At 71.3% G+C, this 54626-nt stretch carries 56 protein-coding genes and 1 pseudogene (1 of these 57 cut by a window edge); 33 read left to right on the forward strand and 24 right to left on the reverse strand.

Annotated features, from left to right (window positions below):
• Positions 1–242 precede the first annotated feature (242 nt).
• Both ACFY0U_RS26545 and ACFY0U_RS26550 read left to right on the forward strand, forming a co-directional pair.
• A complete protein-coding gene (locus ACFY0U_RS26545) occupies positions 243–854 on the forward strand; it encodes a TetR/AcrR family transcriptional regulator (protein WP_388639831.1) in 612 nt (203 codons plus the stop codon).
• Between the two features lie 267 nt (positions 855–1121).
• Entirely contained in the window at positions 1122–1979 is an 858-nt protein-coding gene (locus ACFY0U_RS26550) for a hypothetical protein (RefSeq protein WP_388639833.1), read from the forward strand.
• Between the two features lie 274 nt (positions 1980–2253).
• On the opposite strand, the gene ACFY0U_RS26555 is transcribed toward ACFY0U_RS26550, so the two are convergent.
• The gene (locus ACFY0U_RS26555; protein WP_388640313.1) at positions 2254–3243 is read right to left on the reverse strand and encodes a LacI family DNA-binding transcriptional regulator; all 990 of its coding nucleotides are present in this window, start codon (positions 3241–3243) and stop codon (positions 2254–2256) included.
• Between the two features lie 320 nt (positions 3244–3563).
• Here ACFY0U_RS26555 and ACFY0U_RS26560 point away from each other — a divergent pair, with 320 nt between their 5' ends.
• The 5 genes from ACFY0U_RS26560 (at position 3564) to ACFY0U_RS26580 (ending at position 11139) form a co-directional block, all read left to right on the forward strand.
• Positions 3564–4490, forward strand: a complete 927-nt coding sequence (locus tag ACFY0U_RS26560; protein WP_388639835.1) for a carbohydrate ABC transporter permease — start codon at positions 3564–3566, stop codon at positions 4488–4490.
• Between the two features lie 4 nt (positions 4491–4494).
• Positions 4495–5433, forward strand: a complete 939-nt coding sequence (locus ACFY0U_RS26565; protein WP_388639837.1) for a carbohydrate ABC transporter permease — start codon at positions 4495–4497, stop codon at positions 5431–5433.
• A 92-nt stretch (positions 5434–5525) separates the two neighbouring features.
• Positions 5526–6863: an ABC transporter substrate-binding protein gene (locus ACFY0U_RS26570; protein WP_388639839.1), complete on the forward strand. Its 1338-nt coding sequence runs from the start codon at positions 5526–5528 to the stop codon at positions 6861–6863.
• A gap of 77 nt (positions 6864–6940) precedes the next feature.
• Positions 6941–8980, forward strand: a complete 2040-nt coding sequence (locus ACFY0U_RS26575) for a beta-galactosidase (protein ID WP_388639841.1) — start codon at positions 6941–6943, stop codon at positions 8978–8980.
• Between the two features lie 119 nt (positions 8981–9099).
• On the forward strand, positions 9100–11139 hold the full coding sequence (locus ACFY0U_RS26580) for a glycoside hydrolase (protein ID WP_388639843.1): 2040 nt from the start codon (positions 9100–9102) through the stop codon (positions 11137–11139).
• An 88-nt stretch (positions 11140–11227) separates the two neighbouring features.
• Here the strand turns inward: ACFY0U_RS26580 and ACFY0U_RS26585 are convergent, their stop codons facing one another.
• The 3 genes from ACFY0U_RS26585 to ACFY0U_RS26595 form a co-directional block, all read right to left on the reverse strand.
• On the reverse strand, positions 11228–11599 hold the full coding sequence (locus tag ACFY0U_RS26585; protein ID WP_388639845.1) for an STAS domain-containing protein: 372 nt from the start codon (positions 11597–11599) through the stop codon (positions 11228–11230).
• Between the two features lie 204 nt (positions 11600–11803).
• Positions 11804–12031, reverse strand: coding sequence for a hypothetical protein (locus ACFY0U_RS26590; protein ID WP_388639847.1), 228 nt, complete (start codon positions 12029–12031; stop codon positions 11804–11806).
• A 5-nt stretch (positions 12032–12036) separates the two neighbouring features.
• Complete coding sequence (locus ACFY0U_RS26595) at positions 12037–12651, reverse strand: DUF5994 family protein (protein WP_388639849.1); 615 nt, start codon at positions 12649–12651, stop codon at positions 12037–12039.
• Positions 12652–12925: 274 nt separating this feature from the next.
• On the opposite strand from ACFY0U_RS26595, the gene ACFY0U_RS26600 reads away from it, so the two are divergent.
• Positions 12926–13075 carry a hypothetical protein gene (locus tag ACFY0U_RS26600; RefSeq protein WP_388639851.1) on the forward strand — a complete coding sequence of 50 codons (150 nt, stop codon included), beginning with the start codon at positions 12926–12928 and terminating at the stop codon, positions 13073–13075.
• Here the strand turns inward: ACFY0U_RS26600 and ACFY0U_RS26605 are convergent.
• Both ACFY0U_RS26605 and ACFY0U_RS26610 read right to left on the reverse strand, forming a co-directional pair.
• Complete coding sequence (locus ACFY0U_RS26605; protein WP_388639853.1) at positions 13066–13464, reverse strand: DUF5994 family protein; 399 nt, start codon at positions 13462–13464, stop codon at positions 13066–13068. The two genes, ACFY0U_RS26600 and ACFY0U_RS26605, sit on opposite strands and share 10 nt — an antisense overlap.
• A gap of 43 nt (positions 13465–13507) precedes the next feature.
• Positions 13508–14506, reverse strand: coding sequence for an acyl-CoA desaturase (locus ACFY0U_RS26610; protein WP_388639855.1), 999 nt, complete (start codon positions 14504–14506; stop codon positions 13508–13510).
• Between the two features lie 294 nt (positions 14507–14800).
• On the opposite strand from ACFY0U_RS26610, the gene ACFY0U_RS26615 reads away from it, so the two are divergent.
• From ACFY0U_RS26615 to ACFY0U_RS26625, 3 genes are all read left to right on the forward strand, one after another.
• The gene (locus ACFY0U_RS26615; protein WP_388639857.1) at positions 14801–15145 is read left to right on the forward strand and encodes a hypothetical protein; all 345 of its coding nucleotides are present in this window, start codon (positions 14801–14803) and stop codon (positions 15143–15145) included.
• 132 nt (positions 15146–15277) lie between these two features.
• Positions 15278–15757: a DUF5994 family protein gene (locus ACFY0U_RS26620; RefSeq protein ID WP_388639858.1), complete on the forward strand. Its 480-nt coding sequence runs from the start codon at positions 15278–15280 to the stop codon at positions 15755–15757.
• Between the two features lie 149 nt (positions 15758–15906).
• On the forward strand, positions 15907–16323 hold the full coding sequence (locus tag ACFY0U_RS26625) for an ATP-binding protein (RefSeq protein WP_388639860.1): 417 nt from the start codon (positions 15907–15909) through the stop codon (positions 16321–16323).
• A 123-nt stretch (positions 16324–16446) separates the two neighbouring features.
• Here ACFY0U_RS26625 and ACFY0U_RS26630 read toward each other — a convergent pair whose 3' ends face one another.
• Together ACFY0U_RS26630 and ACFY0U_RS26635 are read right to left on the reverse strand one after the other, a co-directional pair.
• On the reverse strand, positions 16447–17382 hold the full coding sequence (locus ACFY0U_RS26630; protein WP_388639862.1) for an alpha/beta hydrolase family protein: 936 nt from the start codon (positions 17380–17382) through the stop codon (positions 16447–16449).
• A 118-nt stretch (positions 17383–17500) separates the two neighbouring features.
• Positions 17501–19030, reverse strand: coding sequence for a LuxR C-terminal-related transcriptional regulator (locus ACFY0U_RS26635; protein WP_388639863.1), 1530 nt, complete (start codon positions 19028–19030; stop codon positions 17501–17503).
• A 167-nt stretch (positions 19031–19197) separates the two neighbouring features.
• Here ACFY0U_RS26635 and ACFY0U_RS26640 point away from each other — a divergent pair, with 167 nt between their 5' ends.
• Positions 19198–19770 (forward strand): PadR family transcriptional regulator, encoded by a 573-nt coding sequence (locus ACFY0U_RS26640; RefSeq protein WP_388639865.1) that lies wholly within the window; start codon positions 19198–19200, stop codon positions 19768–19770.
• A gap of 82 nt (positions 19771–19852) precedes the next feature.
• Positions 19853–21574 carry an acyl-CoA dehydrogenase family protein gene (locus ACFY0U_RS26645; protein ID WP_388639867.1) on the forward strand — a complete coding sequence of 574 codons (1722 nt, stop codon included), beginning with the start codon at positions 19853–19855 and terminating at the stop codon, positions 21572–21574.
• 71 nt (positions 21575–21645) lie between these two features.
• Here the strand turns inward: ACFY0U_RS26645 and ACFY0U_RS26650 are convergent, their stop codons facing one another.
• The gene (locus tag ACFY0U_RS26650) at positions 21646–23124 is read right to left on the reverse strand and encodes an alpha/beta hydrolase (protein WP_388639868.1); all 1479 of its coding nucleotides are present in this window, start codon (positions 23122–23124) and stop codon (positions 21646–21648) included.
• A gap of 453 nt (positions 23125–23577) precedes the next feature.
• On the opposite strand from ACFY0U_RS26650, the gene ACFY0U_RS26655 reads away from it, so the two are divergent.
• Both ACFY0U_RS26655 and ACFY0U_RS26660 read left to right on the forward strand, forming a co-directional pair.
• A complete protein-coding gene (locus ACFY0U_RS26655; RefSeq protein WP_388639869.1) occupies positions 23578–24948 on the forward strand; it encodes a diacylglycerol/lipid kinase family protein in 1371 nt (456 codons plus the stop codon).
• Positions 24941–25537: a phosphatase PAP2 family protein gene (locus ACFY0U_RS26660; RefSeq protein WP_388639870.1), complete on the forward strand. Its 597-nt coding sequence runs from the start codon at positions 24941–24943 to the stop codon at positions 25535–25537. The genes ACFY0U_RS26655 and ACFY0U_RS26660 overlap by 8 nt, the downstream gene beginning before the upstream one ends.
• Positions 25538–25560: 23 nt before the next feature.
• Here ACFY0U_RS26660 and ACFY0U_RS26665 read toward each other — a convergent pair whose 3' ends face one another.
• A complete protein-coding gene (locus tag ACFY0U_RS26665; RefSeq protein ID WP_388639871.1) occupies positions 25561–28347 on the reverse strand; it encodes an AAA family ATPase in 2787 nt (928 codons plus the stop codon).
• A 420-nt stretch (positions 28348–28767) separates the two neighbouring features.
• On the opposite strand from ACFY0U_RS26665, the gene ACFY0U_RS26670 reads away from it, so the two are divergent.
• Together ACFY0U_RS26670 and ACFY0U_RS26675 are read left to right on the forward strand one after the other, a co-directional pair.
• Positions 28768–29736: an alpha/beta hydrolase gene (locus tag ACFY0U_RS26670; RefSeq protein ID WP_388639873.1), complete on the forward strand. Its 969-nt coding sequence runs from the start codon at positions 28768–28770 to the stop codon at positions 29734–29736.
• A gap of 20 nt (positions 29737–29756) precedes the next feature.
• Positions 29757–30473, forward strand: a complete 717-nt coding sequence (locus ACFY0U_RS26675; RefSeq protein ID WP_388639875.1) for an alpha/beta fold hydrolase — start codon at positions 29757–29759, stop codon at positions 30471–30473.
• 116 nt (positions 30474–30589) lie between these two features.
• Here ACFY0U_RS26675 and ACFY0U_RS26680 read toward each other — a convergent pair whose 3' ends face one another.
• A complete protein-coding gene (locus ACFY0U_RS26680) occupies positions 30590–31537 on the reverse strand; it encodes an alpha/beta fold hydrolase (RefSeq protein WP_388639877.1) in 948 nt (315 codons plus the stop codon).
• Positions 31538–31634: 97 nt separating this feature from the next.
• On the opposite strand from ACFY0U_RS26680, the gene ACFY0U_RS26685 reads away from it, so the two are divergent.
• Positions 31635–32255 (forward strand): TetR/AcrR family transcriptional regulator, encoded by a 621-nt coding sequence (locus ACFY0U_RS26685; RefSeq protein WP_388639878.1) that lies wholly within the window; start codon positions 31635–31637, stop codon positions 32253–32255.
• 78 nt (positions 32256–32333) lie between these two features.
• Here the strand turns inward: ACFY0U_RS26685 and ACFY0U_RS26690 are convergent, their stop codons facing one another.
• Positions 32334–33581 (reverse strand): serine hydrolase domain-containing protein, encoded by a 1248-nt coding sequence (locus ACFY0U_RS26690; protein WP_388639879.1) that lies wholly within the window; start codon positions 33579–33581, stop codon positions 32334–32336.
• A gap of 513 nt (positions 33582–34094) precedes the next feature.
• On the opposite strand from ACFY0U_RS26690, the gene ACFY0U_RS26695 reads away from it, so the two are divergent.
• From ACFY0U_RS26695 to ACFY0U_RS26705, 3 genes are all read left to right on the forward strand, one after another.
• Positions 34095–35078, forward strand: a complete 984-nt coding sequence (locus ACFY0U_RS26695; RefSeq protein WP_388639881.1) for an ArsR/SmtB family transcription factor — start codon at positions 34095–34097, stop codon at positions 35076–35078.
• Between the two features lie 134 nt (positions 35079–35212).
• Entirely contained in the window at positions 35213–35341 is a 129-nt protein-coding gene (locus tag ACFY0U_RS26700) for a hypothetical protein (RefSeq protein ID WP_388639883.1), read from the forward strand.
• Between the two features lie 2 nt (positions 35342–35343).
• Entirely contained in the window at positions 35344–36501 is a 1158-nt protein-coding gene (locus tag ACFY0U_RS26705) for a hypothetical protein (protein WP_388639885.1), read from the forward strand.
• Positions 36502–36528: 27 nt separating this feature from the next.
• On the opposite strand, the gene ACFY0U_RS26710 is transcribed toward ACFY0U_RS26705, so the two are convergent.
• The 3 genes from ACFY0U_RS26710 to ACFY0U_RS26720 all read right to left on the reverse strand — a co-directional run bounded on the left by ACFY0U_RS26710 (position 36529) and on the right by ACFY0U_RS26720 (position 39091).
• Positions 36529–38076, reverse strand: a complete 1548-nt coding sequence (locus ACFY0U_RS26710) for a serine/threonine-protein kinase (RefSeq protein WP_388639887.1) — start codon at positions 38074–38076, stop codon at positions 36529–36531.
• On the reverse strand, positions 38073–38864 hold the full coding sequence (locus tag ACFY0U_RS26715) for a serine/threonine protein kinase (protein ID WP_388639889.1): 792 nt from the start codon (positions 38862–38864) through the stop codon (positions 38073–38075). Before ACFY0U_RS26715 ends, ACFY0U_RS26710 begins: the two co-directional genes overlap by 4 nt.
• A gap of 104 nt (positions 38865–38968) precedes the next feature.
• Positions 38969–39091 (reverse strand): hypothetical protein, encoded by a 123-nt coding sequence (locus ACFY0U_RS26720; protein WP_388639891.1) that lies wholly within the window; start codon positions 39089–39091, stop codon positions 38969–38971.
• A gap of 193 nt (positions 39092–39284) precedes the next feature.
• Between ACFY0U_RS26720 and ACFY0U_RS26725 the strand changes: the two genes are divergently transcribed.
• On the forward strand, positions 39285–39554 hold the full coding sequence (locus ACFY0U_RS26725; RefSeq protein ID WP_388639893.1) for a hypothetical protein: 270 nt from the start codon (positions 39285–39287) through the stop codon (positions 39552–39554).
• 54 nt (positions 39555–39608) lie between these two features.
• Here the strand turns inward: ACFY0U_RS26725 and ACFY0U_RS26730 are convergent, their stop codons facing one another.
• Positions 39609–40415 carry an MBL fold metallo-hydrolase gene (locus ACFY0U_RS26730; protein WP_388639895.1) on the reverse strand — a complete coding sequence of 269 codons (807 nt, stop codon included), beginning with the start codon at positions 40413–40415 and terminating at the stop codon, positions 39609–39611.
• A 48-nt stretch (positions 40416–40463) separates the two neighbouring features.
• On the opposite strand from ACFY0U_RS26730, the gene ACFY0U_RS26735 reads away from it, so the two are divergent.
• Complete coding sequence (locus ACFY0U_RS26735; protein WP_388639897.1) at positions 40464–40931, forward strand: MerR family DNA-binding protein; 468 nt, start codon at positions 40464–40466, stop codon at positions 40929–40931.
• Between the two features lie 61 nt (positions 40932–40992).
• Positions 40993–41550 (forward strand): hypothetical protein, encoded by a 558-nt coding sequence (locus tag ACFY0U_RS26740; RefSeq protein ID WP_388639899.1) that lies wholly within the window; start codon positions 40993–40995, stop codon positions 41548–41550.
• A gap of 32 nt (positions 41551–41582) precedes the next feature.
• On the opposite strand, the gene ACFY0U_RS26745 is transcribed toward ACFY0U_RS26740, so the two are convergent.
• The gene (locus tag ACFY0U_RS26745) at positions 41583–41990 is read right to left on the reverse strand and encodes a flavodoxin (protein ID WP_388639900.1); all 408 of its coding nucleotides are present in this window, start codon (positions 41988–41990) and stop codon (positions 41583–41585) included.
• Positions 41991–42072: 82 nt separating this feature from the next.
• Between ACFY0U_RS26745 and ACFY0U_RS26750 the strand changes: the two genes are divergently transcribed.
• The 3 genes from ACFY0U_RS26750 to ACFY0U_RS26760 all read left to right on the forward strand — a co-directional run bounded on the left by ACFY0U_RS26750 (position 42073) and on the right by ACFY0U_RS26760 (position 43697).
• The gene (locus ACFY0U_RS26750; RefSeq protein ID WP_388639902.1) at positions 42073–43182 is read left to right on the forward strand and encodes an NAD(P)/FAD-dependent oxidoreductase; all 1110 of its coding nucleotides are present in this window, start codon (positions 42073–42075) and stop codon (positions 43180–43182) included.
• A gap of 110 nt (positions 43183–43292) precedes the next feature.
• Entirely contained in the window at positions 43293–43415 is a 123-nt protein-coding gene (locus tag ACFY0U_RS26755) for a hypothetical protein (protein ID WP_388639904.1), read from the forward strand.
• Positions 43416–43439: 24 nt separating this feature from the next.
• Positions 43440–43697: a hypothetical protein gene (locus ACFY0U_RS26760; RefSeq protein ID WP_388639906.1), complete on the forward strand. Its 258-nt coding sequence runs from the start codon at positions 43440–43442 to the stop codon at positions 43695–43697.
• Here the strand turns inward: ACFY0U_RS26760 and ACFY0U_RS26765 are convergent.
• A complete protein-coding gene (locus ACFY0U_RS26765; RefSeq protein ID WP_388639908.1) occupies positions 43643–44491 on the reverse strand; it encodes a class I SAM-dependent methyltransferase in 849 nt (282 codons plus the stop codon). The genes ACFY0U_RS26760 and ACFY0U_RS26765 overlap by 55 nt on opposite strands.
• 294 nt (positions 44492–44785) lie before the next feature.
• Between ACFY0U_RS26765 and ACFY0U_RS26770 the strand changes: the two genes are divergently transcribed.
• Together ACFY0U_RS26770 and ACFY0U_RS26775 are read left to right on the forward strand one after the other, a co-directional pair.
• Positions 44786–46237, forward strand: coding sequence for a sensor histidine kinase (locus ACFY0U_RS26770; RefSeq protein WP_388639910.1), 1452 nt, complete (start codon positions 44786–44788; stop codon positions 46235–46237).
• 7 nt (positions 46238–46244) lie between these two features.
• A complete protein-coding gene (locus ACFY0U_RS26775; protein ID WP_388639912.1) occupies positions 46245–46922 on the forward strand; it encodes a response regulator in 678 nt (225 codons plus the stop codon).
• Between the two features lie 42 nt (positions 46923–46964).
• Here the strand turns inward: ACFY0U_RS26775 and ACFY0U_RS26780 are convergent.
• A pseudogene (locus ACFY0U_RS26780) lies at positions 46965–47603 on the reverse strand (phosphatase PAP2 family protein); the annotation flags it as partial.
• 144 nt (positions 47604–47747) lie between these two features.
• Between ACFY0U_RS26780 and ACFY0U_RS26785 the strand changes: the two are divergent.
• The 4 genes from ACFY0U_RS26785 to ACFY0U_RS26800 all read left to right on the forward strand — a co-directional run bounded on the left by ACFY0U_RS26785 (position 47748) and on the right by ACFY0U_RS26800 (position 51896).
• Positions 47748–49289, forward strand: coding sequence for a serine hydrolase (locus ACFY0U_RS26785; RefSeq protein WP_388639914.1), 1542 nt, complete (start codon positions 47748–47750; stop codon positions 49287–49289).
• Positions 49290–49402: 113 nt separating this feature from the next.
• Positions 49403–49582 (forward strand): hypothetical protein, encoded by a 180-nt coding sequence (locus ACFY0U_RS26790; RefSeq protein ID WP_388639916.1) that lies wholly within the window; start codon positions 49403–49405, stop codon positions 49580–49582.
• Positions 49583–49693: 111 nt separating this feature from the next.
• Positions 49694–50779 (forward strand): nitrous oxide reductase family maturation protein NosD, encoded by a 1086-nt coding sequence (locus ACFY0U_RS26795; protein WP_388639918.1) that lies wholly within the window; start codon positions 49694–49696, stop codon positions 50777–50779.
• A 43-nt stretch (positions 50780–50822) separates the two neighbouring features.
• Entirely contained in the window at positions 50823–51896 is a 1074-nt protein-coding gene (locus tag ACFY0U_RS26800; protein WP_388639920.1) for a methyltransferase, read from the forward strand.
• 88 nt (positions 51897–51984) lie between these two features.
• On the opposite strand, the gene ACFY0U_RS26805 is transcribed toward ACFY0U_RS26800, so the two are convergent.
• The 5 genes in view from ACFY0U_RS26805 to ACFY0U_RS26825 are tightly spaced (at most 56 nt apart) and all read right to left on the reverse strand, a layout consistent with a single transcriptional unit that may run on beyond the window.
• On the reverse strand, positions 51985–52317 hold the full coding sequence (locus ACFY0U_RS26805; protein ID WP_388639922.1) for a TcmI family type II polyketide cyclase: 333 nt from the start codon (positions 52315–52317) through the stop codon (positions 51985–51987).
• 20 nt (positions 52318–52337) lie between these two features.
• Entirely contained in the window at positions 52338–52817 is a 480-nt protein-coding gene (locus ACFY0U_RS26810; RefSeq protein WP_388639924.1) for an SRPBCC family protein, read from the reverse strand.
• Between the two features lies 1 nt (position 52818).
• The gene (locus ACFY0U_RS26815) at positions 52819–53076 is read right to left on the reverse strand and encodes an acyl carrier protein (RefSeq protein ID WP_388639926.1); all 258 of its coding nucleotides are present in this window, start codon (positions 53074–53076) and stop codon (positions 52819–52821) included.
• Positions 53077–53132: 56 nt separating this feature from the next.
• Positions 53133–54383: a ketosynthase chain-length factor gene (locus ACFY0U_RS26820; RefSeq protein ID WP_388639928.1), complete on the reverse strand. Its 1251-nt coding sequence runs from the start codon at positions 54381–54383 to the stop codon at positions 53133–53135.
• Positions 54380–54626: the 3' end of a beta-ketoacyl-[acyl-carrier-protein] synthase family protein gene (locus ACFY0U_RS26825; RefSeq protein ID WP_388639930.1), read on the reverse strand. The gene runs 1022 nt beyond the window's last position; 247 of the gene's 1269 nt are visible here — the last part of the coding sequence; the start codon falls outside the window, past its right edge; its stop codon occupies positions 54380–54382. Before ACFY0U_RS26825 ends, ACFY0U_RS26820 begins: the two co-directional genes overlap by 4 nt.

Raw genomic sequence — 54626 nt, forward strand, 5'->3', positions numbered from 1 at the left:
CTCACGCTGTGCAGGCATGATGCGTCGTGGGCGGCGACCGCACTGTCGCCGCGCCTCGCTGCGCATGAAGGGTGCGGCGAGGAACCACGCCTGTTCGGCGTACCGGTTCCCCCACCGGCTCGGCGACACTATCATTCGTTTATCGATCGCTACATGAATAACGGATCACACCGGCGTGACGCCGCGCTTCGGCCCGCGCCCGCGAGAGAGCACGCTCACCGACGACGACGTGGGAGCACCTGATGGCAGGCGTACGCGGCCAGGGCCGCAAGTTCGATCTCGAGGACGCTCTGGAGAAGGCCATGCTCGCCTTCTGGCGGCACGGTTACGACGGTGCCTCCGTCGCCACGCTCACCCGGGAGATGGGGATCAATCCCCCCAGTCTCTATGCGGCCTTCGGCAGCAAGGAGGGCCTCTTCTTCGCCGCCGTCGAGTTCTACAACAACGGCAGAGGCAGCTTCATGCAGCGCGCCTTCGACGAGGAGCACCGCTCCCCCGCGCTGATCCGGCGTCTGCTGTTCGAGGCGGCCGACACCTACACCCTCACCGACGGCCCGGGCGGCTGTCTGATCATCGGCTCCGCCACGCGGGTCTCCGACGCCGCCCAGGAAGTCGCAGACCGCCTCCGCGACCTCCGCAACGCCAACATCGACCGCCTGGAGGACCACGTCCGCGCCGACATCGACGCGGGCACCCTCCCGGCCCGCACCGACGCCCGCGCGGTCGCCGAGTTCACCGGCGTGATCGTCCAGGGCATGTCCCACCGGGCCCGCGACGGCGCGACGACCGAGGCGCTACGGGAGGTCGCGGGGACCGCGTGGGAGTCGGTCCGGGTGCTGCTGGGCGAGACGTAAGGAATCAAGGGGCATCGCTCGCCGCAACGCTCCCGCGCACACCCGGATCTCCACGTTCCGTTTCCTTCTCCGAAAAGACCCCGGAATATGAGGTGCCCACCCTCGCACTCCATGCACGCGGAACAATGTCCGAAGGACGGGCCAGAAGCACCGCGAACCGGCCAACACCCCTTCCCCTTGGGCGTATTGGGCCAGCTCAGGGGCACTCACGCCGCAAGCCGACAGCACATCGGAGGAAGTCGGCCAACGTGAGGAGAGAGGGCATTCATGCGGAGCAGAGGAGTGAAGGCGTCCGCGCTGGGGACAGCCGTCATCATGGGGAGCGTCGCCCTGACGGCCTGTGGGGACAGCGATGCGAAGGACGACAGGCCCGCGGCGACGGCGAGCGCGAGCGGCGGCGCGCAGGAGCAGGGCACGGCTGCCGTGCGCAGCGCCTACGACAAGACCGCCGAGGCCGAGACGGCGAAGATGACAGTCAAGGTGAAGGCATCGGCGGACGGCCGGTCGATCACGTCCGCCGGCCGCGGGGCCATCGACCTCGAGGACGGCGACAGCACCATGACCGTCACCGCCGAGGGCCAGACCATCGAACAGCGCGTGGTCGACCAGGTGCTCTACCAGGAAGCCCCTGACCAGCAGAAGTCCGGCGGCAAGCCCTGGCTGAAGATCGACCTGAAGAAGGTCGCGGAACAGCAGGGCACGGACCCCGCGCAGATCGGCGATCCGGCCCAGTCCGCCGCCTACGCCAAGGCAATCACCGACGACGACGTCTCCAAGGTCGGCACCGAGAAGATCGACGGCACGGACACCGACCGGTACAAGGTCTCGGTCGACGTATCGCGGCTGCCCGGCGGCTCGCAGCTGCGCGAGCAGATCGGCCCGACGCTGCCCATGCAGATCTGGCTCGACGACCAGGGCCGCATCCGCCGCCAGCAGATCGACATGACCGTCAAGGCACCGGCCTCCGCCAAGCCGGACGCGAGCTCCGCGCCCCAACAGGTCAAGCTCAGCACGCTGATGGAGTACTCCGACTTCGGCACCGAGGTCGAAGCCGAGGCTCCCCCGGCCACACAGGTGACCGACATGACCGACCAGGCGCTGCGGGACGGTCGGAAGAAGAGCTGACCCCGCGTGGGCCCGGCCGAACACCGCCGGGCCCGCGGACCCGGGCCGTCCTCGGACAGAGGTTCCGTCGACGCTTGCCGCGAGCCGACGGCAAGGATCCGCACCGTCGGTGAGTGCCGCCGGCCCCGGTGTGGCGACACGACGATCCGGAACGACCCAGTGAACCCGGCGCCCGGACGGAGACCGTGGCTCCGCCGTGTGGTCCCCGCCAGGACGACGGCACGGCACGCCTGCAATGCCTGCAACGGCAGCGAGCGGCACTCTACGGCTCAGCTCAGCGCCCTGCGGGTGGCGCCGCGCTGTCCCGGACGATCAGACGCGTCGGCACCAGCGTCGTGCCGTGGGTCGGGTCGTCGTGGCGCATCTTGCGCAGGACCGCCTGGACGCAGAGGCGGCCGACCTCGGCGAAGTCCTGGTGGACGGTGGTGAGGGGCGGCAGGAAGGACGACGCCTCGGCGATGTCGTCGAAGCCGATGACGCTGACGTCCTCGGGGACGCGTCGGCCGCGTTCGTGCAGGGCGCGCAGCAGACCCAGGGCCATCTGGTCGTTGGCCGTGAAGACCGCCGTGCAGTCTTCGCGCGCGGCCAGCTCCAGACCCGCCCGGTAGCCGGACTCCGCCGACCAGTCGCCGCGTACCAGGGGCGGGATCCGGCGGCCCGCGTCGGTGAGCGTGGCCTGCCAGGCGTCGGTACGGCGCTGGGCGGCGTAGGAGCCCTCGGGACCCGCGAGGTGCCAGACCGTGTCGTGGCCGAGTTCGAGAAGGTGCTGGACGGCCGCTCGGCTGCCGCCGACCTGGTCGGTGTCGACGACCGTGTACCGCTCCCCCGCGTCGGAGTCGGCGACGACCACCTGGACGCGGGGCGGCATGTTGATGGTGGCCGCGTCCAGAAGGTGCACCTCCATGATGACGATCACCGCGTCGACGGCGAGTTCCTCCAGGCGGGAGAAGGCGCCGCGCACCTCGTCCTGGGTGGGGACGGCGACCGGCAGCAGGGTCACCGCGTATCCCTCGGCCGCCGCGGCGGTGGCGATCGCCTCCAGGGTGCGGACGTTGCCGGTCGTGGAGAGGGAGAAGGTGATGACGCCCAGCGTGCGGAACTCGCCGCGCTTCAGGGCACGTGCGGCGCTGTTGGGGCGGTAGCCCAACTCCCGCATGGCGGCGAGGACCTGACGGCGTGTCTCCTCGTTGACGCCCGCGTAACCGTTCGACACCCGCGAGACGGTCTGGGACGACACCCCGGCCAGCCGCGCCACGTCGGCCATCGAGGCCGAGGGGCGGACCGGTCCCGGTGAGCGCCGTCCGCCGGTCACCGCAGGTGCGGCCGCCTGCGTCGGCGTGTCGTGTGTCGCGTCCATTTTCTACCCCCTGCCTCTCCTTGCATCGCTTTGATCACGATCCCCCAGGGAGACCCTTGACCGGTGTCAGCGGAGGAGTGTAGACATGCCGCCATCGGATGTTTACGTAAACATAACAGCTCAGGTCTCTTTTTTTGCTGCTGGATGTTTGCGTAAACATCACGGCCGCGCCACATGGGGAAATCCGCGGGGCGCGGGTTCCATGAGTGGACGAGCGAGGAACGATCATGACAACGCTGCAACCGCCGGCCGCCGCCGAGCCGCGCCCGGCACCGCCTCCGGCGACACGGGACCGACGCTCCTGGACGGGGTGGGGGTTCATCGGTCCGTTCGTGGCGGTCTTCGCGCTCGTCTTCCTCGCGCCGATCGCGTACTCGATCTATCTGAGTCTCTTCCGCAACCAGCTGATCGGCGGCAACCAGTTCGTCGGCCTGGACAACTACACACAGGCCCTCAAGGACGACCAGTTCTGGTCGGCCGTCGGCCGGGTCGGGCTCTTCCTCGCGATCCAGGTGCCGATCATGCTGGGCATCGCCCTGCTGGTGGCACTGGCCCTGGACAGCGGCCGGCTCTACGGCAAGAGCTTCTTCCGGATCACGATCTTCCTGCCGTACGCCGTGCCCGCCGTGGTCGCCACCCTGATGTGGGGCTTCATGTACGGCACCAAGTACGGCCTGGTGGGCGACATCAACGAGACGTTCGGCGTCACGCTGCCCAACCTGCTCTCCCCCGACTGGGTGCTGGCCTCCATCGGCAACATCGTGACGTGGGAGTTCGTCGGCTACAACATGCTGATCTTCTACTCGGCGCTGCGGGTCATCCCCAACTCGCTGTACGAGGCGGCGGAGATCGACGGTGCCGGCCAGTGGCGGGTGATCTCCTCGATCAAGCTGCCCGCGATCCGGGGCGCGATCGTCATCGCCACGATCTTCTCGATCATCGGCAGCTTCCAGCTCTTCAACGAGCCGAGCATCCTGCGCCCGCTGGCGCCCAACGCCATCACCACCGACTACACGCCGAACTTCTACACGTACTCGCTGTCCTTCGCCGGCCAGCAGCACAACTACTCCGCGACGGTCGCCATCATCATGGGCCTGCTCACGATGGTGGTCGCCTACGTCGTGCAGCTGCGCGGCATGCGCAAGGGAGCGTGACCCGATGAGCACCTCTGCCACCACCGCCTCCCCCGCCAAGAGCAGCAGCAGGAGCAGCAGCCCGCCCCGGCTGCGGACCCCGCGCAAGCACGCCCCGGACAAGCCGCGGCGCAGTGTGCTGATGACGGTGCTGATGGCCCTGATGGTCCTCTACACCGTGGTGCCGCTGATCTGGCTGGTCATCAACTCCACCAAGACCCAGGCGGGTCTGGGCGACTCCAACGGACTGTGGTTCGCCCACGACTTCGCCCTGTGGGACAACATCCGGGACACCTTCACCTACCACGACGGCATCTTCGGCCGCTGGCTGCTCAACACCCTGCTGTACGTGGTGCTCGGCGCGGGCGGCGCGACACTGCTCGCGGTACTGGGCGGGTACGCGCTGGCGAAGTTCGACTTCCCCGGCAAGCGCGCGATCTTCGCGGTCGTCATCGGCGCGGTGGCCGTGCCGGGTACGGCGCTGGCGGTGCCGACCTTCCTGATGTTCAGCAAGATGGGGCTCACCGACACCCCGTGGGCGGTGATCATCCCGTCGCTGGTGTCGCCGTTCGGCCTCTATCTGATGTGGGTGTTCGCCGCCGAGGCGATCCCCACCGAACTGCTGGAAGCGGCCCGGATGGACGGGGCGAGCGAGGTGCGGACCTTCTTCCAGGTCGCGCTGCCGCTGCTGGCCCCCGGGATCGTGACCGTGCTGCTGTTCACCACGGTCGCCACCTGGAACAACTACTTCCTCCCGCTGATCATGCTCAAGGACCCCGACTGGTACCCGCTGACCCTGGGCCTGAGCGCCTGGAGCAGCCAGGCGCAGACCATCGGCGGTGACGTCATCTTCAACCTGGTGATCACGGGCTCCCTGCTCACGATCATCCCGCTGATCGCCGCCTTCCTGTTCCTCCAGAAGTACTGGCAGTCCGGCCTCGCCGCCGGAAGCGTCAAGGAGTGACACAGGAGGCGCCCACCAACCCCCCAATGGAGCACCACCCGCACCACCCCCACCCTCACCTGTCCCACCCACGAAGAAGTGGAAGCACCTCCATGCGCAGAACAACGAGCCGCATCCTGCGCGGCATCGCCCTCGTCTCCGCCCTCGCCCTCGGCGCCACCGCCTGCGGCAGCTCGGACGACGACTCCGACACGAAGGCCGTCTCCGCGGCCGACATCAAGGCGGCCCTGGAAAAGGGCGGCGACATCACGGTCTGGGCCTGGGAGCCCACCCTGAAGACCGTGGCCGCCGACTTCCAGAAGAAGTACCCGAAGGTCAAGGTCAACCTGGTCAGCGAGCGCTCCGGCGACAAGCACTACACCGCGCTGTCCAACGCGATCTCGGCCGGCAAGGGCGTCCCGGACGTCGCCCAGGTCGAGTACTTCGCGCTCGGCCAGTACTCCCTGACCAAGGGTCTGACCGACCTGGCCCCCTACGGCGCCGACAAGCTCGCCTCGAAGTACACGGCCGGTCCGTGGAACGCGGTCAGCGACGGCGACAAGGTCTACGGCCTGCCGATGGACTCGGGCCCGATGGCGCTGTTCTACAACAAGAAGGTCTTCGACAAGTACAAGATCGCCGTCCCGACCACCTGGGACGAGTACCTGGACGCGGCCCGCAAGCTCCACAAGGCCGACCCGAAGGCGTACATAGCCAACGACACCGGTGACGCGGGCTTCACCACCTCCATGCTGTGGCAGGCCGGTTCGCGCCCCTACAAGGTCGACGGCACCAAGGTCGCCATCAACTTCGACGACGCCGGCGCCAAGAAGTTCGAGACCGTCTGGCAGAAGCTGATCGACGAGAAGCTCCTCGCCCCGGTCACCGGCTGGACCGACGACTGGTACAAGGGCCTCGGCGACGGCACCATCGCCACCCTGGCCACCGGCGCCTGGATGCCCGCCAACTTCACCACCGGCGTCCCCGGCGCCAAGGGCCAGTGGCGTGCCGCGGCGATGCCCGCCTGGACCAAGGGCGACAAGGCGAGCGCCGAGAACGGCGGCTCCTCGCTGGCCGTCCCGGCACTCGCCAAGAACAAGGAGCTGGCGTACGCCTTCACCGAGTACGCCAACGCCGGTGACGGTGTCGCCACCCGGGTCTCCGAGGGCGCCTTCCCCGCCACCAAGGCGGAGCTGGAGTCGGCCGACTTCCAGAGCAAGAAGTTCGACTACTTCGACGGCCAGGAAGCCAACAAGATCTTCGCCGAGTCCGCCGCGAACGTGGCGAGCGACTGGTCGTACCTGCCCTACCAGCCGTACGCGAACTCGATCTTCAACGACACGGTCGGCAAGGCGTACGTCTCCGGCACCACGCTGGCGGAGGGCCTGAAGGCCTGGCAGGACGCGTCCGGGAAGTACGGCGAGGAGCAGGGCTTCACCGTCGAGAAGTAACCCGCACCACAGCTCGAACGCCGGGCGGCGCGGCACCTCGCCGCGCCGCCCCGCGCATCACCTTCGGAAGGACCGCCATGATCTCCACCCTCCACTCCCGCAGAAGCGGGGCGGACGGTGACCCCACCCCGCGTCTCGCCTTCGGCGCCGACTACAACCCCGAGCAGTGGCCCCGGGAGGTGTGGGAGGAGGACGTCCGGCTGATGCGGGAGGCCGGTGTCACCGTCGTCTCGGTGGCGATCTTCTCCTGGGCACGCCTGCAGCCGACCCGAGACGAGTGGGACTTCGGCTGGCTCGACGAGGTCATGGACCTGCTGCACGCCGGCGGCATAGGCGTCGACCTGGCGACCGCCACCGCCTCCCCGCCGCCGTGGCTGACCACGGCCCACCCGGAGATCCTCCCGGTCACCGCGACCGGCGAGACCCTGTGGCCGGGCGCCCGCCAGCACTGGCGGCCCACCTCCCCCGTCTTCCGCGAGCACGCCCTGCGCCTGGTGCGCGAGATGGCGACCCGCTACGCCGACCATCCGGCGCTGGTCGCCTGGCACGTCTCCAACGAGCTGGGCTGCCACAACGTCTACGACTTCTCCGACGACGCGGCCCGCGCCTTCCGCGACTGGCTGCGCGCCCGCTACGGCACGCTGGAGGCCCTCAACCACGCCTGGGGCACGGCGTTCTGGTCGCAGCGCTACAGCGACTGGCAGCAGATCCTGCCCCCGCGCCTGGCGGCCTCGCACCCCAACCCGACCCAGCAGCTGGACTTCAAGCGCTTCTCCTCCGACGCCCTGAAGGACTACCTGCGCGCGGAGCGGGACCTCCTCAAGGAGATCACCCCGGACGTCCCGGTCACCACCAACTTCATGGTGATGGGCGAGACGAAGGGCATGAACTACGCGGACTGGGCCGAGGAGATCGACTTCGTCTCCAACGACCACTACGTCCACCCCGGCCCGCAGTCCCGCGACGAACTGTCCTTCTCCGCGAACCTCACCAGCGGCATCGCGGGCGGCCGGCCCTGGTTCCTGATGGAGCACTCCACCAGCGCCGTCAACTGGCAGCCGGTGAACGTGGCGAAGCGGCCCGGCGAGCTGGCCCGGGACTCGCTGCTGCATGTGGCGCACGGCGCGGACGCCGTCTGCTACTTCCAGTGGCGGCAGTCGGCGGCCGGCGCCGAGAAGTACCACTCGGCGATGGTCCCGCACGCCGGCGCCGACAGCGAGCTGTTCCGCGCGGTCGCCGAACTCGGCGCCACCCTCAAGACCCTGGCCCCGGTGGCCGGTTCGGCCCGGGAGAGCGCGAAGGTCGGGATCGTCTTCGACTGGGACTCCTGGTGGGCGAGCGAGCAGGACTCCCACCCCACCTCCCTGCTCAACTACCGCCAGGAAGGCCTGGACTGGTACTCGGCGCTCCTCGCCCTCGGCGTACGCGCCGACCTGATCACCACCAGGAGCGACTTCGCGCGCTACGACGTGCTCATCGCGCCCGTCCTGCACGTGATCCCGGCGGAGCTCGCCAAGGAGCTGACCCGCTACGCCGAGCAGGGCGGCCACCTGGTCACGACCTACTTCTCCGGCGTCGTCGACCAGAACGACCACGTCTGGCTCGGCGGCTACCCCGGCGCCCTGCGCGAGCTGCTCGGCATCCGCGTCGAGGAGTTCGGCCCGCTGCTCGCCGAGGAGTCGGTGGCCCTGGACGACGGCTCGACCGGCACCCTGTGGACCGACCGCATCACCCTGGCCGACGAGCGGACCGAGGTTCTCGCCCGCTACGACTCCGGCAACCAGGCCGGACGCCCCGCCGTGACCCGGCGGACGACCGGCGCCGGTTCCGCGTCGTACGTCTCCACGCGCCTCGGCGTCCCGGGGCTCACCGCGCTGCTGCCGCGTCTCCTGGAGCCGGCCGGTGTGGAGAGCGAACTCCCGGCCGAGGCGCGCGGACGGGTCGAACTCGTCGTCCGCCAGGGCGCTGAGTCACGGTTCCTGTTCCTGGTGAACCGGACCGACGACACGGTGGCGCTGCCCGGGTTCACCGGCGACGTGCTGTACGGCACGGCCGCCGACGACGGGCTCGTCCTGGGACCGCGCGAGGTCGCCGTGGTGCGCCGGCCGCTGGTCTGACCCGCTCCACCCTCTGTCTCCCCGGGCGGCACATGGCCCGCCCGGGGGCACCCCCCTTCCCGTACCACCGGCGGGAGGGACCACCGCAGCGTTTCCACCTATGAAGCTGGGAGCACACGATGGCAGGACCCACCCGCAGCAGACGGCTCCTCGGGGCCGCGTCGATGACCGCGCTGGCGACCGGAGCGGCACTGCTGTCCGTCCCCGCGCCGCTCGCGCAGGCCGACACGGTCACCGCGTCGGTCACCGTCCAGCCCGATCCGTCGTACAAGCAGGACAAGTTCGAGGGCTGGGGCACCAGTCTGGTCTGGTTCGCCAACGCCACCGGCGACTATCCCAAGGAGATCCGCGAGAAGCTCGCCGATCTGCTCTTCGGTGACGACGGTCTGGCGCTGAACATCGCGCGCTACAACATCGGCGGCGGCAACGCCCCCGACGTGAAGGACTACCTGCGCGCCGGTGGCGCCGTCGAGGGCTGGTGGAAGGCGCCGGAGGGCACGACCCGCACCGACACCGACTGGTGGAGCGCCGAGGACGCCGCCGACTGGAACGACAAGGCGGACGCCACCCAGCGCTGGTGGGTCGATCACATCAAGAAGGACATCACCCACTGGGAGACGTTCTCGAACTCCCCGCCGTGGTTCATGACCGAGAGCGGCTATGTCTCGGGCGGGTTCAACGCCAACGCCGAGCAGCTGAAGGAGAGTTCGGTCGACGACTTCGCCGCCTACGTCGCCGGGGTGACGAAGCGGCTGGAGAAGTCCGAGGGCATCGAGGTCGACACGGTCGACCCGTTCAACGAGCCGAACACCGGCTACTGGGGCACCCGTCTGGACGCGAACGGCGAGCCGGTGGGCGGCCGTCAGGAGGGTGCGCACATCGGGCCCGCCATGCAGGAGAAGGTGCTGGCCGCGCTGGCGCCGGCGCTGAAGAAGGCCAAGGTCAAGGCCGAGATATCGGCGATGGACGAGACCAACCCCGGTCTGTTCGCGACCAACTGGAACTCCTACTCCCAGGCATCCAAGGACCTCGTCGGCCAGATGAACGTCCACACCTACGGCACCGGTCAGCGCACCACGGTCCGTGACCTGGCCAAGGCGGCCGACAAGCCGCTGTGGATGAGCGAGGTCGAGGGCGACTGGGGCGACGGGCAGAGCTTCACCGACATGCGCCCGGGCCTCGGCCTGGCGCAGCAGATGGTGAACGATCTGCGCGAACTGGAGCCCAGGGCCTGGGTGTTCTGGCAGCCGGTCGAGGACTACGACAACATGAAGCCGGGCGGCGAGTCCGCCAAGGGCGGCAACTGGGGCTCCATCCAGCTCCCGTTCAGCTGCACGTCGGCCGACACCCTCAAGTCCTGCCCGATCTACACGAACACGAAGTTCGACACGGCCCGCAACTTCACGCACTTCATCAAGCCCGGCGACCGCCTGGTCAAGGTGGACGACACCTCCAGCGCCGCCGCGGTGACGAAGGACGGCAAGGGCGCCTCGCTGGTCCACGTCAACTCCACGACCGCGCCGCGCGCGGTGACGATCGACCTGTCGAAGTTCGGGAAGATCAAGCGTGACGCGACCGTCACCCCCACCGTCACCGACGCCGCCGGCAAGCTGGTGAAGCAGGCCCCGGTCCAGGTCGTCGACGGCAGGGCGACGTTCACCGTCCCCGCGCAGTCCGTGACCTCGTTCGCCGTCAAGGGCGTCTCCGGTGTCGCGAAGGACGCGAGCCTGTTCAGCAAGGGCGAGTCCTACACCCTGACCGGTGTGCAGAGCGGCAAGGCGGTGACCGTCGGCGCGAACGGCACGAACCTGGTCATCAACTCGGCGAACGGCACGGTCGCGCAGGAGTGGCGACTGGAGGCGAAGTACGGCAAGAAGGGCAGCAACCGTGCCCGCTACGTCTTCGCCAACCCGGCCGAGGGCAAGGTGCTCGCCGTACGGGACAACGTGCCGGTGATCGAGGCCGACACGGGTGAGCGGGATCCGGCGACGGAGTGGATCCTGTCGACCACGGGCGACGGCACGTGGACGCTGGTGAACCAGGCGACCGGGCGGTTGCTGGAGGTCGGCGGCCAGGCGACGAACGAGGGCGCGGCCGTCACGACGTGGCAGGCCAACTCCGGTTCCAACCAGCGCTGGCGGATCACCGAGGTCAGCTGATCAGCGGGTGAGTTGACCAGACACGAACAGTTCACGAAGACGCTCGGCCGGGGTTTCCCGGCCGAGCGTCCTGCGTGGTCGGCCTCAGTCACAGCGCACTGCCCGCGGCGGCCGGAACCCACCGTGACGGTGGTCGAGCGGCGTGGTGCTCGTGGAGCAGGAAACCGGCGCCGGTGATCTCGATCATGCGCGCCAGGACCGGTGGCGGATAGTGCAGTCGTAGGGTCGCGCCGGCCTCGGTGGCGAGCCGGGAGGCCGCGAGGAAGGCGTTGAGACCGCTCACGTCGCAGAAGGTGACCGCGGTGAGATCGACGTCGACGGTACGGATGCCGTCCGACACGCACGCGGCCAGTGCGGTGCGTACGAGCGGGGCGGTGGCCAGGTCGATCTCTCCCGCGAGGGTGATCAGGGCGCGGGTGTCGCGGTCGTGCCGGTAGACGTTCAGCTGGGGAAGGCGCATGGCTCCTCCGTCGGGAGTCCCTGTTCGGACAGCGCCACGCGGCAGGGCGGAGCCCGTTCCTGGGGGGCGATTCGGAGGCACGGGACGGACGAAGACCCCGGCCTGTCCTGTGCGGTGCGGCCGGGGTCACGGGCTGCGGACTGCGCTGTCGATACGGCCCGTCAGTTCAGTGACGGGCCGCGGGAACCTGACACGACGATGAGCTCACTCCGTTCCCTTGCGCGTACGACGGCGCCATCCGGCGCCTCCCGCTCCCGCCCGGCCACGGGTCCTCCGCGGAACGGACGAGGCCGGCCCCGGCAGGGGTGTCCCGGAGCGGCCGTAGTGGAAGGACGAGATGCGGTCGCCGTGCTGCGAGTTGACCATGCGGATGAGGAGCACCCCGATGACGATCATCGCCACGACCACGGCCACGGACACGAACATCTCCATCGTCCTCACCACCCAGCCGGCTGGTGCGGCAGCCCGGCGGTGACCGTCGGGATCCGTGGACGCGCGGTGGGATCGCGGGGCTCGTGGCCCCCTTCGGAGTCCCAGGCCGCTTCCTCGGCCCGGTCCGTCTCGTACACCGTCCGCAGACCCGCGGCCTGTTCCATCAACCGGCTCGCGGTCGAGGTGCCCAGCGGGTCGCTGGCGGCGGCCATCAGCCAGGCGGCCGAGACGGCAGGCGTCTGGGGCGGAACCACCAGGAGGTTCCAGCGGCCCATGCGGTACGAGAGCAGCAGCAGTTCGTGCGGGTCCTGCTCGTTGAGGAACCAGCCCACTTTCACCACATGCCCGGCGACGGGCACCTTGCGGGGGACGGCGGGCCAGTGGGTGGGGTTCACCGTGACCCGGGTGATCCGCCCCCACAACGGGTCCAGTACCGCGGTCAAGGAGGGGAGCTCCGCCCCGAGATCGCGGCAGCGGGGCCACCAGGCGCCGTCCAGCAGAGCCGGTGCCGAACCGGCGGGAGCCAGCGACAGACGGAGCGAGGACGAGGAAGCCGAGGAGGACGAAGAGAACCGGTCAGTGGCTTCGTGTGTCGGCGAGGAGTGGATGGTCGCAGTCATGACGCGGACCCTGCCCCGGGCCGGCTGCGACCGGCCCGGCATAATCAATCGCCGAAAACGACACGGGCGTGGAAGCCGGTGCGCGAAATATCCTCGGTAATTTCAGTCTACTCCCCGTTCGGCCCGATTGGTCCTGGCCGGTCCGCCCGGCCCTTCCGGGGAGTAGCGTGAAGTCATCGGGAGCACTTCGCGCACCGGCCTCGATGCCGGTGCCGTTCCCGACGAGCGACGACACCGGGTGCCTGTGTTCGCGCAGGGCCCGGAGACAGAGGCGGTGAGCGCCATGGTCACCGCCCTGGCCGTCAGTGTGCTGCTGATCCTCGTCGTCACCGCGACACGCGTGTTCCAGCGGCTCGAGGCGGTGCACGCCTCACGTACCGCCCGGCGCGGTCGGGCGGTACGCAAGGGCTCGCGTCACGCGTGACCGGCGACTGCGGCCGCCATGAGCGGTTCCGCGACCGCCTCGCTCGTGTCGGGAGGCACCACCAGCAGGTCCCAGCGCCCCCGGCCGGGGGCGAGCAGGACGATGGTGTGCGGGGCGGACGCCGTGAGGGACCTGCGCAGTCGTACGACCTGGTTGAAGACCAGCATCCGGCCCGGCACCGCGGACCACTCCGCTCCGTTGACCGTGGCGCTCGTGATGTGCCCCCACGCGCTGGGCAACCCGGCGAGCAGCTGGGGCAGTTCGGAGATCAGGTCGTACGAACGAGGCCACCACGCTCCGTCGATGGGCCGGGGCATACCGCCGCCAGGTGCCAGGCGCAGGCGCAGGACCGGAACCGAGGGAAGCGGGGGTTGCAGTGCGGTGGTCATTCGGATCTCCTGCCAACTGCCTTGCGCGGGCTGGTGGTTGAGGTCAGGCGCGGCAGGCGGCGACGCGCTCGGGGCTCGGCCAGCGCACGTCGTGCACCCAGCCGAGCCGTTCGAAGAGGCGGATGACGGCGGCCGACGGGTCGATCTGGCCGCGGTCGACGCCGTGGCGGGCGCTGGTGGGATCGGCGTGATGGAGGTTGTGCCAGCTCTCGCCGAACGAGAGCAGGGCCAGCGGCCACAGGTTGGTGGCCCGGTCGTGGCGCCGGGTGCGGAACGGACGCTCACCGATCATGTGGCAGAGGGAGTTGACGCTCCAGGTGACGTGATGGAGCAGGGCTATGCGGACGAGTCCCGCCCACAGCAGGGCCGTCAGCGCGTGCACCCAGGTCCCGCCGATGAGCCAGCCGGCACCGAACGGCAGGGCGAGGGTGAGGAGGCACAGCCACGGGAAGGCGCGGGAGACGGCACGGATGTCCGGGTCGGCCAGGAGGTCGGGGGCGTAACGCTCCGGCGGCGTATGGTCGTTGCGGAACAGCCAGCCGACGTGCGCGTGCAGCATCCCCCGCAACTGGCCGCGCAGATGCGTGCCGTAGCGGTACGGGGAGTGCGGGTCGCCGGGCCGGTCGGTGAAGGCGTGGTGGCGGCGGTGAGTGGCGACCCAGCCGATGACATCGCCCTGGAAACTCATCGAACCGGCCACCGCGAGGGCGATCCGTACGGGCCGGATCGCGCGGTAGCCGCCGTGTGTGAGTCCGCGGTGGAAACCGACCGTCACACCGAGACCGGTGATCGTGTAGAGGACGAACGCGAGGACGATGTCCGCGGGATGGATGAGACTCCCCCACAGCAGCCACCCGGCCAGGCCGAGCGCGACGAACGGCAGGATGACGATCAACGCCGTCACCGAGACGTAGAGCCGCTCCCCGCCCTCGCGGGCGGGCGCCGGGCCGTCCGGCGGGAAGGGGGACCTACCGTCGTAGCCCTGGGGCGGGACGGTGTCAGGCGGGGCCGTAGGGACAGACGTGGTGGGGCTGGGCGACATGAAGGGGCTCCTTGACCTCTGCGAAGGCCGCTGGGATGGAGGTGCGGCCGGGGTCACGGGCTGCCCCTGATGGGCGGGTGACGTGCTGGGGACGACCTGTCGGGTAGGCACGAAACACCCTTGTCATCCCCAAGGTACCCCCTTTGTGAACGGAAATGCCCTGCCCGCACCCGTCGGCGGCCTCCGCCGGGGCGCGCCCGCGCCGGCACCGCGTTGACACGAACCCTCGCCGGACGTTGACTGGCAGCACGGCGCAGGCGGTGCCCCGACACAACGGAAGCGGTACACACGACGATGTACGACCAGACACGCGCCCAACAGCCCGCGGACCAGCCCCCGGGCCGCTCCGGCCGCCGCGCCACGGGCCCGGAGCCCCTGATTCCCCCGGACGGGCGGGAGGAGATCGTCCGGCGTCTCGGACACGCCCTCAACACCTTCGCGGACACCCCGCGCGAGGCGCTCGACGAGGCCGAGGCCGCCTTCGACGAGGCCACCGCTCAGTTCGTCAAGGCTCTGTCGGAACAACGGCAGGCCCTGCGTGCCGACTGGCAGAACCGGGATCCGGAGACGGACTCCACCGAACTGCGCCTCGCGCTGAGGCAGTACCGGGAGATGACCCAGCGGTTGCTGCGCGCGTAGTCGACGACCCGTCGCGGCGGAGTAGCGTGGGGAGGACCGGGAGTTCTTCGTACGTCGGCCCCCGTCGGCGTCGTTCTCGGCGCACCACGACACCGGGCGGCCACACGGCTGCCCGGGGACAGGGACCGCGACATGAACGCGCCCACCGGTCAACGCGCCTCGCCCGACCGGGAACATGACACCCCGCTCCCGACCGCCCGGCTCACCCTGCGTCCTCCGACCTTTCCGCCCGGCCCGGTGAGCGGCGCCTGGTGGCCCCGTTCCGACGATCTGCCGTCCGAACTGCCCGCTCTCGTCGAGGTGTTCGACACCTCGCGGGGGCGTGTCACACGGCTGACCGCACACCGTGACACCTGGCATCGGGCACCGCGTGACCTGCCCGTCGGCGGTCACACGGTGAAGGCGGCCTGGCTCACGTCCGGGTTCGACGCGCACACGATCCGGCTCTTCTCCTACGGCGTCGGCCGCTGGGACCTGCTGGTCGTCCCGCCCGGCACCGAGGCGGCCGCGGCCGCCCGGCTGATGGCGGCGGCCGCCGATCCCGCGCTGCACCTCACCGCGAGCGCGCTCCTTGAGGACGAGGACGCCGATCCCTCGGCACGGGTCGCCTGATCCGAGCCGAAGTGCTCCGACTCACCAGTTCCCGATTGGCGATCACCCGCACCGGGCATCACGCAGGGACAGGCCCGGCCGGGCAGGACATGCGCGGCCCGGCAAGCGGCCACGGGGGCCGGTCGTCCAAGGAGGGGAAGTGATCCGCCATGCGTACGCGTCGGCGTACCCATCGGCGTTCCGTTCGAGTCGAGTACCTGCTGCCGGACCAGGCCGAATCGGCGGGCAGGGCGCGGAGGTTGACCGCGAGGTTCCTCGCCCGGCCCGGCCTCGGGGTGACGGGGCTCGACGCTCCACACATCGATGACGCGACGCTCGTCGTCTCCGAGCTGGTCACCAATGCCACCCGGCACGGCGGCGCCTGCCGTCTGTGTCTCCAGGTCTCCGACACCCGGGTGACCGTCGAGGTCTACGACGCCAGCCCCGGCCGGCCACGCGTGCGACCGCTGACGACCTGGGGCGAGAGCGGACGAGGTCTCGCCATGGTGCGGTCCCTGTCGGAGCGCCTCGACGTGGATCCGGTCGGCGGGGGTGGTAACAGGGTGCGCGCGGTGCTGTCCCTCTGAGCCCGTCCGGACGCTGGGCAGGTCGGGTCCTCGGAGTCTGACCACGCCGTGGCCGCCGCGCGGTCGACAGGGACCGTGCGGCGGCGGTCTCACGACCGGGCGGTGAACCCGGCGTTGCAGGTGTCAGGAAGTGTGCGGGCAGTTGCCGCGGGACTCGGCGATCGTGAGGCTGACGGCCGGCAACGGGCACAGGAACTGCTCGTAGCGGGTGTCGTTGTCGATGAACCGCTTGAGCCAGGAAATGCTGTACTTCGCGATCGTGGTGTCGGACGTGTTCGGGGTGAAGTGGGTCGCGCCCCGCAGTTCGAGGTAGGCGCGGTCGGTGGTGGAGGGCAGGCTCGCGTAGAACGGCTCGGAGTGCGTGGCCACGGGCGCGATGGTGTCCCCGTCGGCGCCGACGACGAGGGTGGGAGTCGTGATCTCCGGCCAGCTCTTGTCCAGGTTCCACCCGGTCAGCGGGATGGCGGCCTGGAGCGAGCGGCGGGACTTGGCCGCTTCCAGGGTGCCGCCGCCGCCCATGGAGTGGCCCATCACTCCCAGGCGCCCGGCGTCGACGCGTCCGCGGACCGAGCTGCGTTCCACCAGGTAGTCCAGTGCGGCCAGCAACTGTGTGCCCCGGCTGGCCGGTTGGTCGGAGGTGGTCAGGGTGTCGATCGTGAAGACGACGAAGCCCTGGGAGGCGAGTCGCGGGCCGAGCCAGGCGATCGAGGACTGGTAGGCGGTGAACCCCGGTGCCACCGCGACCGCTCCGAACGTGCCGTCGGCGGTGCTCGTCGGGTAGTAGACCGTGCCGCCGCCGAAGCCGCTCACAGCCAGTCGCGACACACTGGTCTCCGAGACGGCGTAGGGGCCCCGGAGGGCCTCGATGCTCGCCGTGGTGGGCGCGGGGCCCCGCTCGTACGGGTTCTCGGCGGCCTGGGCCCCACCGGTCAGCGAGGTCAGCAGTCCGATGAGCGCGGCGGCCGTGGCGAGGCCGGAGGCGAGACGCCCGAAACGGCGGCGCCGGTGTCGAGGGTGGGGGGTGCGCACGGGACGAGAGGTCTCTGGGTCGTCACTCATGGCGGCTCCTTCGAAGACATGACACGAGTCATCCAGCGGTGAACAACGTAGGAGCTGACCAAAAGTCAGTCATCGGTGGAATCACCAGTCATGCCACAGGGCACTCGAGCCCCGGACGTCAGCCCGGTTCCGGCTCCGTCCGGTCCCGGTCCTCGCCGACGTTCGCCAGCAGATGTGCCAGACCGGTGCGCGACCGGACGCCCAGCTGCGCGAACACGTTGCGCAGGTGGTACTCGACGGTCCGGACGCTGATGGACAGTGCCGCGGCGATCTCCCTGTTCGTCGCCCCGCGCGCGACATCCCGCGCGATGCGCACCTGCTGCGGTGTGAGCGAGGACAGCGGCCCCGCCTCGCCGGTCCCGGTCACCTCGCCGGCCGCCCGCAGCTCCGCGCCGGCCCGCTCGGCCCACAGCGCCGCACCGCAGCGTTCGAAGCCCAGCAGGGCGTCCCGCAACTGCGTGCGCGCCTCGGTGGGCCGCCGCCGACGACGCAGCCACATACCGAAGGCCAGATGCGTGCGCGCGTGTTCATACGGTCCGGGTGCCCGCTCATGGTGAGCGAGCGCGCCGCGGTACAGCTCCTCGCTGCGGTCCGCGGGCGCGACGAGAGCACGGCACCGCGCCAACTGCGCCGGAGCCTGCGGGTCGGCGCCGAGCTCCGCCCAGCCGGCGAACAGGTCGACCATCTCCGTCGCGTCGAGGGCCCGGTCGGACAGAACGCAGGCTTCGACGAAGCACGGCACGGCGAGGAACCACAGCCCGAAATGCCCCTGCCGGGCGCCGGGTCGGACCAGCGGAGCCAGCCGGGCGGCCGCCCGTTCGGCCTTGCCCGCCCCCAGTTCCGCGCGCGCCTGGGCCCACTCCGCGAGAAACGCGGCCTGGGCCAGCCCATGGGGTTGCGCGACGGCCCGGATGTCCGCGACCCGTGCACGGACCGTGGGCAGGTCGCCCGCGATCGACATCACGAGCGCGCACACGGCAGACAGGTCGGCGGCGACATTGCGCTGACCGAGCCCCCGCGCGAGTACCAGCCCCTCTTCCGCGTGGGCATGGGCCTGGGGGTGGCGGCCCTCCCGCAGCTCCGCGTAGGCGAGGTGCGCGATGATGCCCGGAGCCGCGGCCTCCGCTCCGGTGGAGCGCGCGGACGCCAGGGCGAGGCTCAGGAGCCGGCGCGCGGTGGGCAGCCGGCCCAGCAGGAGGGCCACCTCGCCGGCGGTCCGGAGCTCGTGTGTCTCCGCCCGGGTCGCGACCTGGTCCAACCGGGGCTCCAGGACCGCGAGGGCGCATCGGAAGTCCCCCTCCACCACCGCGCTCATGCCGACGCAGTGCGTCCGCCAAGCGGACTCGGGGCAGCCCTCGGCACAGAGCGTGGACGCACGGTCCGCGCCGCAGACATGGCACGGACCCGCCGTGAAGACGCGCCGGTAGCTGTCGCGGTCACCGGCCGCCCAGGCCGCCGACGCCGCCGCCAGCAGAGCGCGGCGAGCCGCCGGCGGGTCCGTCTCGCGCAGCTCCGCGGCGGCACGGAGCAACGTCGAGCAGGCATCCGTCACAGGGCCGTCGCGCAACAGTTCACGACCGTGCGCCAGGGCGCGGTGGGACGCCGTGCCGGTGCGGGCCGAGAAGACGCCGCGAGTCTCGCCGTTCACACGCATCACCGCTTCCAGGGCGTCGGCCGCAGCCCAAAGAATGGCCAACGACAGCTCGCCCGTCGACCGTCGGCGCGACATTCCGTGGTGCCCGCACAGGGTGAGCCGTGTCGCATCGGAACGGGTGGGACTTGCTATGCAACGAGTTGCATAGCACGATCGGTGCCATGGCGCTCGAACACGCGATCCTGGTGTCGCTCCTGGAGAAGCCGGGATCCGGCTATGAGCTGGCCCGGCGTTTCGAGCGGTCGATCGGCTACTTCTGGACCGCGACCCACCAGCAGATCTACCGCGTGCTCAAGCGCATGGAGAACGACGGCTGGGTCGACGTCCGGGACGTCCCGCAGCAGGGCCGGCCGGACAAGAAGGAGTACTCCGTCGCCGACCTCGGCCGGGCCGCGCTGTCCTCGTGGCTGCACGATCCGATCGAACCGGAGAGCGTCCGCCACGACCTGGCCGTGAAGATCCGAGGGGCCGCCTTCGACGACCCGGCCGCCCTGATCCGCGAGGTGGAGCGACACCAGCAGGCGCACCAGGCCCGGCTGGAGCACTATCTCGCGGGCGAGGAGCGGGACTTCACGGGGGCCGAGGCGCGCGCGGCTGCCGCGCGAGCGCCGCTCGACGCGGAGCGCGAGCTCCAGCACGTCGTCCTGCGCGGCGGCATCGCGTACGAGCGCATGATGATCGACTGGCTGGCGGACGTGCTCACCACCTTGGCCCGGTTCACTCCGGGCCGCTGACACCGCCCCGCCCGCCGACCGCGCCTCCCCCCGCCCTACCTCACGACCACCACCCGTCCGCCCGCCGAAAGAGACCCTCAACATGGCTGACCACCTGCTCTTCAACCCGCGCACGTACGACCCCGCGCACTTCGACCCCGAGACGCGCCGCCTGCTGCGTGCCACCGTCGACTGGTTCGAGGAGCGCGGGAAGCGGCAGCTGATCGAGGACTACCGGACCCGCGCCTGGCTCGGGGACTTCCTCGCCTTCGCCGCGAAGGAGAACCTGTTCGCCACCTTCCTGACGCCGTCGGCCGCCGCGGAAGGGGCGCCGGACAAGCGCTGGGACACGGCCCGGATCGCCGCGCTCAACGAGATCCTCGGCTTCTACGGCCTGGACTACTGGTACGCCTGGCAGGTCACCATCCTCGGCCTCGGCCCGGTCTGGCAGAGCGACAACGCCGCCGCCCGCACCCGCGCCGCCGAACTCCTCGACCAGGGCGAGGTGTTCGCGTTCGGCCTGTCCGAGAAGGCCCACGGCGCCGACATCTACTCCACCGACATGCTCCTGGAGCCCACCGGCGACGGCGGCTTCCGCGCCACGGGCTCCAAGTACTACATCGGCAACGGCAACGCCGCCGGACTCGTCTCCGTCTTCGGCCGCCGCAGCGACGTCGAGGGCCCCGACGGCTATGTGTTCTTCGCGGCCGACAGCCGCCACCCCAGCTACCACCTGGTCAAGAACGTCGTCGACTCGTCCAAGTTCGTCAGCGAGTTCCGCCTGGAGGACTACCCCGTCACGGCCGAGGACGTCCTGCACACCGGCCGCGCCGCCTTCGACGCGGCCCTGAACACGGTCAACGTCGGCAAGTTCAACCTGTGCACCGCCTCCATCGGCATCTGCGAACACGCGATGTACGAGGCCGTCACCCACGCCCACAACCGCGTCCTGTACGGCCGCCCCGTCACGGCCTTCCCGCACGTGCGCCGCGAGCTGACCGACGCGTACGTCAGGCTCGTCGGCATGAAGCTGTTCAGTGACCGCGCCGTCGACTACTTCCGCTCCGCCGGCCCCGACGACCGCCGTTACCTGCTCTTCAACCCGATGACGAAGATGAAGGTGACCACGGAGGGCGAGAAGGTCATCGACCTGATGTGGGACGTGATCGCCGCCAAGGGCTTCGAGAAGGACAACTACTTCGGCCAGGCGGCCATCGAGATCCGCGGCCTGCCGAAGCTGGAGGGCACGGTCCACGTCAACCTGGCGCTGATCCTGAAGTTCATGCGCAGCCACCTCCTCGACCCGGCCGAGTACCCGAGCGTGCCGACCCGCCTCGACGCCACCGACGACGACTTCCTGTTCCGGCAGGGTCCGGCTCGCGGCCTCGGCTCGGTGCGCTTCCACGACTGGCGCCCGGCCTTCGAGACGTTCGCGCATCTGCCCAACGTCGCCCGTCTGCGCGAACAGGCCGACGCGCTCTGCGAGTTCGTCGCCACGGCCGGCCCCGACGCGGAGCAGAGCCGCGACCTCGACCTCGTCCTCTCGGTCGGCCAGCTCTTCGCGCTCGTCGTGCACGGCCAGCTCGTCCTGGAGCAGGCCGCCCTGACCGGACTCGACGAGGACGTGCTCGACGAGCTCTTCGCCGTCCTCGTACGGGACTTCTCCGGGCACGCCGTCGAACTGCACGGCAAGGACTCGGCGACCGGGGAGCAGCAGGAGTGGGCCCTGAGCTCGGTCCGCCGACCGGTCGTCGACACGGCACGCACGGAGCGCGTGTGGCAGCGGGTCGAGGCACTGTCCGGCGCGTACGAGATGGCCCCGTAGGCGCGCCGACAACGGTGGCCGGGCGCCCCACAGGGCCCGGCCACCGGCCGGTCAGGCTTCGGATCCCCCGGTCACCGTGCCTCACAGGTGACATCCGCGGCCGGGAGGCGGCCGGTGGCGAGGTAGGCGTTGACCGTGGCGTCGACGCACGGCGTGCCGTGGACGCCGTACACCGCGTGCTGGTCGGCTCCGCGCAGGGTGACCAGGCGGGAGGAGGGCCACGCCCGTCGCACCGCTGTGGCGCCCTCGTAGGTGGTGCGCGGGTCTCCGGTGGCGTTGACGAGCAGGGCCGGGAGGTCGTCCCGGACAGCGGTCGGGCGCTCGCGGGGCCGGTCCCAGAAGGTGCAGGGGCTGAGGTTGTACGTGACGGGGCCGAACAGCGGGTCCTTCGCGCGGGCCCGCTGGACGTCACGCCAGTAGACCTCCGGGTCCCGCGGGGCGGCGACGTCGCCGCACAGGATCGCGGACTGCACGCTGCCGTAGTGGGAGTCGGTGCCGGTCAGCACGAACGCGAGGACCCCGGCGAGCCACGGGGACGGGGTGACCGGGCGCCTGTCCGCCGCGCGCAGCAGGTCCCGCATCCCCTGCGCGAAGTCCCCGTAGGCGGCGTCGTTGTCCTGCGAGAGGCCGTTGAAGACGACGAGGGGCATGACGTGCTCGTCCACCGCGTGGTCGCCGAGCCGCAGCGGGGTGCGCGCCGCGGCGGCCCGCACACGGTCCACGGTCGCCAGCACCGCGCCACGGGTACGGCCCAGACCGTACGTCGTGTCCCGGGCGGCCGCCCATGACGCCCAGCCCTCCAGCGCGTGGCGGTTGGCCTGCTCGGTGCCCCGCAGCAGCCGGGGACCGTACCGGGCCGGGTCCACGACACCGTCCAGGACGACCCGGTCCGTGCGGCGGGGGAACATCGTGGCGTACACCTCGCCGAGGTAACTGCCGTACGAGTACCCGAGATAGGAGATCTTCCGCTCGCCGAGCGCGGCGCGGATGACGTCCATGTCGCGCGCGGTGTTGCGGGTGGTGACGTACGGCAGCACATCACCCACGTGCCGCCGGCAGCGCTGGGCGAGGTCCTGGGAGAAGGCAGCCATGCGGTCGAACCCGGCTCGGTCGACCCCCGCGCCGCGGAACGCGGAGCCGGTGGGCCACTGGCAGTCCAGCGGGGTGCTGCGGCCGACGAAACGGGGGTCCACGCCGATCACGTCGTACCGTGCCGCGACGTCCTTCATCGCCTTGCGTACCCAGGGCGGGTCGCCGAGGGTCTGCCCGCCGGGGCCGCCGCCGTTGAGCAGCAGCGGGCCGACGCGGTGGGCGGTGTCGGTGGCGGGGATCCGGGAGATCGCGACGGTGATCGTACGGCCGTCCGGGGCGCTGTAGTCCAACGGCACCGTCACATCGGCGCATTGGGCGCCCGACCGTTCCAGCTCCTTGCCGGTCGCGTCGTCCGGGCCGAGCACACAGCTCTTCCAGTCGAGGCGCTGGTGGTGGTAGCGGGCGAGGGGATCGGGGGCCGCCTGGGCCGGGAGGGCCGTGACGGGTAACGCGGCCACGGCGAGAGTGGTGACCGCCAGACCCAGGACGGCCCTTCTCGCCGTTCCCGAGGCGCCGTGCGGCACGTGAGGTGCTCGCGGTGGACGTGATGGGCGGGCTGTGCGGATCACTGCGGGTTCCCCTCTGCCGGTGCTGCCGGTTCTGTCGTGGCGGTGTGCGTCTGCCCGGCGGGTGCCGTGCGCCACAACGCTAGGCAGGCGCCTCAGCGGGGTCACTCGGGCTGGCGGCCGGTTCGCGGTGGGGGCAGCTTCAGCTCGGAACAGGGGGTATGCCCCCGGCGGGACGGGAGCGCCGCCGAGTTCCGGATCGCTGTCGGCATGAGATCGTGGGGCCGTCGATCTTGGCGAGGCGAGACGGCGGAGGCCCGCGTCGGTGGGCCAGGGCGGGCTTGACGCGGGATCCGGACCGTGCGGGGAGACAATGACTGCGACCACCCAACTCGCTGGAGCACCATGAACACGGTCCGACCGACGCGCGTCGCGGAGCCTGGCGGCTCCGACAGACGGGCGCGCGCCCTGGCCAGGCTCGCCCTGCTGTGTGTGGCGGGGGCCGTCGCGTCCGTGGCGGCGGGCGCGGGGCAACTGCCGATACTGCTGCTGGGCCTGGGCGGGCTGGGTCTGGCCGGCGCCGGTCTGTGGTGGGCGCTGGCGCACCGGGGACTGGCGCGCGTGTGCGGTGCTCTCCTGGCCGTGGGCTCTCCGGTGGGCGTGCTCGTCCTCTACACCGTCTCGGGTCTGTGGCCCGTCGCGGTGGCGGCACTGGGGGCCTGGGTGGCGGCGCTGGCCTGCGCCAGGAGCGCGTTGCGCCGTCGGCGCAGGCCGCACGGCATGCACTCCCGTTCCGTCCGGCCGCCCGGCCGACCAGTGTTGATCATGAATCCGCGGTCCGGAGGCGGGAAGGTCGGCCAGCACGGACTCGTGGAGCGGGCCGAGGCTCTCGGCGCCCGGGTGATCCTGCTCGACCTCGACACGCGTCCCGATCCGGCGGCGCTCGCCCGGCAGGCCGTCGCGGACGGCGCGGATCTGCTCGGTGTGGCCGGGGGCGACGGCACGCAGGCCCTGGTGGCGGAGGTGGCCGCCGCGCACGACGTACCGTTCATGGTCCTGGCCGCCGGGACCCGCAACCACTTCGCGATGGACCTGGGCCTGGACCGCACCGACCCCGCCGGTGGCCTGGACGCGCTGTCCGACGGGGTGGAACTCCGTGTCGATCTGGGCGACGTGGCCGGGCTGCCGTTCGTCAACACGGTCTCCTTCGGGGCGTACGCCGAGATCGTGCAGAACCCCGACTACCGCGACGCCAAGGCGGTCACCGCCCTCGACCAGCTCCCGGACCTGCTGCTCGGCGAGGCCGCGGCGCAGCTGGAGGCCCAGGCCGACGGCGACCGGCTACCGGTTCCGCAGGCCCTGTTGGTGAGCAACAACCCCTACGCGCTGGCCGACCCGCTCGGCGCCGGGCGCAGAGAGCGCCTCGACACCGGCCGGCTCGGTGTGATCGCCGTCCGGATCGAGGGTGCCGCCCAGGCCGCCGAACTGGCGTTGCGGGGCGAACGGGCCCGCGGTATCACCTCGCTGACCGCACGTCAGGTGACGGTCACGGCCGACACCGACCTCGTCGCCGTGGCCGTCGACGGTGAGGCACTCACCCTTCCCCCGCCGGTCGTGTGCACGGTCCGGCCCGGTGTCCTGCGGGTCCGGGTGCCCCGCCACCGGCCCGGCGCGCCGTACACGGCTCCGTCCGTGGACTGGCGGCACATCCTCCATCTCGCCCTAGACCGCACTCCCCCACCCACCCGCACGATGCAGGAGCAGAGCGATGTCTGACCGCCCGCAGCGCCACGACGGCGCCCCCCGAGCGCTGTTGCGTGATCTTGCCGCCCTCGACCAGGCGTTGTACGAGGCAGTGACGGTCACCGACACTCCGACCCTGGACCACGCCCTGCGGCGGCTGTCCGCGGCGGCGGACCACTCCAAGATCTCGTTCGCGGTCGCCGGGCTTCTGGCGCTGTGCCCCGGTCGGCCCCGCCGTGCCGCGGCCCTGGGCGTCGCGGCCATCGGTGTCGCCTCGGCCGGGGCGAATCTGCTCGGCAAGCAGCTGGTACGCCGGCCCCGGCCGCATCGGGCCGAGGACTCGCCGTTTCCCGGGCGGCACGTGCCCATGCCCGCGTCCGCTTCCTTCCCGTCCGGTCACACCGCCTCGGCGGTCGCCTTCGCGGCCGCCGTGGGCCCGGCCTTCCCGGCCGCCACGCTTCCGCTGGGCCTGCTCGCCTGTGCCGTCGGCTACTCCCGCGTCCACACCGGCGTGCACTACCCCGGCGACGTGATCGCAGGCGCCGTCCTCGGCACCGGCGCGGCGGCCGCCATCCTCGCCGCGTCCGGCTGGGACGGGGCTCGCCGGCTCCGCCTCCCCTGATTCCGCAGCGGGTCGGCTCGGGCTCACAACCCGTCGACGTCGCGCAGTTGGGCGCGGCCGGTGATGCCGAGCTTGGGGAAGATCTTGTGCAGGTGGAAGCCGATGGTGCGCGGGGAGAGATAGAGCCGGGCACCGATCTCGCGGTTGGTCAGGCCCTCGGCCGCCAGTCGGGCGATCTGGAGCTCCTGGGGCGTCAGGTCGGCGAGGACGTCGGGTGCGGCGGGTGGCATCACGGTCACGCCCGCGGCGCGGAGTTCCGCGGTGGCCCGCTCGGTCCAGGGGCGGGCGCCCAGTCGTTCGAAGGTGTCGAGGGCGGTGACCAGCAGGGGACGTGCCTCGACGGTGCGACGGCGACGACGCAGCCACTCGGCGAAGTCGAGGTGGGCCAGGGCGTGTTCGAAGGGCCAGCGCGCGGCCGCCGGGTCGCCGGTCGCCGCGCGGAAGTGCGGCTCGGCGGCCTCGGGTTCGCTCAGCAGGGCCCGGGCGCGGTGCACGATCGCGGCCAGCCGGGCCGAACGCGGCCGTTCAAGGGCGCGTTCCGCCGCGTCGAGCACGGCACGGGCGTCGTCCGTGCGGCCGGCACGGACGCCTGCGGCGGCGAGATCGGCGAGGTGGTAGAGGGAGGCGTGGTAGTGGACGGGGGCCGGGCGGGCTTCGTCGGTGAAGGTACGGCGCAGTTGGCCGTACGCCGACTCGTGGTCGCCCTCCGCCAGGGCCGCGAGCGCCAGCGCGTGGCGGTGCCGTACGTACAGGCTGCGGGCCTTGCGCAGGTCCCGGCCTCGGACGGCGTCCGCCACCTGGGCGCGCGCACCGGCGTGGTCACCGCGGGCGGCGCGGACGGTGGCCCGCAGCAGGGGTGATCCGACGCTGACGTTGTCGGCACCGGCCTCCGTCGCCGTCCAGAAGGCGTTCTCGGCGGCGCCCAGGGCCTCGTCCCAGGCTCCGCTCTCGAAGTACGCGAGCGCCAGGGCCTGGGCGACGGTGCAGTTGGCGCCGGCGGTGGCGGTCCGTCGTAGGTGGTCCAGGGCCTGGCCGAGGAGACGGACGGCGTCGTCGGTCTCGTCCAGGATCCAGGCCGCGCCGCCGAGCGAGACGAGTCCGGACAGGGTGCGGTCCGAGTCGTCCGGCAGGGTGTCGACCGCGTGGGTCAGGTTCTTCAGCGCCTGGGGCCGGTCCGTGAACGGATGGGCCGCCGCCCGCGGCCAGACGCGGTCGCTCACGCTCGGCTGCGCCGCGATCAGGCCGTCGATCCGCTGGATCTCGTACCGGTGGCGCGGATCGCCCGAGTTGTACGCCGGTGTGGCGGCCGTCCCCAGGGCGCTCAGGGCGAGGGCCGGTGCCGCGGTGGCCATCGCTTCCGCCACCGGCAGCAGATGGGCCACGGCGTCGTCGTGCCGCAGCGTCACCGCGAGGGACCAGCCGGCGCGCAGGGAGGCCTCGGCGAGGAGTTGAGGGTCGTCGGTCAGCGTGGTGACGCGGCCCGCGATCTCCCCCACCCACTGCGGATGCCCCGCGTACATGGCCGATTCGGCCGCGGCGAGCAGGCGGCGCGCGCGTTCCCGCTTGTCGGGGGTGAGTTCCGCGGCGCGTTCCAGGGCGGTCGCCGCGGCCGCGTGTCCGCCACGGTGCTGGAAGCGTCGCGCGCTCTCGGCCAGGACGCGGGCGATGTCCTCGTCCGGGCCGAGAGCGGCCGCGGCGAGGTGCCAGGCACGGCGGTCGGGTTCGCGGGCGAGGGCGGCTGCGAGGGTGAGGTGGGCCTCGCGGCGTTCGGCGAAGGTGGCGGCCCGGTGGACGGCGGAGCGCACCAGGGGGTGGCGCAGCCGTACCCGGCCGCCCTCGACACGTACGAGTCCCGCCTGCTCGGCCGGTGCCCACACGTCCGGTCCGCCCGCGTCCGGGAGGTCCGACAGCGGTGCGGTGCCGGCGGCCGCCGCCAGCAGCAGGGCTCGTCGGGTCGCTGGTGGCAGCGCGGGCAGGTCGGCGGCGAACAGGCGCTCAAGACGGGCGGTCAGAGGAAGCGAATCGACGGCGGCGAGGTCGCGGCCACCGGGATCCCGGGCGAAGGCTCGGCTGAGCTCGATCAGGGCGAGGGGATTGCCCGCCGCCTGTTCGAGGATCTGCGCGCGTATCCGTCCCCGCGGTGGCGCCGGCTGCGCGTCGAGCAGCAGCCCGGCCGCGGCCCGGTTCAGCGGACCGGCCGTCAGATGCGGGAAGTCGCGGTCGAAGCGGACCGGCACGGCTTCGTCGCGCGCCGCCAGCAGCAGGGCGGCGCGTTCCCCCTCCAGCCGCCGGGCGACGAAGGCCAGCACGTCCAGCGAGGCCACGTCCAGCCACTGGGCGTCGTCGACGGCGATCAGGAGCGGGCGTTGTCGCGTCGTCTCCAGGAGCAGCGTCAGCACGGCGGTCCTGACCGACAGCGGGTCGGACGCGGTCGTCGCGTCGGTCGTCTCCATGCCCAGGGCGTGGCGCAGGGCGTCGCGCTGACGGGCGGGAAGCCCCTCGACTCCGTCCAGCACGGGGTGCAGCAGCTGGTGCATCCCGGCGAATCCGAGATCCTGCTCGCCCTCGCAGCCCCGGACCCGCAGCACCCGCAGGCCGCGCTCCGTGGCCCGCGCGGCGGCCCGGTCCACCAGGGTGCTCTTGCCCGCTCCGGGCTCTCCGGTGAGCACGAGCACGCGGGGGCCGTCGCCGTCCAGCGCGTCGATCAGACGCGTGATCCGTGACAGTTCACTGTCCCGGCCCAGCAGCGACGGTTCCCGCTCTGGCCCGGCCCCGACGCCACCGAGGCCGCCCGAGCCACCGAACTCCATGAAGTACCGCTCCCTGCCCGCCGCCGTTCACGTCCATCCTGCCAGGTCGGCGTCACTCGACTGGTCACATGACAGAAGCGCAGGCCGCCTCCTGCTGCCAGCATCGGAGCATCGGGCGGGTCACGGAAGACGGAAGCACAGCGGTGGGTTCGGAATCGGACGTCGAGGGGATCCCGCGATGCGCCGACAGCGCCGACCCGAGGGCCCGGATCGACGAGGGTGACGGTCCGGGAGCGTCGTCGGACGTCCGGCTGCCAGACCGCTGAACGGCTGCAACGTGGGAACGGCGACGAGGCCGACCGCCCGGTCTCTCCCGGTGTGCGCCGGCACGCGACCGCCCGCCGACCACCGCCGACCGCGCGGATCCAGCGCCCTGACCGAGGCGCCCGCAGCACTCATCAAGAACCTGAGGAGAACGACATGTCTGACGCCGTGGAACCGATCCAGCCAGTGCTGGAGCCGGCGGCAGCCGCCTTCGCGGAGGCGACCGCGAACCCGCCGTACCTCTTCGATCTCGGCCCGGTCGAGGGCCGCAAGGCCGTCGACGAGGTCCAGTCCGGCGACATCGCCAAGCCCGCCGTCGACGAGGAATGGATCACCGTCCCCGGCGGCCCGACCGGCAGCGTCCGGGCCCGGATCGTCCGCCCGGCCGGCGCCCAGGGCGCCCTCCCCGTCATCGTCTACATCCACGGCGCCGGCTGGGTCTTCGGCAACGCCCACACCCACGACCGCCTGGTGCGCGAACTCGCCGTCGGCGCGAACGCCGCCGTCGTCTTCCCCGAGTACGACCTCTCGCCCGAGGCCCGCTACCCCATCGCCATCGAGCAGAACTACACCGTGGCCCAGTGGATCGTCACGGACGGCGCGTCGAAGGACCTGGACGCCTCCCGGATCGCCGTCGCCGGGGACTCCGTCGGCGGCAACATGAGCGCCGCGCTCACCCTGATGGCCAAGGAGCGCGGGGATGTCCCGCTGGTCCAGCAGGTGCTGTTCTACCCGGTCACCGACGCCGCCTTCGACACCGCCTCCTACCACCAGTTCGCCGAGGGCTACTTCCTGCGCCGCGACGCCATGCAGTGGTTCTGGGACCAGTACACGACCGACGAGGCCGACCGCGCCCAGATCACCGCCTCCCCGCTGCGCGCCACCACCGAACAGCTCACCGGACTGCCCCCCGCCCTGGTCATCACCGGCGAGGCCGACGTCCTGCGCGACGAGGGCGAGGCCTACGCCAACAACCTCCGCACCGCCGGTGTCCCCGTCACCGCCGTCCGCTACCAGGGCATCATCCACGACTTCGTCATGCTCAACGCCCTGCGCGAGACCCACCCCGCCCAAGCCGCGATCGCCCAGGCCGTCGCCACCCTGCGCACCGCGCTGCACGGCTGACCCGACAAGGAGAACCCCGCATGTCCACCCCTCCCACCGTTCTGCTCGTGCACGGCGCCTTCGCGGACGCCGGCAGCTGGACCGGGGTCATCGAAGAGCTCCAGGGCCACGGCATCCCCGTGATCGCTCCCCCCAACCCGCTGCGCGGGCTCGCGTCGGACTCCGCCTACATCGCCTCCCTGGCCGCCCAGATCGACGGCCCGGTCGTCCTCGTCGGCCACTCCTACGGCGGCGCGCTCATCACCGTCGCCGGTGTCACGGAGAACGTGGTCGGCCTGGTCTACGTGGCGGCGTACGTCCTCCAAGAGGGCGAGAGCCTGGGCGAGTTGCAGGGGCGCTTCCCGCTGTCCCCGCTCGTGAGCAGCCTCAAGCAGTGGACGTACCCGGTCCCGGGCGGCGACCCGGGTGTCGAGGTGACCATCGCCGAGGACGCCTTCCCTGCGGTGTTCGCCGCCGACGTGCCCGCGGAGGTCACCAGGGTTCTCGCGGCGGCCCAACGCCCGCTGGCCGCAGCGGCGTTCGAGGAGGCGGCGCCCGTGGCCGCGTGGCAGACCAAGCCGTCGTGGGCGCTGGTCGCCGGCGCGGACGAGGCGATCAATCCCGAGGTCGAGCGCTTCGGCGCCAAGCGGGCGGGTGCCACGATCGTGGAGCTGGAGGGCGCTTCGCACGCCGTGGCGGTCTCGCGGCCCAAGGAGGTCGCCGACCTGATCCGTGAGGCGGTCCGCGCGACGAGCTGACGGCACGCGGACCGCGCGGCGCGGCCGGACATCCGTACGGTGTCCGGCCGCGCCGTCGTTCATCCGAGGCGGCCGGCGCCGCCGAGTCCCGTGGTCGGTGCGGGCCGCCCCGGCTCTCAGGCCGGGGTCCGTTGCTCCCCGCGTGTGTGGTGCAGGATCTCGTCGGCCAGCCGGTCGTCCAGCGCGGTGGGCAGGGTGTGGCCCATGCCCTCGACCATGACCAGCCGGGAGCCGGGGACGGCGGCGGCGGTGGCCTCGGCGTGTGCCGGCGGGAACATGGGGTCCTCGGTGCCGTGCAGGATCAGGGTCGGCGCGGTGACGCCCGCCAGGTCGTCGGTGCGGCCCGTGCCGGCGGCCCCGGCGAGGGTGTGGTTGAGCCCGGCGAGCAGGTCGCGCGCCCGCTCGTACACCCGCCGTTCCATCGCGCGGTACTCGGCCTCGTCGAACGGCAGCACCGAGCCGTGCAGTGCTCGCCACAACGGCACTCGGGCGGCCAGATAGTCCTCCGCACCCGCCCCCGGGTCCGGCAGGGACGAGGTGAGGGCGGTGAGCAATGCCGGTGTGGGCGGCGGCAGTTCGCCGGGGAGGGGAGGCAGCCCCAGCAGTGCGCGCTGCACCGTCGCCGCGGTGTCCGTGCCCAGGGGCTGGGACGACAGGATTGTCAGGGTCAGCACCCGGTGCGGGTGGGTCAGGGCCAGCCGCTGGGTGATGAGGCCGCCGAGGGACGCGCCCACCAGGTGGGCCCGTTCGGCGTCGAAGGCGTCCAGGACGGCGAGCGCGTCGTCGGCCATGTCCGCGACGGTGTAGGGCCGGGCGGCGAAGTCGACGGTCGAGGAGCGGCCGGTGTCCCGGTGGTCGTAGCGGATGACGCGAAGACCTCCGTCGACCAGGCGGCGGACGATGCCCTCGTTCCATTGCACGCCTTGTGCCTGCGCGCCCATCACCAGCAGCACCGTCGGTCCGTCCGGCGGGCCGAAGTCCTCCGCCCACAGCTCCAGTTCGGCTGCGTGGACGATCCGCTCGCGGCCGGTGAGGTACGTGTGGTCCAGTTCATTTTCCTGCATGGTCGTTCAAGATAATGGTTCGGGGTCGGCACCGCACCGGCTTTTCCGGTACCCGCGGGTTGGACGCCGCGGTGCGCGGCCGGGCACCCTGATCTCCATGGTCGGAGTCAAGGGGCAGGTGCAGAAGCGGGGCGTGGCACGCCGCCGCGCCATGGTCGACGCGGCGCTCGAACTGTTCGCATTGCAAGGGGTCCGCGGGACCGGCGTGGCCGCGATCGCCGAGCGCGCCGGCGCCACGCCCTCCGCCCTCATCCACCACTTCGGCAGCAAGGACGGTCTCGTCCGCGCCGTCCTGGAGGAAGCCGACCGGCGCGCCCTGGAACGGCTGTCCGTCCCACCGGACGCCGACCCCACCCTGGACGAGGCGTTCGACTGGTTCGTGCGGGACGCCGAGCACACCGCCACCGGCGCACGAGACCTGGCCGCCCTGCACACCACCCTCACCGCGGAGAACCTCCAGCCCGGCTCCGCTCTCCACGACTGGTTCCGGGACCGCGGCCGGGCCCTGCGCGCGCACCTCACCGCCCTCTTCACCCGTGCCGCGGCCGACGGCTCCGCCCGCGCCGACCTGGATCCGGCCGTCCTCGCAGCGGAGACGGCCGCGTTCCTCGAAGGAGCCCACCTGTTGTGGCTGCTCGATCCCGAGCAGATCGATCTGACCGCCCTGCACCGCGGCTACTTCCAGGGGCTGGCCTTCCGGCTGCGGCCGCAAGCGTGAAGGAGAACCTCAAAAGACCGCGTCCCCCTACGAGGTAGGGAGACGCGGTCGTCATCCAGAACCGCGAGCGGCCGGCTGTCAGCGGCGTTCGGGCAGGTCCGACTCGGCCGGCAACACGGGCGACCCGATCTGCGCGGGCGACGACGCCTTCGCCGCCGGCTTCTTGCCGCAGAACGCGGCCTCCAGCGTGCCGCCGAGCGCCGTGTTGGCGGATCCCTTGTTGGAGGTGTTGGCCATCGCGGAAAGGCTGCGCCGGCCGTCGGCGGTCGCGAAGGCGTAGGTGTAGAACCCCTGCACGGTGCCGGTGTGGCCGTAGACCTGTGTACCGCAGGACAGGTCGTAGCGGCGCAGACCGAGGCCGTAGAAGCGGGTGTTGGTGGTGTCGGTCGGCGTGACGGTGGTCATCGCCTCCAGCATCCGCGGCGACAGCAGCCTGCCCCGCATCAGCGCGGTGACGAAGGTGTTGAGGTCCGCCGGGCTGGAGATGACCGCCCCGGCCGACTGTGCCCAGGAGACCGTCTGCTCGGTGGAGTCCACCAGCGGCGCGCCGGTCTCGTCGGGGTGCAGATAGCCGCGCACATGGAGGCCCGCGATGCGGACGTCGGGGTGCACGTACGAGGTGTTGCGCAGCCCGAGCGGCCCGATGATGCGGCGCTGGTACTCCTTGGCGACCGGCTTCCCGGTGAGCTTCTCGATGAGCATGCCTACTACCACGAAGTTCGTGTTGGAGTACTTGTAGGCGACGCCGGGCTCGGTGGTGCGGGGCTCGCTCAACGAGAGGTCCAGCAACTCCTGGTAGCTGAAGACCCGGTTGCGTACGGCTTCGAAGCCGGGCACGGTGTGCTCGAACATCGCGTCCGTGTAGTCCGCGAGCCCACTGCGGTGCCTCAGGAGGTGCCGCACCGTGATCCGGTCGTCGGGCAGCAGCCCGGGAAGGTACCGGTTCACCGGGGCGTCCAGCTCCAGCTTCTTCTCCTGGACGAGCTGGAGCAGCACCACGCTGGAGAAGGTCTTGCTGACGCTCCCGATCCGGAAGCGTGCGCGGACGTCCATGGCGGCACCCGATTCCCGGTCACGCACTCCCACGGTCCGGGCCTGGACACCGTCGGGGCCGGTGAACCGGGCCATCGCCCCGGGTGCGCCCTCGGCCATGGCGGCGTTCAGCGCGGCGACCACGCCTTCCATGTCGGGTGCGGGAGTGGTGGCCTTGGTGGCGCCGGGGACGGCGGGCGCGGCGTGCGCGGTGGCCGCGGGGACGACACCGGCGGCGAGCGCGGCGATCAGGGTGGCGCAGGCGGCCAGGCGTCGGCGGTTGTTCAGTGTCACGTCAGTTCCTCGAGTCGAAGGGTGGGGTGCGAGAGGCGGGAGCGGGACGGCGTATCAGCCACGGCACTGTTCGACCTGCTGCTTCCACACGTCCGGGCTGCCGCTGTCGAGGTACCGGTCGTGGACGCAGGCCGACTTCGGCGCCGTTGTTCAGGCGCCCGAACGGCACGTCGGCGTAGCCGTAGCCGGGTCCGGAGCGCATCTTCGGCCAGGAGCCCGCGTCGATTCCCATGACGTAAGCGCGGACCGCCCGGTGCCGGCACGGCGTCCTGGAGACATGGAAGTGCCCCGTTTCTCTTGCGTGTTCTGCTCGGGGCACAGCGATGTACGCGGTCGGTCAGCCGCCACCGTCCCCCGTGGTCGGACACAGTCTGTTCACAGCCGGCGGCACGACCCAGCATTTCGAGCGGCTTCAAAACGTGTCCCGGTCGGCGCCTTTACCCAGGTTGTTCGAAACCTTTGCCCAAACCTGTGCGTCCCAAGAGGTGGTAGCAGGTCGATGTGGGAGTGTTCATGGCCCGGTTCTCCGAGTTGTCTCTGGGGCCGCTGGAAACAGTGCCGGTGTCGGTCGTGGCGCAGCCCGGCGTCACCCTGATGTCACTCGTCGCGGATGCGCTGGGCGGACGGTCCCAGGGCGTGCACCCCACGTGGCGGCGCGCGCTGCGCTCGGCGGTGCCCAAGGGGGCGGAGGCGGTGCTGCGGCCGCTGTTCACCCGGGAGTACTCGATGGTCCCCGACTGCCTCACCCCGACGGCGCCGCTGTGGGAGACCGATCTCTCGGTCCAGCTCGACCGGCTGGCGGAGGTCTCGCCCCATCTGCTGCTGCGGGAGCTGGAGACGGACTTCGGGGGGACGGTCCCCCGGCAGTGGCAGTCGGTCGTCGACCGGCCGAAGGCCTTCATCCACGCGTACGCGGCCATTCTCGGCGCCGTCTGGGAGGCCTTCGGGCCGATCTGGGCGCGGGCCGGCTCCCTGCTGGCGCGGGAGACCGAGCGGGTGGGTGTGGCGGTCGTCAGCAACGCCCTGCCGCTCGTCATGAGCGGGCTCGGGCCCAAGATCCGCTTTGCCGGGCAGACGCTGTACGTGCCCGATCCGCACCCCGAGACGTTCGAGCGGGGTGCCCGCCGTGTGGTGCTGGTGCCCATCGTGTCGGGCAACGGCGCCTCGGTGTTCAGCTTCGACCGTTCGGACGCCGTGTGGTTCGGCTATCCCGTGCCCGGCCTGAACACGCTGTGGACCGCTCAGCAGGCCACCGCCGAACGAGACCCGCTCAAGCTCGTGGTGGGCTCCCTGCGGGCGGGGATCCTGCGCGAGCTGGCCCGGCCGTGCACCATGGGCGCCCTGGCCTCCGCGCTCAACTGCACACCGGCGACCGTGACGTATCACTGCGGTCAGCTGGAGGCGGCCGGACTCCTCAGCCGGGAGCGCCGGGGGCAGCACGTGATGGCCCGGCGCACGACGTCGGGTGCGACGCTCGTCAGTCTGCTGTCGGGCTGAGCCGGTACGCCGCGAGGCCCACCCTGACATTCGTCAGGACCGCCGGCCCCGCTCCCTTTTCTATGGTTCGAGTCGTCTTCCAGGCCCCGGCCGTTCTACGGGGCACCCTCCACAGACAGGAAGAGACGGCTCTCATGCGCCTGTTCGACTACAGCTTCGACAGTGTCCGCATCACGCTGAGGCATCACCTGCGCGGCCCCCTGCTCGGCGCCGCCGCGCCCGCCCTCGCACCGATCGACTCGATCAATCCCAGGGAGCACTGACTGTGAAGCGCCGCCTACTAGCCACCGCCGCCGCGCTCCTGCTGATCGGCGGCGTGGCGGGCACCGCCGCCGCCGATGCCCCGGCCGGGCAGCCGGTGCGCCCCGCCGCCGCGTCCGTCGAGGTGCCCTCCGGTGTCAGCGCCGGGGTCGCCGTGTTCGACCGGCAGACCGGCACCTTCACCGAGCAGCTCAACGTGAGCACCCGCTTCCGGTCCGCCTCGATCGTCAAGGTGCTGATGGCTCTGGACTACCTGTGGAACCGGGGCCCCGGCTATGTCGTGCCGCCCTCCGACCGGGCATGGCTGGAGCCGATGCTGCGCAGCAGCAAGGACAGCGCCGCCGACACCTACTGGTCGGACAACGGCGGTACGGCGATCATCACCCGCATGGTGAGCCGCCTCGGCCTCAAGGACACGGCGGTGCCGCCCACCGGGTACGAGGGCTTCTGGGGCTACACCGCGCTCTCCGCCCGCGACACGGTCACGATCTACCGCTACCTCCTGGACTCCGCGCCCGCTCCCGTACGTGACTTCGTGATGGGCAACCTGCGTCAGTCCACCCGCTGTGCCTCGGACAGGTTCGACCAGCACTTCGGCGTCGCCGGTGCGTTCCAGAAGCCGTGGGCGGTGAAGCAGGGCTGGGCGGGATCCTCGTACGAGCAGGGCACCTGCGGCACGCCGGGCACCGCGACCACGAACGCGACGGGGACGGCGGGCCAGGCTCCGGCCGCCGCCGCGGACGTGGACCTGACCAGGCCCGCGCTGCACAGCACGGGCACCGTGGGCGCGAACGACCGGTCCATCGTGGCCGTGCTCACGCTGCACCCCGTCGGCACGTCGTACGGGAAGGCGTACACGGACATCGGCCGGCTGACCCGCTCGCTGAACGTCCCCGGAGCCACGCGGCCCGCGGGATGGTGGTACGGCACGTGGAGCGACCACGTGAACGTCCGCCCCGACCCCAGCACGGGCAACGCGCCGATCACCCAACTCCCCGCGGGCGTCGAGGTGTTGGTGGGCTGCCAGGCCAAGGGCCAGGTGGTCAACGTACCGCCCTACACCAACGAATGGTGGGCGTACCTCCCCCAGTACAACGGCTGGATCTCCAACATCTACATCAACTCGCCCGACAACAAGATGCCGGACGTCAAGGACTGCTGAGCGGCGTCGATCGGGGGCTCCGCTTCCTCACCGCTCGTAGTCGGCGAGGTAGCGGAGCACCTTCTCGACGTGGGGCCGCACGCGTTCGGGGACTCCGCGCTCCGTGATGACCGTGCGGTCGCTCGTGCGGTAGCCGGCCGCCATCAGCGCGGGAAGATCCTTGGCGGGCATCTTCTCCTTCTTGAACTGCTGGTCGAGCCAGCACACGTACAGCGACATCGTGGAGATGGCGTCCGGTGGCGACATGTAGTCCTTGTCGCCGTCGCCGTCGCCGTCGACCGCCCAGGCCCGGAACACCGACGGCGTCCACATGGCGATGCCGAACTCCTCGTTCTCCGGACGGGACGCGGTCACGTCGAAACCGCTCTCCGCCTTGATCATGGCGGCGAGGAACGCGGGCGTGACCTCCGCGTCGGTGCAGCGGTGGGCGGCCTTCACGATGACCGGCCGCAGTGCCTCGGGTACATCGGAATCCTCCGGGATCTCCCCGGCGGCCGGGCTGTGCGCGCCGGTGACGACGGCCGGGGTGTCGCGTCCCTGGTCGTCATCGTCGTCGGTCCCGCCTCCGCCGCCCCCGAGCAGCGCCGCTCCTCCGATGGCGGCCGCCGCCACCGCGGCGAGCGCCACGGCGGCCACCGGCAGCAGTCGGCGCCGGCCACGCGGGCTTGCCAGGTGCTCGATCCGGGCCGAGAGGCTCTCGGCGGTGTGGCGCAGTCGGCCCGCGTGGTCGGGTGCCAGGCAGTCCTCGATGAGCCGGCGCCAGTCGTCGTCGAGTCCGGCATCCAGCCGCAGGGGCGCGGTGCCGCGGGCGTAGGCCTGGGCGGCCAGCGAGCGGGCACGGGCGGTGGCGCCGGGGAACGGGTGCAGGCCACCGGTGAGCACCTGGTGGGCCAGAACGCCGAAGGCCCAGATGTCGGCGGTCGGCCGCACCATCGTGCCGTCCGCCCCGGTGCGCTGGGACCACCACTCGGGCGGCACATGGTCGAGCGTGCCGAGCGGCGGCACATAGGCGTGGGTGCCCTCCAGTTCGGTGGCCAGGCCGAAGTCGGCGAGCCAGACCGCGTCGTCCGCGCCCAGCAGCACGTTGGCGGGCTTGAGGTCGCCGTGCACCCAACCGGCGCCGTGCATATGGGCGAGCCCTGCGGCGACGCCGCGCAGGACCCGTACGGCGTCCGGGATGGGGCGGCCGGTCGCGGCGGCGTCCAGCACCTGACGCAGACTTGCCTCGGCGCGGTCCATGACGAGCGCGATGGCACCGTCCAGCGCGGGCAGGTCCGGCGCGTCCACGGTGCACACGGCATGGGTCCGCACGAGGTGGGGGTGGTCCGCCTCGGCGCTGAACCGCACCTCGCGCGCGACCAGTTCGCCGAGCGCGGCACGCTGACCGGGGGCCAGGGCGCCGGTCGGCAGCACCTTCACCGCGACGATCGTGCCGTCGGCGACCGCCCGGGCCTCGTACACGGTCCCCCAGCCGCCCGAGCCGATGACGGCGTCCAGCTCCCAGCCCTCGATCCGGAAGCCGGCCGGCAGACGCGGCGTTTCGAGAGCGCCCTCTTCGGCGCCTGAGGAGGTCATGCGCCGCTCTCCTGCGGGACGGGCCGTCTGCGAGACGGCAACAGGGTGAGGTGTTCCTCGCGCACCAGGCCGAAGCGCAGGGCGAGCGAGGCGAGTCGGGCGCGTTTGGCGCCGGTGCGGGCGTTGCCGTCCGCGCCCGGCTCGTCGCCGACGTCGAGGCGCAGTTTGGCGAAGGCCAGATAGTCGATGTGGTAGTTCACCGCGGAACGGGTCAGACCACGACAGCTCTCCAGCGGGCGAAGCCGCTCCGCGATGTCCCCGGCGCCCGGCAGCGCGCCGTCCGAGGGGTCGCGCAGCCGCGGCTCGCACAGGGCCACCAGCACCAGGAAGTACTTGGCCGTCGCGTCGAGTGCGTAGGGGTGCACGGTCAACTCCCCGGCGCCTGGCGAGGATTGCTCGTCCAGGTAGGCGTGCTGCGGGGCGAACACCTTGAAGTCGACGGTCCCGCTCAGCGCAGGCAGGACGACTCGGGAGAACTCGAAGGGGACCGGCGCTCCGAGCCGGCCGGGCGCGACGGTGATGTACTCGCCGGCGCCCTCCAGGTTCTCGACCGCGTACGCGGTGTCACGGCTGAAGTTCGACAGCCGCCAGTAGTCCTCGGCCGCCTCCAGGCGCCCAGCCCGCCGGGAGATCCCGGGGTCGGGCAGGACGATGGCGACGTTCCGGCCGGGCAGCCCGCGCCCGAAGTCGGCCACGTCGCCGGGTCCCATACGCAGCAACTCCGGCCCGCTGACGGTGACTTCGCCCGGTCGTGACGGACCGGGCGGCTGCACAATGATCGTTTCCATACCGACTTTCCCCCGATGTGGTCGCCAGGATTGTAGAGGCGGTTCCGCTTTCCGCCGACCCGGCGCCTCGACGCGGGACGGCAGGGCGCGTCTTTCGGTCACCGTCACCGCTTCGCCGCCTCGTCCGCCGCGGCCGACACGCCCCGCGCCGTGGAGGCTTCCATGGAGCGTTCGCCACGGCGTACGGGCTTCTGGTCAAAAGCCGCACAGGTGACATCGTTGTCCATGCCCGGCACCGCAAAGGGGCCGAATCCAGTGGTGAGAGCGCGAAGCACGCCCACTAGGACGATCAGCCGAACGTCTCGGTTCCCGGTGCCCGATGCGCTGTCGGCGGGCACCGTGACCGGACCTCCGCCGACGGCTACCTTCGTTGTGCTCCATCCGCCGAGAGGGGCCGCGAAACAGATACGGGGGCCAACTGTGAAACGACTGTGGGGACTTGGCACGGCAGCGGCCGTCGGGGCGGCGGCACTGCTGCTCGCGGGCTGCGGCAATCCGACGGACTACACCGAGATCGTCACGTTCACCGACGAGCACGGCCGCGTCTGTACCGCGGCGGTGGTCGTCGACCAGGACCAGAGCGAGGGCGACGACTACGAGATCTCCAGCCTCGACTGCGACTACCCTCCGGAGGGCCGCACGCCCGGACCCACCAGCTACTCCCCCATGCCCGAGCGGGACAGCGACTAGCGAGTGACGGGCATCGGCTCCGGGGCGATCACACGCACCGCCCCGGAGCCGTCCTCACCCGGCGCTCCGGTAGCGGGCCAGTTCCCACGGGTCGTGTGCGCAGAAGGTCTCGACCTCGTCGCCGTGGTCGCGGACCAGCTCCCGCAGCCGGGCCTGAGTTCCCAGCCGCAGGTCGCGGTGGACCTGGGAGCCGGTCTGGACGAGGTCCAGCAAGGGGTGGGGTTCCTTCACGTCCTGCATTTCGCGGTGGTAGTAGTAGGCGTCCCCGCAGTGCAGGAGCCACCGGTCGCCGGTGTGCACGGCGACTCCGGTGTGACCGGCGGTGTGGCCGCCGAGCGGCACGAGTCGGATCTGCGGCGGCAGCCCCGTCAGCGGTACGAAGGTGAAGCCGAACCAGGGCTCGCCCGGTTCGAGGTCGTAGGTGACCCAACGGGGTTCGTGCGCCCAGTGGGCCGGGCGGTAGCGGAAGCTGGGCGCTTCCGCGCGCGCCGCGCGGAGTTCGTCGGCGAGGACATGGACCCGGGCGTCGGGGAAGTCGGGAAGGCCGCCGCAGTGGTCCACGTCCAGGTGGGTCACGATGATGTGGCGTACGTCGGAGGGTGAGTGTCCCAGCCGGGCGACCTGACGGACGGCCGTCTCCTCCTCGTCGAGCGTGGGCTCTGCCATCGTGACCCACTCGGCGCCCAGCGTGCCGGCCGGATCGCGGACATCGGCCAGCCCGAGCCCGGTCTCGACGAGGACCAGGCCCTCGGTGTCGGTCTCGATCAGCAGGCAGTGGTTCACGGCGGGCGCGGGCCGCGGACCGTCGTAGGTGGCCTCGATGGTGCGCACCGAGCCGCAGTTCAGGTGGTGGATCCTCATGACGGCTAGGCTGCGACTTGAACCGCGGTTCAAGTCAAGGAGGCTTCGATGGACGCGTCGTTGTTGGACATCGCCGAGGTGGCACAGCGGTCCGAACTGGCGCCGTCCGCGCTGCGGTTCTACGAGAAGAAGGGCCTGATCGCCGCCGCCGGCCGCAACGGACTGCGGCGCACCTACCACCCGGATGTCCTGGAACGCCTCGCGCTGATCACCTGCGCGCGCAGCGCGGGATTCTCCATCGCCGAGATCGGCCGGTTCCTGTCGGCACGGCCGTCCGACACGGACCTGCGCGCACGCATGACAGCCAAGGCGCAGAGCCTCGACGAACAGATCGGCCGGCTCACCCGGCTCCGCGACAGCCTGCGTCACGCGGCGGTCTGCGACCACGAACCGATCGTCGACTGTCCGGACTTCAAGCGGGCCGTCGGAAACGTCGCCGCGCCTCCGGGTCAGCCGCGCCCGCGAGCGGCCCTGTCTCGCGATGATCCGGGGTCCCGGACACCGTCCTGGTCGTGACGGCCCCCCGCGATCAGCGACCGCCGGACACGGACAGTCCGGCACCTGCACAATCTCTTCCGTGGATCAGGGAATCGCAGCACTGCTGGGAGCAACGGTCGGGGTCCTCGGGACTGTCTCCGCGTCGGCGATCTCCGGGTGGTCGAACCGACAGCAGATCGGGGCCCAGGCCAGAGTCGACCACGCCCACTGGCGCAGACAGGCCCGGCGGGACGCCTACAGCGCCTTCCTCGCTCCTGCCAATGGGACGCGCAACGCCCTCAAGCTGGCCGCACGCGCTCTGATCGGCGACTCGGACGTGGAACGGGCCGACCACCATCTCCATGAAGCACACGACAGGTTGAGCGAGGTGCAGGCGACCTGGGCCGCTCTCGCGGTCGAAGGACCCGAGTCCGTGGAACAGGCGGCCAACAGCGTCAAGACCGCACTCCACTCGATGCACACGACGCTGCTCGCCTGGCGGGACTCCGCAGGCGTGGCGCCCGACCGCAACGTCACGTTCGTGGAACGGCACGCGGTGGAGGTGACCACGGTCTCCGAACGCATCAGTGCTTTCGCCACCGCGGCCAGAGCCGCACTCGACGACGCGTCCCTCCCCGCGGACACCGGCTCCGCCTGAAGCCGAACCGGACCGACCTCGCCGAACGGCCGTCAACGAGTGATCTGGAGGTCGCGGAGCCACTTCTCGAGCTCCGTGTCGGCGTCGGCGACTTCTTCGCCCCGTACCGCGAGGCCCGGGGCGATCGTCGCGCCGCGGCAGGAGCGCGCGTAGTCGCGTGCGGTCGTGCCCAGGCCGCTCATCGCGTGCGTGGTGAACGGGACGACGATCTTGCCGCGGAAGTCGAGCTGTTCGGTGAACGTGGTCATGATCATGGGCGCCCGGACGTTCCAGACGGGGCTAGTCGCGGCCGGCGCAGAGCATCGGCTCCGAGCAGCGGGGGCATCGGTGCGAGCCGGGCCCGGGACGCCGCTTGAACGCGACGCGGCAGCGCACGCACGCGTAGTGCAGCTTGTAGGACCGCTCGGCGTAGTGGCACACGAGATGAACGTACCGTTCACAGTGCTGACCCTGGCGTGCTAGACACAGGAGTTCGCCCGTGATCCGGGGAGGCGGCGTTCGTGAGGCGTGAGGATCGGGTCCGTGCAGCGGCCTGAACGTGTCGCGGTCATCGGCGTGGGCATCGTGGGAGCCTGCGTGGGCTGGAATCTGTCCCGGGGTGGCGCCGACGTGGTGTTCATCGACGCGGGCCGGCCGGGCGAGGGCGTCACCAACTGGTCCTTCTCGTGGGTCAACGCGAGCAACAAGACGGTGAGCAGGTCCTACTTCGACCTGAACGTCGCGGGCATGGCGGCCCACCGTGACCTTGCCAGGGCCGTCGGACCGGACTCGTGGTGGTATCCCAGCGGCCACCTGCGCTGGGCGGACGACCCCGCGACGCGGGCGCGGTTCCTCAAGACGGCCGAACTGCTGGCCAGTTGGGACTACCGGGTCGAGGAGTACACGGGGGCCGAGGTGCGCCGGCGCTTCGAACCCGCCCTGGCGGTGCCCGGCGAGGCTCAGGTCCTGTTCTACCCCGACGAGGCATGGGTGCAGGGCCGTCATCTCGTCCGCCGTCTGCTCCAGGAAGCCGTCGCGTCCGGCGCCGGGCTCCGCTCCGGGACCGCGGTCCGTGACATCGGCACCGGCAGCGACGGAAGCGTGCGGAGCGTCGCCCTGTCCGACGGGAGCTCTCTCGACGTCGACGCCGTCGTGAACGCGGCAGGCCCGGGCGCCTCCACCGTCGCCGGGCTCGTCGCCCGGCACCTGCCGATGCACACGGAGCCGGGCGTCGTCACCCGGATCACCTGTGCCCACGTCCCGATCCACCGCGCCATGCACGCACCGCACATCGAGCTCCGCCCCGACTCGGACGCCTCGGTGGTCCTCCACAGCCGCGAGATCGACGCCCTCATCGACACCGCCGAAGACCCCGGCCGACTCGCGAGCCTGCTCCACGAATCGGCCCGACATGTCGTCCCCGAACTCGGCGACTCCCCCGTCGCACAGACACGGATCGCCCACCGGCCCATCCCCGCCGACGGATTCCCCTCCGTGGGTGCGGTCCCGTCCGTGCCTGGCTACTACGAGGCCGTCACCCACAGCGGCATCACCCTCGGACCGGTCATCGGCCGCCTCCTCGCCGCGGAGATCCTCACCCGGAAGACAGACCCACTGCTTGCGGACTTCCGTCCGCAGCGGTTCCCGCCGTGACAGCCCGGACCGACACGGCCACACGATCGGACGGGTGCCGCTTCGACGCGAGCCACACCCGGCGGTGACCACGAGGCCACCGTCCTCATCGCCCTCCCCGGCAAACGGCGATGACACCTGCACGCCGGCCCTGCACCATGGTCACCATGGACACGCCGAGCATCGAATGGATCACCATCGCCGCCTACGAGAATCTGGGCCGCCTCCACCCGGCGGCGGCCGCGCGCGCTTGACTGCGCGACCGCGGCATCGACTGGATGCCCTTCACCGCGGACGAGTTCCGATGGGACCTGTCCTGCGGCATCGGACCTGACGGCCACTGGCACGGCTGGTTCACCGTCCGCGTCGACGCGGGTGCGCTACGACGGCTCGGACTGCATCCCGACCAGCCCACGGCCGAGATCACCAGCCCCTCCCCGCCCGGCTGGTGGCACGCAGCCGCGGAGCGCGGCGCCGGCCATCACTTCAGAGGATCGCTCCAGGCACGCTGCCCGACCCGCAGGACGCTCAGGTAACGGCGGGCCACCCGGTCGCCCATGCGCGTGCGGATGCGCTCGGCGACGGCGTCGAGCAGGGGCTCACGAACGCCGGGATCGAGTCTGCGGTACAGCGACAACGAGCGGAGGTGATCGGCGAAGCCGTCCCCGTCGAACCACTGAACGGTGGGGTACCAGCGCACGGTCGGCGGGCCGAACAACGCTCCTGGATCCTCGACCAGGCCCCACCCCTCGTCGGTGGCGCGGACGTCGTCCTCCAGCGGCGGGGGACCCCAGTCGGGGTTCCCGGGGCAGAACCGCTCGTGGAGGTCGGCGGTCTCGGCGTAGACCTCCGGCTCTCCCGGCCTGCGGACGACGACGTGGCCGAGCAGCGCCGCCCAGCCTCCGGGGCGGAGCACGTCGTGCGCTCTCCGCCAGCCGATCGACGGGTCGACCCAGTGCCACGACGACGCGGCCACGAGGACGTCGAAGCGTCGGCCGCGGTCGTCCCACTGCTCGAACGTCGACGTCTCGACCTCGACATCGCGGAAGGCGGCGATCCGCCGGCGAGCGAGCGCGGCCATGTCCACGCCGGGCTCGACGGCGGTCACCGAACATCCGAGTGCCGCCAGTGAGCGCGTCGCCTGACCGGTACCGCAGCCCACCTCCAGCACCGACGACGTCTCGTCCATGCCGGTGACGGCGCCGAGGTCCGCGAACAACTCATCGGGGTAGCCGGGCCGGACCCGGTCGTAGAGCTCCGGGACCTCGTTGAACACGCGGCCGAGGTCGCGTGGATTCGGGTTCGGGTGCGTCTGCGGATCATCAGTCACGAACGCACAAGCTAGGAGACCGGGCCACGACGACGCCACCGGTTAAGCAACGGCAGCACTCACACCGGAGCCGGCAGATCCATCAGCGCCGGCTTCGCCGGGCCGGTCACGACCGTGACGGCGGTGATCCGGCCGCCGACGACAGTCAGCCCGCGAGGTTGTGGATGGTCGCCGTGTCCTTGCGGGACAGACTTCAACCGGATCAACCACACCATCCGGGAGCAGGCCGGTAGCCGGTGCAGATTGGACTTTCGGCAGTGTCGGACGGCTCCCGATGTCCGTACCGTCGCCTCCGTGGACAGCAGGGTGATCAACAGCGGGGCCGCAACGGCCTTCCACCGGCGGCCCCTTGCCCCCGGAGGCCTTCTGACGGCGGGCGCGACCACGGCGGCCGGTCTGAGCATGGTGAATCCGTGGTGGGCCGTTCCCACCGCCGTCGCCGCGTTCTTGGCCGGACGCCGTCCTGGACGGATGGCACCGACCGTGCTCGCTCTGGTCGGGCTTCTCTCGGCCGGCGTGGTGGCGCTGTCCGTCGTGCCCGCCTGGCTGCCGTTGGCCGGCCGGTTCGTGACCGTCGTGGTGGTCGCCTTGATGCTGCCCTGGTTCGCGGGCCGGTTCTGGTGTCACTATCGGCAGCTGGTCCGGGCCGGCTGGGAACGCGCCGAGCAGCTACGACGCGAGCAGGAACTGGTGGTCGAGCAGGCCAGGCTGCGTGAGCGAGCGCGTATCGCGCGGGACATGCATGACGTACTGGGCCATGACCTCAGCCTGATCGCCTTGTCGGCCGGTGCTCTCAAGCTCGCACCGGACCTGGCGGCGCACCATCGGCAGGCCGCGGGGGACATCAGGGCCAGGGCGGCGACCGCGGTGGAGCGTCTCGGCGAGGTGATCGGTGTCCTGCGTGAGGAGGGCGCCGACACACCGCCGCACCCCGACGGCGCCGGTCTTGCGGGCCTGATCGAAGAGGCCGCCGCTTCCGGGCTCGCGGTGAGGTTCCACTGCGACGGCACGGCGGACGACCTGCCGCCGGTGGTCGAGCGGGCGGTTCACCGGGTCGTGCAGGAAGCGCTGACCAATGTCGCCAAGCACGCGCCGGGCGCGACGGCGACCGTCCAAGTGGCGTATACGGCAACGGAGTCGAAGGTCGTCGTGGAGAACGGCCCACCGTCGTCCAGGGCCACTCCGCGGCTCAGGACCCGGAGCGGTGGGCGGGGTCTCATAGGTCTCGAAGAACGGGTGCGGCTGGCCGGCGGTTCGTTCGGCCATGGTCCGCGCGGCAGGGGTTTCGCCGTCGCCGCGCGGATCCCGCACGCGCCTGTGCGCGCGTCGGCACGGCTCCTCGCCCCCGCTGTCTCCCGGGCGGGCGAGGAGTTGCCGCGGGAGCACCGCCGTGCCCGGCGCCGCGTCGGCCGGGCCCTGGTGGCCGCGGTCATGGTGCCCCTGGTGGCGGGAGCGGTGCTGAGCGGGGCGCGCATGGGATGGGAGATGCTGTCGGCGTCCCGATCGGTGCTGCAACCCGGTGACTTCGCGCGTCTGCGCGTGGGGCAGGATCGCTCCGAGGTGGAGCGCCTCCTCCCCGACCGGCAGACGAACCACCGACCGCCGACGACCGAGCCGACAGGAGACGGCACCACGTGCGAGTACTACGCGATCACGGCCGACCGGTTCGACGACCGGTCCGGCGACGCGTACCGCCTCTGCTTCCGGGACGGCATCCTGGTGTCCCGCGACACGCTCACCCCGTGAGGCTCCGATGATCCGGGTGCTGATCGCCGACGACGAGCCGATGATCCGGGCGGGCGTACGTGCCGTCCTCGCCTCGGATCCGGGCATCGAGGTCGTCGCCGAGGCGGGTGACGGGCGCGAGGCCGTGGAGCTGACCCGGCGGCACCGCCCCGGGGTGGCCGTGCTGGACATCCGTATGCCGGGGATGAACGGTATCGACGCGGCGGCGGAGATCCGCAGCACCTCGCCCGGCACGGGCGTGGTCATGCTGACGACGTTCGGCGAGGACGACTACATCCTGCGCGCCCTGGGCGGCGGCGCGGCCGGCTTCCTGATCAAGTCGGGCGAACCCGAGGAACTGATCAGCGGGATCCGGGCGGTGGCCGACGGCGCCGCCTACCTGTCACCGAAGGTCGCCGCCCGGGTCGTCGCCCACCTCGCCTCGACGGGCGCGGGCGCCCTGGCCGGCCGGCGCTCCCTCGCGCGCTCCCGGGTCGACTCCCTCACCGCCCGGGAACGGGAGGTCCTGGCCTTCCTCGGCAGCGGGCTGTCCAACGGGCAGATCGCCCGGCGGCTGCATGTGGTGGAGGGGACCGTGAAGGCCCATGTGAGTTCCATTCTGGGAAGGCTGGGCGTGGACAACCGGGCCGCCGCCGCGGTCGTCGCCCACGAGGCCGGGATCGTCGCTCCGCCGAACCAGCCGTGATGCCGCACGCTGGGCCGGCGGCAGGAATGTCAGCAGTGCGGCCACCACCACGGTGGCCCCGAGAATCACGCCGGCGAGCACATCGTGCGGGTAGTGGACCCCCACCGTCACACGCAGCAGCGCCGCGGCCGCGGCCAGCGGCAGCGTGACCACGGCGAGCCGTGGCCGAAGCACGGCCAGGCCGGCAGCCGTCCCGACGGCCAGGGTGGCGTGGTTGCTCGGGAAGGACCAGTCCCCCGCGCCGGGACACTCCGCGACGAGGTCGGCCCCGGCGCGCAGCGCACGGCAGGGCCGCTCCTCGTCCACCACGAGCTTCACGGCTTCGCTCACCGCGTAGGCCGCGACGGTACCGAGTCCGGTCACCACGGTTCCGGCGACCCCTCGTGCGTCTCCACGACGGGTCGCCGTCCACCATGTCCACGCCAGCAGGATTCCGAGGATCACCAGCGTCCCCTCGCCGGCTGCCTCCAGGAGCGGTCCCAGCCACGACGGCGCCTCCGCCACTCCCCGCGTCACCGACCGGTACGCGGCCGCCGACGCCCCGCCCGTGACCCGGACGGCACCGGCGTCACCCAGCCCGCCCGGCGCGAGCCAGACGACCGCCCCCGCCCCCACACCCAGGGCACCCCACGCCCCCAGCAGCCGACGAGCTCTGTTGTTCTGTCGCGGTTCTTGTTCCATGGGTCCTGAACGTAAAAGCGCGCCCAGCCGCGAACCCGAGCCGAACGGCAACGGCGGCCCCTGCCGATCGTCAGGGTTGACAGCCCCGCCGACGTTGCAGCGGCTGCACGCGACAGACCTCGACGAGAGGCTTTCAATGGAAGCGTGAGCACTCTGCGATGGATTGCCGCAGCCGGCCTGTCGGCGCTGCTGGGCGCCATGGCACCGGGCCCCTCACCACCCCCGGCCCAGCCACCGCCCCAGCTCGACGACGCGGAGGTGCAGCGGGCCGTCGACCAGCTCGACGCAGTGGTCCGGGCGGCCATGAAGCGCACCGGGACACCCGGCGTGGCCGTCGCCGTCGTCCACGACGGCAAGGTCATCCACCTCAAGGGCTACGGCGTGCGCAAAGCCGGCGAGAAGGCCGCTGTCGACGCCGACACCGTCTTCCAGCTCGCCTCCGTCTCCAAGCCGATCGCCTCCACCGTCGTCGCCGGAGCGGTGGGCGTCGAGGGCTGGAGCGAGCCCGTCGCCCCGAACGTGCCGGACTTCCGCCTCAAGGACCCGTGGGTCACCTCGCACGTGACGGTCGCCGACCTCTTCTCGCACCGCAGCGGCCTCCCCGACCACGCCGGAGACCTCCTCGAAGACCTCGGCTACGACCGCCCGTACATCCTCTCCCACCTGCGCTACGAGCCTCTGGCACCGTTCCGCGCCAGTTACGCCTACACCAACTTCGGTCTGACGGCCGCCGCCGAGGCCGTCGCGGACGAGAAGGGCGTGCCCTGGGAGAAACTCGCCGCCGACACCCTCTACAAGCCGGCCGGCATGGATTCGACCAGCTCCCGCTTCGAGGACTACGCGAAGGCCTCCGACCGCGCCTGGGGCCACGTCAAGACCGCCGACGGCACCTGGAAGGCGTCCCTGCGGGATCCGGACGCGCAGTCCCCCGCGGGCGGCGTCAGTTCCACCGCCCGGGACATGGCGACATGGCTGCGGCTTCAGCTCGCCGACGGCAAGCTCGACGGCAAGCAGATCATCGACGCCGAGGCGCTGGAGCGCACCCACTGGCCCGAGGCCGTCGCCAACCCGCCCCACGCCCCGGCCGGACGGACCGGCTTCTACGGCCTTGGCTGGAACGTCAGTTACGACGACGAGGGCCGGCTCAGGCTGTCGCACACGGGCGCGTTCGCGTTGGGCGCGCACACCAACGTCACCATGCTGCCCGGCGAGCAGCTCGGCATCGTCGTCCTGACCAACTCCTCACCGGTCGGGGTCGCCGACGCCGTCGCCCTCGACTTCTTCGACATCGCGCAGACGGGCAAGGTCAGCCGTGACTGGATCCCCCTCGTGGACGCGGTGTACCAGCAGCAGGAGGACGCGGGCCGTTCCAAGACCGACTACGCCCACCCGCCCTCCGGTGCCGCGCCCGCCAAGGCTGCCGACACCTACACCGGCACGTACGACAGCGACTACTACGGCCGGGCCGAGGTCGTCGCCGACGGCAACGGTGACCTCACCCTCCGGCTGGGTCCCGAGCCCCAGTCGTACCGGCTGACGCACTACGCCGGCGACACGTTCAGCTTCGAGACCGCGGGCGAGAACGCGGTCGGTCCGACCGGCGTCTCCTTCGCCGCGAACGGGAAGTCCCTCACGGTCGAGTACCTCGACAACGAGGGACTGGGCACGTTCACCCGCCAAGGCTAGGTGGCGAACCCACGGTGAACCGAGGCTGTCGGTCGACGACCGTGTTTTCCCGCGTCTTGGGGGCATTCGGACGTCAAGCAGACAACGAGCCCCCGACCGAAGGGACGGCCACCTTGCTGGCCATCATTTCCGCAGTCCTGTTCTTCATCGCCTTCCTGATCAACGCGGCGGAGATATCCACCAACGACGTCTTCAGCTCGACCAACGTGATGCTGCTCGGCCTGACCGCCCTGGCCCTGCACCTCGCGGGCATCGGCACCGGATGGTCCGCGCGGGGCGGCCGCAGGCGCTGAGCCGCTCGCACCTGCCGTCCTCCGGTCCTGGCGGGCGAGGTGCTGCTCCGACACGCCGCCGGATGGTCTATCGGGACCATTCTCGGACATTCGGGTCATAGCGTTCCGAATATGATGAAACTTAATATCGCCTACCTGGCGTGTGCGGCGGCGATCACCGGGGCGGGGATCGGTGCCGCCCCACCGGTCGCCGCGGACCATATGATCCACGTGGTCCTTCCAGGGGAGTCGATCCAGACGGCGGTGGACGCCGCCGAGCCGGGCGACACCGTTCTCCTGACCCCCGGCACCTACCGCCAGAGCGTCAAGGTGACCACGCCCGACCTCACCCTGCGCGGCATGGGCCGTGCCACCGTCCTCAAGCCGGCCGCCACCAAGCCGGCCACGCCCAAGGCGCCCAAGGCCGCCGAGACCTGTGGTGAGAACGGCAACGGCATCTGCGTGGTCGGCAAGAAGGACAAGAGCATCGAGGGCGTCACCATCGCCGACCTGACGGTGACCGGCTTCGCCAAGGCCGGACTGTTCGCGGTGGGGACCGACGGGCTGACCGTGCGGAACGTGACCGCGGTGGAGAACGGGGTGTGGGGGATCGCCCAGGAGCGTTCGGTCCGCAGCGTGTTCCGCAAGAACACCGCCCGGGACAACGGCGACGCCGGCCTGTTCCTCGCCAACACGGTCAGGTCCGACGAGGGCGCCTCGGACACCCAAGGCACGGTGGTCGAACGCAACCTCCTGGAAGGCAACCGCATCGGCCTCACCGTCCGCCGGCTGCGGAACCTGACCGTCGCGCACAACCGCGTCACCGGCAACTGCGCGGGCGTCTTCGTCGTGGGTGACGAGAACGCGCCGAGAGCCGGCGCCCTGACCGTGCGCGACAACCGCGTCGCGCGGAACAACAAGTCCTGCCCGAAGACCCCGCGGCTCGAGGCACTGCAGGGCTCCGGCATCGTGCTGACCGGCGCCGAGGACACCCTGGTGACGAGGAACCGGGTCACGGACAACGCCGGCCCCTCCTCGCTGTCGGGCGGCATCGTCCTGTTCAAGAGCTTCGTGGGCACCACCAGCGTGCGGAACCGGATCACCGACAACGTGCTGGAGGGCAACGCCCCGGCAGACCTCGTCAACACGGACACCGGCGAGGGCAACACGTTCCAGGGCAACACCTGCCAGGCATCCCAGCCCGCGGGACTGTGCTGAAGGCCATGGGGTCGCTCATGAACTCGAAGAAGGAAGGCGGCACATGACGACTGCACAGACCACCGAGGCATCACCGGCCGGCCGGACCGCACAGACCGAGCAGACCGCCCCGCCGCCGTCCATGCGGCTCAGGGAGCTCGTGTTCGGGGCGGCGTGCGCGGCCGCCCTCCGCGCGGCCGCGAGGCTGAGGGTCGCCGACGCCCTCGGTGACGGCCCGCTGACCGTGGAGGAGATCGCGGCCGCGGTCAAGACCGAACCGAAGCCGCTACGACGGCTGTTGCGGGCCCTGTCCTGCTACGGCATCTTCGCCGAGCGGCCGGACGGCACGTTCACGCACACTGACATGTCCCGGCTGCTGCGCGAGGACGATCCGCACAGCCTGCGCGACATCGCGCTGTGGTGCACGGAACCGTGGACCTGGGACGCGTGGCCGCGGCTGGACGAGGCGGTCCGCTCCGGCCGTAACGTCGTGGAGGATCTGTACGGCAAGGAGTTCTTCCCCTACCTCAACGAGGACGCTCCGGAATCGGCCGACGTCTTCAACCGTGCCATGACGACCTCCAGCGTGCAGTCCGCGCGGGACGTGGCTCAGTTCCTCGATCTGTCGGGGGCGAAGTCGGTCGCCGACATCGGCGGTGGCCAGGGGCATGTGGTGGCGAGTCTGCTGGAGAAGTACCCGTCGCTCCACGGCACTCTGCTCGACCTGCCGCGCGTGGTGGACAACGCCGACCCGCGGCTGCGGGCGGGAGGCGCGCTCGCGGACCGGATGCGGCTCGTGCCCGGTGACTGCCGCGTGGCCGTCCCGGTCCAGGCCGATGTGTACGTCATCAAGAACATCCTGGAGTGGGACGACGACAGCACGACCCGCACCCTGCGCAACGTCATCGAGGCGGGCGGTCCGGGATCGCGGGTCGTGGTCATCGAGAACCTCGTCGACGACACGCCCTCGATGCGGTTCAGCACCGCCATGGACCTGCTGCTGCTCCTCAATGTGGGCGGGGCCAAACACACCACCGCCAGCATGGTCGGCAGGCTGACGGAGGCGGGCCTGGTCATCGACGACATCAGCCCGGTCAACCCCTACCTGCACGCGTTCGACTGCACCGTCCCCGGGTGACCGACCCCTCCCGAGGGAACACGCAGACCGCCGGTCGCCGGGCACGCAGTCCTCGCGTGCCCGGCGACCGGCGGTTCGTGCGGGTGGTTCAGGAGGTGGCGTCCCGCTCCCAGCGGTAGAAGCAGCGCGCCATCGCGTCCTTCGGTGAACGCCAGGTCGCCGGGTCGTACGCGGTGACGTACGCCGACAGCCGTTCGCTGACGTCCCGGAACTCGGGGTGCCCGGCCGCCTTCGCGATGGCCGGGCCGGGGTCCTGCTCCGACTCGATGAGGTGCAGATACACGTCGTCGAACTGGAACAGGCTGCGTCGGGCGACGCCCACGAGGTGCGGCAGTTCTCCCCGGTCCGACTCATCGAACACCTTGGCGATGTCGAGGGCCGACTCCGGCGCCATGCGGGCGACGATCAGGGTCTGGTGCATCGTCCTGTCCTCCGTCCGGGTCACTCGGAGAGCATCTGCGCGGGCCGGCGCTCCGTGGCGGCCTGCTCGATGCGGTCCCGGATCAGGGCCATCTGGACCTTGGAGTTCCGGTTGATGTTGTCCGTCATCCAGGCGTCGTCGACCGGTGCGTCCGGCTTCATCGCGAAGTCCTGGGTCCACACCATCCGGGTGCCCTCGGGCACCTTCTCGTACTGCCACACGATGTTCATGTAGGCGAAGGGTCCGGTCTCCACACGGCGGGCCCGCACGCTGAGCGTGTCGCGGTTCGGCTCCCGCTCGGAGACCCAGCTCCACACCTTGCCGTTGTCGTCGGGGTGCATGGTGAGCCGGAAGGTGGTCCGGCTCCCCTCCTGGGAGAGGATCTCGGCGGAGGCGTACTCGCTGAACAGCCGCGGCCAGTTCGCGACGTCGTTGGTCATGTCCCAGACCAGGTCGAGCGGCGCGGCGATGGTGATCTCGTTCTGCGTGTGACCGGCCATGTCAGGCTCCCGCCAGAAGCGCGCTGTTGACGAGTTCGAGGAACTGCTGGGGAGTCTTGCTCTTCTCCGCGTCGGGAGGCATGGGCGTGCCGTACCGGTTCTCCAGCTCGCCCACGATGCCGAGCAGCGCGAGGGAGTCGATGCCGAAGGCGTCGAAGCCGGAGTCGCTTCGCTGCCGGAGTTCCTCCGGGGCGACGGTGACTCCGGCGGACTTCTTCATGAGCCCGGCGAGCTCTTCCACGGTGATTCGGTCACTCATGCGGTTCTCTCCCTGCTGTGTGTGGGTGCTGTGTGATGGGTGCTCGCGACGCCTCGCTACGAGGCGCCGCCGGCGCCGAGCCGTAGCACGAGCGCCGAGTTCGACCCCATGAGCCCTCGGCTGAGGACCAGCGCCGTGCGCAGTTCGGCGGCACGGGCGCGGGAGGTCACGAGGTCGAGGTCGTGGCAGATGTCGAAGACGTTGGGGGTGGGCGGGATCAGACCGTGTTCCAGCGCGAGCACCGCCGCGGCGACGTCCAGGACGGGTGCCGCCGAGTAGCCGCGGCCGATGGCGGTCTTCGGCGCCGTGACGGGGACGCGACTGCCGTGCGCGCCCAGGGCGTCCGCGATCGCCAGTGCCTCGGCACGGTCCGCCTCCGGTACCCCGAGGGCGTCCGCGAAGACCACGTCGATCTCCTCGGGGGCACAGCCCGCCTCGTCCAGGGCGCCCCGGACGGCCTGGGCCAGCCCTTCGCGGGACTGCTCCCAGCGGGAGGCGCCGGTGAAGGTCGCCGCATGCCCCGCCAGGGTGGCCCGTACGGACGCGCCCCGTCGACGGGCCGCGCTCTCGGCTTCCACGACGAGCATGGCGCCGCCTTCGGCGGGGACGAATCCGCAGGCCGACGCGGTGAACGGGCGGTAGGCGCGATCGGGGTCGTCGATGCCGCTCAGCTCCTCGTAGCCGAGCTGGCAGACCATCGAGTAGGGGGCCAGGGGTGCCTCGGTCGCGCCGGCCACGATCACGTCGGTGCCGCGCCGCACGGCACGCGCCGCGTGCGCCAGAGCGTCGAGACCGCCGGCCTCGTCGGCGGCGACCACACCGCAAGGGCCTTTGAAGCCGCGGCGGATGGAGATCTGGCCGGTGCTCGCGGCGTAGAACCAGGCGATGGACTGGTACGGCCCGACGAACCGACTGCCCTTGTCCCACAGCTGCTGCAGCTCCCGCTGGCCGAACTCGCCGCCACCGGAACCGGCCGCGGTGACCACGCCCACGGCGAACGGCGCGGCGTCCGTACTGGTCCGGTCGAGGCCGGCGTCGTCGAGGGCCTGGTCCGCCGCGGCCATCGCGAAGTGGGTGAACCGGTCGGTCTGGACGAGGTAGCGCTCCTCGACCACGGACGGCGGGTCGAAGTCCCGGACCTCACCGGCCACCCGCAGCGGCAGGTGCCCGCATCCTTCCCGGGTGATCCGGTCCAGGACGCTGATGCCCTCCCTGGTCGACTTCCAGAAGGTCTCGGTGCTGGTTCCGTTGGGCGCGACCAGTCCGATGCCGGTGATGGCCGCGCGCCGAGGATGCGATTCGCTCATCGTGTCTTCTCCCTCGGCAGATTCATGATCACCGCGGACTGGAAACCACCGAAACCGCTGCCCACGGAGAGCACGCTGTTCAGTCTTCGCTCGCGGGCGACGCGCGGGACGTAGTCCAGGTCGCACTCGGGGTCCGGGGTCTCGTAGTTCGCGGTGGGCGGGACGACCTGGTGGGTCAGGGCCAGCGCACAGGCCACGAGTTCGATCGCGCCGATCGCGCCGAGCGAATGCCCCACCATGGAC

Source organism: Streptomyces sp. NPDC001536 (genome assembly GCF_042894505.1).
Taxonomy (GTDB): Bacteria; Actinomycetota; Actinomycetes; order Streptomycetales; family Streptomycetaceae; genus Streptomyces.

What these genes read in the sequence shown, in the direction of transcription:
- ACFY0U_RS26545 (WP_388639831.1), top strand. Translation starts at nt 243, where the DNA reads ATGGCAGGCGTACGCGGCCAGGGCCGCAAGTTCGATCTCGAGGACGCT.
- ACFY0U_RS26550 (WP_388639833.1), top strand. Translation starts at nt 1,122, where the DNA reads ATGCGGAGCAGAGGAGTGAAGGCGTCCGCGCTGGGGACAGCCGTCATC.
- ACFY0U_RS26555 (WP_388640313.1), bottom strand. Translation starts at nt 3,243, where the DNA reads ATGGCCGACGTGGCGCGGCTGGCCGGGGTGTCGTCCCAGACCGTCTCG.
- ACFY0U_RS26560 (WP_388639835.1), top strand. Translation starts at nt 3,564, where the DNA reads ATGACAACGCTGCAACCGCCGGCCGCCGCCGAGCCGCGCCCGGCACCG.
- ACFY0U_RS26565 (WP_388639837.1), top strand. Translation starts at nt 4,495, where the DNA reads ATGAGCACCTCTGCCACCACCGCCTCCCCCGCCAAGAGCAGCAGCAGG.
- ACFY0U_RS26570 (WP_388639839.1), top strand. Translation starts at nt 5,526, where the DNA reads ATGCGCAGAACAACGAGCCGCATCCTGCGCGGCATCGCCCTCGTCTCC.
- ACFY0U_RS26575 (WP_388639841.1), top strand. Translation starts at nt 6,941, where the DNA reads ATGATCTCCACCCTCCACTCCCGCAGAAGCGGGGCGGACGGTGACCCC.
- ACFY0U_RS26580 (WP_388639843.1), top strand. Translation starts at nt 9,100, where the DNA reads ATGGCAGGACCCACCCGCAGCAGACGGCTCCTCGGGGCCGCGTCGATG.
- ACFY0U_RS26585 (WP_388639845.1), bottom strand. Translation starts at nt 11,599, where the DNA reads ATGCGCCTTCCCCAGCTGAACGTCTACCGGCACGACCGCGACACCCGC.
- ACFY0U_RS26590 (WP_388639847.1), bottom strand. Translation starts at nt 12,031, where the DNA reads ATGGAGATGTTCGTGTCCGTGGCCGTGGTCGTGGCGATGATCGTCATC.
- ACFY0U_RS26595 (WP_388639849.1), bottom strand. Translation starts at nt 12,651, where the DNA reads ATGACTGCGACCATCCACTCCTCGCCGACACACGAAGCCACTGACCGG.
- ACFY0U_RS26605 (WP_388639853.1), bottom strand. Translation starts at nt 13,464, where the DNA reads ATGACCACCGCACTGCAACCCCCGCTTCCCTCGGTTCCGGTCCTGCGC.
- ACFY0U_RS26610 (WP_388639855.1), bottom strand. Translation starts at nt 14,506, where the DNA reads ATGTCGCCCAGCCCCACCACGTCTGTCCCTACGGCCCCGCCTGACACC.
- ACFY0U_RS26615 (WP_388639857.1), top strand. Translation starts at nt 14,801, where the DNA reads ATGTACGACCAGACACGCGCCCAACAGCCCGCGGACCAGCCCCCGGGC.
- ACFY0U_RS26620 (WP_388639858.1), top strand. Translation starts at nt 15,278, where the DNA reads ATGAACGCGCCCACCGGTCAACGCGCCTCGCCCGACCGGGAACATGAC.
- ACFY0U_RS26625 (WP_388639860.1), top strand. Translation starts at nt 15,907, where the DNA reads ATGCGTACGCGTCGGCGTACCCATCGGCGTTCCGTTCGAGTCGAGTAC.
- ACFY0U_RS26630 (WP_388639862.1), bottom strand. Translation starts at nt 17,382, where the DNA reads ATGAGTGACGACCCAGAGACCTCTCGTCCCGTGCGCACCCCCCACCCT.
- ACFY0U_RS26640 (WP_388639865.1), top strand. Translation starts at nt 19,198, where the DNA reads ATGGCGCTCGAACACGCGATCCTGGTGTCGCTCCTGGAGAAGCCGGGA.
- ACFY0U_RS26645 (WP_388639867.1), top strand. Translation starts at nt 19,853, where the DNA reads ATGGCTGACCACCTGCTCTTCAACCCGCGCACGTACGACCCCGCGCAC.
- ACFY0U_RS26655 (WP_388639869.1), top strand. Translation starts at nt 23,578, where the DNA reads ATGAACACGGTCCGACCGACGCGCGTCGCGGAGCCTGGCGGCTCCGAC.
- ACFY0U_RS26660 (WP_388639870.1), top strand. Translation starts at nt 24,941, where the DNA reads ATGTCTGACCGCCCGCAGCGCCACGACGGCGCCCCCCGAGCGCTGTTG.
- ACFY0U_RS26665 (WP_388639871.1), bottom strand. Translation starts at nt 28,347, where the DNA reads ATGGAGTTCGGTGGCTCGGGCGGCCTCGGTGGCGTCGGGGCCGGGCCA.
- ACFY0U_RS26670 (WP_388639873.1), top strand. Translation starts at nt 28,768, where the DNA reads ATGTCTGACGCCGTGGAACCGATCCAGCCAGTGCTGGAGCCGGCGGCA.
- ACFY0U_RS26675 (WP_388639875.1), top strand. Translation starts at nt 29,757, where the DNA reads ATGTCCACCCCTCCCACCGTTCTGCTCGTGCACGGCGCCTTCGCGGAC.
- ACFY0U_RS26680 (WP_388639877.1), bottom strand. Translation starts at nt 31,537, where the DNA reads ATGCAGGAAAATGAACTGGACCACACGTACCTCACCGGCCGCGAGCGG.
- ACFY0U_RS26685 (WP_388639878.1), top strand. Translation starts at nt 31,635, where the DNA reads ATGGTCGGAGTCAAGGGGCAGGTGCAGAAGCGGGGCGTGGCACGCCGC.
- ACFY0U_RS26695 (WP_388639881.1), top strand. Translation starts at nt 34,095, where the DNA reads ATGGCCCGGTTCTCCGAGTTGTCTCTGGGGCCGCTGGAAACAGTGCCG.
- ACFY0U_RS26700 (WP_388639883.1), top strand. Translation starts at nt 35,213, where the DNA reads ATGCGCCTGTTCGACTACAGCTTCGACAGTGTCCGCATCACGCTGAGG.
- ACFY0U_RS26710 (WP_388639887.1), bottom strand. Translation starts at nt 38,076, where the DNA reads ATGACCTCCTCAGGCGCCGAAGAGGGCGCTCTCGAAACGCCGCGTCTG.
- ACFY0U_RS26715 (WP_388639889.1), bottom strand. Translation starts at nt 38,864, where the DNA reads ATGGAAACGATCATTGTGCAGCCGCCCGGTCCGTCACGACCGGGCGAA.
- ACFY0U_RS26720 (WP_388639891.1), bottom strand. Translation starts at nt 39,091, where the DNA reads ATGGACAACGATGTCACCTGTGCGGCTTTTGACCAGAAGCCCGTACGC.
- ACFY0U_RS26730 (WP_388639895.1), bottom strand. Translation starts at nt 40,415, where the DNA reads ATGAGGATCCACCACCTGAACTGCGGCTCGGTGCGCACCATCGAGGCC.
- ACFY0U_RS26735 (WP_388639897.1), top strand. Translation starts at nt 40,464, where the DNA reads ATGGACGCGTCGTTGTTGGACATCGCCGAGGTGGCACAGCGGTCCGAA.
- ACFY0U_RS26755 (WP_388639904.1), top strand. Translation starts at nt 43,293, where the DNA reads ATGACACCTGCACGCCGGCCCTGCACCATGGTCACCATGGACACGCCG.
- ACFY0U_RS26760 (WP_388639906.1), top strand. Translation starts at nt 43,440, where the DNA reads ATGCCCTTCACCGCGGACGAGTTCCGATGGGACCTGTCCTGCGGCATC.
- ACFY0U_RS26775 (WP_388639912.1), top strand. Translation starts at nt 46,245, where the DNA reads ATGATCCGGGTGCTGATCGCCGACGACGAGCCGATGATCCGGGCGGGC.
- ACFY0U_RS26795 (WP_388639918.1), top strand. Translation starts at nt 49,694, where the DNA reads ATGATGAAACTTAATATCGCCTACCTGGCGTGTGCGGCGGCGATCACC.
- ACFY0U_RS26800 (WP_388639920.1), top strand. Translation starts at nt 50,823, where the DNA reads ATGACGACTGCACAGACCACCGAGGCATCACCGGCCGGCCGGACCGCA.
- ACFY0U_RS26805 (WP_388639922.1), bottom strand. Translation starts at nt 52,317, where the DNA reads ATGCACCAGACCCTGATCGTCGCCCGCATGGCGCCGGAGTCGGCCCTC.
- ACFY0U_RS26810 (WP_388639924.1), bottom strand. Translation starts at nt 52,817, where the DNA reads ATGGCCGGTCACACGCAGAACGAGATCACCATCGCCGCGCCGCTCGAC.
- ACFY0U_RS26815 (WP_388639926.1), bottom strand. Translation starts at nt 53,076, where the DNA reads ATGAGTGACCGAATCACCGTGGAAGAGCTCGCCGGGCTCATGAAGAAG.
- ACFY0U_RS26820 (WP_388639928.1), bottom strand. Translation starts at nt 54,383, where the DNA reads ATGAGCGAATCGCATCCTCGGCGCGCGGCCATCACCGGCATCGGACTG.